This window comes from Ruegeria sp. C9 (assembly GCF_056537585.1).
Window position 1 is genome coordinate 396,382 of the sequence record NZ_JBQFRU010000004.1, and the last position, 55,702, is coordinate 452,083.

Consider the following 55,702-nt stretch of genomic DNA (forward strand, 5'->3'; position numbering starts at 1 on the left):
GCCGCCGCCAATCTGGCGCAGCCAGTACCGAGCGACCGCCACAACACTGAGGCGCTCGGCGTCATTCTATACGATCAATACTTCCTTCTGTTCCAACTGGCGGGCCTGATCCTGCTGGTGGCCATGATCGGTGCCATTGTGCTGACACTGCGCCACCGTCAGGACATCAAGCGTCAGGACATCATCGGCCAGATGATGCGCGACCCGGCCAAAGCGATGGAGTTGAAGGACGTGAAACCGGGGCAGGGACTTTGAGACGATGATCGGACTTGAACACTATCTTACGGTCGCGGCGACGCTGTTCGTCATCGGCATTTTCGGTCTCTTCCTGAACCGCAAGAACGTCATCATCCTACTGATGAGCATCGAGTTGATGCTGCTGGCGGTGAATATCAACCTCGTGGCGTTCTCTAGTTTCCTCGGCGATCTGGTCGGGCAGGTCTTTACGCTGTTCGTGTTGACAGTTGCGGCGGCTGAGGCGGCGATTGGTCTTGCCATTCTGGTCTGCTTCTTCCGCAACCGTGGCACCATCGCGGTTGAAGACGTCAATATGATGAAGGGGTAAGAGAATATGGAAACCACCATCCTCTTTGCCCCGCTCGTGGGTGCGTTGATCTGCGGATTTGGCTGGCGCTTCATTGGTGAGAAAGCCGCCATGTGGACTGCCACGGGCCTGCTGTTTCTGGCCTGCCTGCTCAGCTGGATCGTCTTCCTTTCATTTGATGGCCACACCCAGCAGATCGAGATCATGCGCTGGATCGAAAGTGGTTCGCTGTCGACAAGCTGGGCCATTCGTCTGGACCGTCTGACGGCGATCATGCTGATCGTGGTGACGACCGTTTCGGCGCTGGTTCACTTGTATTCATTCGGCTACATGGATCACGACCCGCAATGGCGTGAAGGCGAAAGCTATAAGCCGCGTTTCTTTGCCTATCTGTCGTTCTTCACCTTCGCCATGCTGATGCTGGTGACGGCGGACAATCTGGTTCAGATGTTCTTTGGCTGGGAAGGCGTGGGTGTCGCCTCGTACCTGCTGATCGGGTTCTATTATCGCAAGCCCAGCGCCAATGCAGCGGCGATGAAAGCGTTCATCGTGAACCGAGTGGGCGATTTCGGCTTTGCGCTTGGGATCTTCGCGCTGTTCTTCCTGACCGACAGCATCAATTTCTCAGACATATTCGCATCGGCCCCGGCATTGGCGGAGGAAAAACTGAGCTTCCTCTGGGGTGAGTGGACTGCGATCGAGGTGATCTGTGTTCTGCTGTTCATCGGCGCGATGGGTAAATCGGCGCAGTTGATACTACACACCTGGCTGCCGGATGCGATGGAAGGTCCGACCCCTGTGTCCGCGCTGATCCACGCTGCGACCATGGTTACCGCAGGTGTGTTCCTGGTCTGCCGTATGTCGCCGCTGATGGAGTTCGCACCGGGGGCCACCGGGTTCATAGCCTTCCTTGGCGCTTCGACTGCGTTTTTCGCAGCAACCGTGGGCTTGGTGCAGACCGATATCAAGCGGGTCATTGCGTATTCGACCTGTTCGCAATTGGGTTACATGTTTGTCGCCGCCGGCGTTGGCATGTACTCAGCCGCGATGTTCCATCTGCTGACGCACGCGTTCTTCAAGGCGCTGCTGTTCCTTGGTGCTGGTTCAGTGATCCATGCGATGCATCATGAGCAAGAGATGACCGAGTACGGCGGTCTGCGGAAGAAAATCCCCTATACGTTCTGGGCGATGATGATCGGCACGCTGGCCATTACCGGTGTGGGCATCCCGCTGACCACGTTTGGCTTTGCCGGGTTCCTGTCGAAGGATGCCATCATCGAAAGCGCCTTTGTAGGTGGCACAGGTTATGCCTTCTGGATGTTGGTAATCGCAGCGGTGTTCACCTCATTCTACAGCTGGCGTTTGATATTCCTAACCTTCTATGGCGAGCCGCGTGGCGACAAGCATACGCATGAGCACGCGCATGAAAGTCCGATGGTCATGCTGGTCCCGCTGGGGGTACTGTCTCTGGGCGCGGTGTTCTCGGGGATGCTGTGGTACAACCAGTTCTTCGGCTACACCGATAAAGTGGCCAAGTTCTACGGTATTCCGCTGGCGGAAGAGACTGGCGGTCATGGCGAAGTTGCCGCAGACGCATCTCATGGTGAGGCCAAGGCAGATGACGACCAAGGCGACGCGAAGGCTGATAAAGGCGAGGGTGGCTACAAGGCGGACAAAAAGCATGCCAGCTTTGGCGGTGAGCCAGGCGAAGGCGCGCTGTATATGGCACCTGACAACAATGTCCTGAACGATGCGCATGAGGCTCCGAAATGGGTCAAAGTATCGCCTTTTGTTGCTATGCTGCTGGGTTTTGTCGTCGCCTATTGGTTCTACATCGTGAACACGTCGCTGCCCGCTCGTCTGGCGGCGAACCAGCGGCCGCTGTACCTGTTTCTCAAGAATAAGTGGTACTTTGACGAGATCTACGACGCGATCTTTGTCAAACCTACCATTGCGCTGGGTCGGTTCCTGTGGAAACGCGGTGACGGCAACACGATTGATGGCTTCCTGAACGGGGTTTCGATGGGCGTCGTGCCCTTCTTTACCCGCCTCGCAGGCAAAGCTCAGACGGGTTACATCTTTACTTACGCCTTCTGGATGGTTTTGGGCATCGCCGCTCTTGTCACCTGGATGTCGATCGGCGGAGGCGCAAACTAATGGACAATATCCTATCTATTGTCACCTTCATCCCCGCCATCGCAGCAGGCATTCTGGCCCTGTTTCTGCATGGCGAGGACGTAGCCGCGCAGCGCAACGCCAAATGGGTTGCGCTGGTTGCCACAACCGTGACCTTTCTGGTCTCAATCGGCATCTATACCGGCTTTGATCCGTCCAACACCGGCTTCCAGATGGTGGAAGAGGGCGAGTGGCTGCTGGGCCTGAAGTACAAGATGGGTGTCGATGGGATCAGCGTTCTTTTCGTGCTGCTGACCACCTTCATCATGCCGCTGACCATTCTGGCCAGCTGGCAGGTCACGGACCGGGTCAAGGAATACATGATCGCATTCCTGCTGCTGGAAACGCTGATGCTGGGCGTGTTCATGGCGCTGGATCTCGTGCTGTTTTACCTGTTCTTCGAGGCGGGCCTGATCCCGATGTTCCTGATCATCGGTATCTGGGGTGGCAAGGACCGCATCTATGCCAGCTTCAAGTTCTTCCTATACACCTTCCTCGGCTCGGTGCTGATGCTGGTGGCGATGGTTGCGATGTATGCGGATGCGGGCACCACGGATTTCGAGGCGCTGATGAGCCATCAGTTCTCGTCCGAAGGGTTCAGCGTACTGGGCATCTATATCGTCGGCGGCATGCAGACGCTGATGTTCCTGGCCTTCTTCGCGTCGTTCGCGGTGAAGATGCCGATGTGGCCGGTGCATACCTGGCTGCCGGATGCGCACGTTCAGGCGCCGACGGCAGGTTCGGTCGTGCTGGCGGCGATCCTGTTGAAGATGGGCGGCTATGGCTTCCTGCGCTTCAGCCTGCCGATGTTCCCGGTGGGGTCTGCGGTGATGACCGATGTGGTGCTGTGGATGTCGGCGATTGCTGTTGTCTACACCTCTCTGGTCGCGCTGGTGCAGGAGGATATGAAGAAGCTGATCGCCTATTCCTCGGTCGCGCATATGGGCTTTGTGACCATGGGTATCTTTGCAGCGAACCAGCAGGGCATTGATGGCGCGATCTTCCAGATGCTCAGTCATGGGTTCATTTCCGCAGCGCTCTTCCTGTGTGTTGGCGTGATCTATGACCGGATGCACACCCGCGATATCGAGGCGTATGGCGGTTTGGTCATCCGGATGCCGGCTTACGCTCTGGTCTTCATGCTGTTCACCATGGCCAATGTCGGCTTGCCTGGTACATCGGGCTTCATCGGGGAATTCCTGACCCTGATGGGCGCATTCCAGGTCAACACCTGGGTGACGGCTGTGGCTGCAACCGGTGTGATCTTCTCGGCGGGCTATGCGCTATGGCTCTATCGCCGGGTAGTCTTTGGAGATCTGATCAAGGAAAGCCTCAAGGCCATCACAGACATGAGCTCGCGCGAGCGGCTGATCTTCGCGCCGCTGATCGTGATGACCATTCTGCTTGGGGTTTATCCCTCGCTGGTGACCGATGTGATCGGGCAATCCACCGCAGCGCTAATCTCGAACTATGACACGGCTCTGGCCGCGGCTGAAGCCGCAACCCAGACAGCCGCTTCGCATTAAGGGGGCTTTGGAGACATGATCCAGGCTGATCTGACAATCATCCTGCCGGAAATTGTTCTGGCAATTTATGCGATGGCGGCGCTGATCGGGGCTGTCTACACCACCAAGGATGCTCTGGCTCCCATGCTGGTCTGGGCCACTTCAGGTCTGATGGCGGCGTTGGCAATCTGGATTGCGATGAATGGCGAAGGTACTAACGTGGCCTTCAACGGCATGTTTGTGGATGACGGCTTTGCTCGATTTGCAAAGGTTGCGATTCTGCTGTCTGCCGCTGCGGTATTGCTGATGAGCCAGGAATATATGGCGCGCCGCGATCTGCTGCGCTTTGAATATCCTCTGCTGGTCGCACTTGCGGCTGTAGGCATGATGATGATGGTTAGCGCAGGCGATCTGATGTCGCTTTATATGGGGCTTGAGCTGCAGTCGCTGTCACTTTACGTCGTCGCCGCCTTGCGGCGCGACAGTGCCAAATCCACCGAAGCCGGTCTGAAATACTTCGTGCTGGGCGCGTTGAGTTCTGGCTTGCTGCTCTATGGTGCGTCGCTGGTTTACGGCTTCACTGGCACTACGCTGTTTTCGGGCATCATCCAAACGGTGCATCATGGAGATGTCTCGATTGGCCTCCTGTTTGGCCTGGTGTTCATGATCTCGGGTCTGGCCTTCAAGGTCTCGGCCGTGCCGTTCCACATGTGGACGCCGGATGTGTATGAAGGGTCTCCGACCCCGATTACCGCGTTCTTCGCCACCGCTCCGAAAGTGGCTGCGATGGCCCTGTTCGCGCGCCTGATGCATGATGCCTTCGGAGGCGTGATCAAGGATTGGCAGCAAGTGATCGTGCTGCTTTCGGTCCTGTCGATGCTGCTGGGCGCGGTTGCGGCCATTGGGCAGCGTGACATCAAGCGGCTGATGGCGTTTTCGTCGATTGCCCATATGGGATATGCTCTGATCGGACTGGCCGCCGGGACCGAGATGGGCATCAAGGCAATGCTGATGTATCTGGCCATCTATGTGACGATGAATATCGGAACCTTCGCATTCATCCTGATGATGGAGCGTGATGGCAAACCGGTCACTGATATTGATGCGCTACGTCAGTTCTCGAAGCGCGATCCGGGCAAAGCTCTGGCGGTCCTGATCTTGATGTTCAGTCTGGCGGGCGTGCCACCGATGCTGGGCTTCTTCGCCAAGTTCGGCGTCTGGCAAGCGGGTATCGATGCCGACCTGTTCGGGCTGGTGATCGTCTCGGCCATCGCCTCGGTCATTGGTGCGTTCTACTATCTGCGGATCGTGTTCTACATGTATTTCGGGGCGGAGAATGAAGACCCGATCGAGATCCGCTCGACCCCGGTTTTGTGGGCAGCGCTGATGGGCTCTGCGGCTCTGATGTTGATTGGCGTATTTTATCAGTTCGGTGTGGAAGGGGCAGCTGCAGCTGCTGCGGCGACGCTTGTCAACTGATACTGCCGCGTTTCGATCAACCGAGGCTCGGTCGCGCGACCGGGCCTTTTTGACATGAGCGAATGGCCGCAGGGATATGGCCTGCATATACTGAAAGAAGTCGACAGTACTCTGAATGAGGCGGTGCGGCTTGCGCCAACAGCGACCGGTCCGGTCTGGATCATGGCACATCATCAGACCGCCGCGCGTGGTCGGCGCGGGCGAGCCTGGGCCAACCCCAAAGGTAATCTGGCAGCGACTTTGCTGATGCGCCCGCCGGGTGATCCGGAACAGGCGGCCCTTCGAAGTTTTGTCGCAGCGCTCGCCCTGTATGATGCCTGTGTGGCGGTAACGGGGCGCGCAGTAGGTTTGGCACTGAAATGGCCCAATGACGTGCTGCTCAACGGCGGAAAACTAGCGGGTATCCTGCTAGAAAGCACGGGGCAGGGCCGGGGTGTGTCACATCTGGCGATAGGTATTGGGGTGAACCTGTCCGAGGCACCGGGCACTGATCGCGTCGAAGCCGGAGCGGTGCGACCTGTTTCTCTGCTCTCGGAAACCGGCGCGCTCACCACCCCCGAGGATTTTCTGACCGAACTGGCGGTAGCCTATGCGCATTATGAGACCCAGTTCATGACTTACGGGTTCGAACCGATCCGCACCGCCTGGCTATCCCGAGCAGCGCGGTTGGGCGAAGTCATAACCGCTCGTACAGCCACGTCTGAAACGGTTGGAACCTTCGAAACGGTAGACGTGGGTGGCAGCCTTGTCCTAAACACCGCCAAGGGCCGGGTCAGCATTCCGGCTGCGGATGTTTACTTCTGAAAGGGGCGCGGGATGCTTCTGGCGATTGATTGCGGCAATACCAACACCGTTTTCTCGATCTGGGATGGCGAAAAGTTTCTGTGCACCCTGCGCACCTCAACTCATCATGCCCGCACAGCGGATGCCTATTTCACCTGGTATTCAACCTTGGTGAAACACTACGGTATCGAAGCTGATATCTCGGATGTGATCATCGCCTCAACCGTGCCACGCGTGGTGTTCAACCTGCGGGTCTTTGCTGATCGCTTTTTTGGATGCCGGCCGATTGTTGTTGGCAAGCCAGATTGCCTGCTGCCGGTCAATCCGCGCGTGGACGAAGGCACCGTGCCCGGTCCGGACCGGTTGGCCAACGCGGCGGCGGCGTTCGACCGCCATGGCGGCAATGTGGTTGTGGTTGACTTTGGGACCGCCACGAATTTCGACGTGGTCGCAGCCGACGGCGCCTACGTCGGTGGTATCATCGCCCCTGGCGTGAACCTGAGCCTTGAGGCACTGCATCAAGGTGCCGCGGCATTGCCGCATATCGACATCACGAGACCCGAAAAAGTGATTGGAACAAACACGGTTGGCTGTATCCAGTCCGGCGTGTATTGGGGATATTCCGGCCTGATTGAAGGGCTGATCTCGCGCGTGAAAGCTGAATACGGAATGGCGATGAAAGTCGTCGGTACCGGGGGCCTGGCGCCTCTGTTTGATCAGGCTGACGTGGGTTTTGACGCTATCGAGGATGATCTGACGATGCACGGGTTGACCGTGATACATCGCTATAACAAGGAAAATGGCTCAACATGAGCAGTGAACGACTGATCTATCTGCCGCTGGGCGGTGCAGGCGAAATCGGCATGAATGCCTATGTCTATGGTTACGGCAAGCCGGGGCAAGAGCGGTTGATCCTTGTGGATCTTGGCGTTGCCTTCCCGGACATGGACACCTCGCCCGGCGTGGATCTGATCTTTGCAGACATCACCTGGCTTAAAGAGCGTGCCGATCAGCTGGAAGCAGTTTTTGTCACCCACGCGCACGAAGATCATGTCGGGGCGGTGGCCCACTGTTATGAGGCTTTGGGCGCGCCGGTCTACGCGCGCGCTTTTACCGCCAATATCGCGCGTCGCAAGATGGAAGAACGCGGCCACCCGACCGAGGCGGTGCAAACTGCGTCTCCATGGCCCGAACAGATCAAGGCTGGCCCGTTTACCGTTGGTTTCCTGCCGGTTTCGCATTCCATCCCTGAAAGTGCAGGGCTCGTTATCGACTCGCCTTCCGGGCGCGTGGTGCATACGGGGGATTTCAAGCTCGATTCCAACCCGGTCGTGGGCGAACCATTCGATCCCGATCTGTGGGCCGAGGTGGCAAAGCCCGGCGTCAAAGCGTTGGTCTGTGACAGTACCAATGTGTTCTCAAGCCATCCTGGGCGTTCGGAATCCGAAGTCGGACCCGAGATCACCCGTCTGGTTCAAGAGGCCAGCGGCATGGTCATCGCAACCACGTTTGCCTCGAACGTGGCACGCGTGAAAACGCTGGCAGAGGCGGGACAGAAAGCCGGCCGTTCGGTCGTACTGCTGGGTCGTGCGATGCGGCGTATGATCGAGGCGGCGACCGAGACCGGCATCCTGACCGATTTTCCAAAGGTTATCAGCGCCGAAGAGGCCGTCGATGTGCCACGCGCGAACCTGATGTTGATTGTGACTGGCAGCCAAGGCGAACGCCGCGCAGCCAGCGCCCAACTGGCGCGCGGTAAGTATCGCGGACTAGAAGCGAAAGAGGGCGATCTGTTTCTGTTCTCGTCCAAGACTATTCCCGGCAATGAACGTGGCGTGATCCGCATCATGAACCAGCTCAGTGAGAAGGGAGTGGATGTAGTCGATGACAGCTCTGGTCTGTATCACGTCTCGGGTCACGCCAACCGGCCTGATCTTGAGAAGGTTCACGCTCTGATCGATCCGCAGATGGTCATCCCGATGCATGGCGAACACCGCCACTTGCGTGAGCATGCCAAACTGGCCGAAACGGGCGGACGTACTGGGGTTCTCGCTGTTAACGGCACTATGCTGGATCTGACTGGGAATGCGCCCAAAGTGGCGGATTATATCGAGACTGGCCGGACCTATCTGGATGGTACAGTCAAAATCGGCGCCTTGGACGGCGTGGTACGCGACCGGATTCGCATGGCGCTGAACGGCCATATCACCATCACCGTGATATTGGACGAAGAAGACGAACCGCTGGGTGAGCCGTGGTGCGATACGATGGGCCTGCCCGAAATGGGATCATCCCGCGCGGGGCTGATTGAGGTGCTGGAAGAGGACCTGAACCAGTTCCTGATGCGTGCGGGCGCAAAGACGCTGCGTGATGACGACAAACTGGAAGAAGGGTTGCGCCGGATCGCACGACAGACCGCGCAGGCCGAGATCGGCAAGAAACCCGAGGTAACAGTGGTTGTTAGCCGAATGCGTTAATCTGCATAAGGCATCGGATAGCCCCGAAGCTGCAGGAAAAGGCTGGCCTCTTCGTTGTTGAGAAAGAAGGGAACGGTTTCAGGCGGGTTCTGGTCCTCTGCACGGGCGGCGACTTCGGCCAGAACAACTTCGGTGATGAAGGGCAGGTCGTACTCCCGCGCTTGGCTGATCTTGACCCATTGCAAATGCGATAGCTCGTCCGAGGCATGGGTGAAGTCGTCAAGATCCCCCTGAATCGCGTCCGCATCGACCAGAAAGAACCTGGCGTCGAACCGGCGGGGTCGTCCCGGTGGTGTGACTGCGCGAAAGACAAATTGCAGTGCTTCTGCAGACGGCAGGTAGCCCATCGCCGCAAAGCTTTGCCAATCGGCCGGGATCGCGCCTTGCCAATCCCCTTGTTGCCCCAGAATAAGCCCGGTTTCTTCCCACAACTCTCGGATCGCCGCGACAGCCAGAGAGGTCTGCAAGTTTGGCGCTGATTGTTGTGACAGGCGATCGGTGCATAGATCGGGCAATGGCGTGCTGAGCGAGATGCCCGCATCGGAAGCATCAACCGCGCCGCCCGGGAACACGAATTTGTTCGGCATGAACGCAGCCTTGGCACCGCGTTGGCCCATCAGGATCGACGGGTCTGTGAACCGATCACGCAATACGATTACGGTAGCAGCATCCCGGATTGCGGTTTTATCCGCCGTCATCCGGCCTTGCCAAACCCGTGCATCCGCCGCGCCCATTGATAGGCGACAACGGCCCCTTTGAGACGGGGCAGGAGGAACAGGGATAGCGCGACGCAGCCGATCGAGAATGCAATCGCCATGGTCCATGGATCGGGACGCCACTGCACGTAAGAGACATGAAGGGCGGGTGCCAGAAGGTGCCCCACCAGCAGGATCGTCAGGTAGGCCGGGCCGTCATCAGCGCGATGATGGAACAATTCCTGCCCGCATTCCGAACAGGTGTCATTCACCTTGAGATAGCTGTGCAACAGCGCACCCTCACCGCAATTCGGGCATTTGCACCGGAACCCTCGGATCAATGCGGGTTTTGTTGGGCGGTCTTCTTCGAGCGAACTGTCAATAGTTTGGTCAATCATATGTATCTCGCGCATCTTTCCTGAAGGCATATAGGCAGGATCAGACCCAACGGAAAAGGGGGGTGCGTCGCTTTGTGGCGCTGCTGCTTAGCGTATCATTTTCTATTGGCGTTTCAAATAAACCAAAAAAAAGTTGTGCCGGAAGCGACGGAAACCCGCCCAAGCCGCGTTTGAACAGGTATCAACAGCGGCAAATGGCCGCCAAATTCAGGGAACTATGTAATGAAAACCAAAAGCTTCATTTCGGCAATCGTCGTAGCTGCAGTTACTGTGACCGGCACTTCCGCTTTGGCCAAGGGGCCGCGTGCGACATTTCAGGAACTGGATGCCGACGGGGACGGGCAGGTGACTCAGGCCGAGATCGAGACACATCGCAACCAGAAATTCACCGCTGCCGATACGGATGGCGACGGCCAACTGAGCGTCGAAGAAATGCAGGCTGCGGCGCAGACCAAGGCCAACGAGCGTGTCACCAAGATGTTCGAAAAGCACGACGCAAATGCGGATGGTTTCCTTAGCGAAGATGAATTGCCGAAGCCGCGCCGCGCCTCCAAGATGTTCGAGCGCATCGATGCCGACGGCAACGGTTCGATCTCAGAACAGGAATACGCGGATGCAAAAGACAAAATGGGCCGGAAACACAAGCGGCATCAGAAGTCGGACACCGACAACAACTGATGCGGGATGGAGGATCTGACCTCTTATCCCGACATCGAGCATGGCGGAACACCTGCCATGCCCGAGCCCAGCGACGAAGAGTTGCTGGGCCGGTTTTCTGATGGCGATGCTACGGCGGCCCGCCTGCTGACCGGGCGGTTGGGGCCGCGAAGTTATTCCGTGGCTTTGCGAATGCTGGGAAACCCAGCAGAAGCAGAGGACGTGACGCAAGAAGCGATGATGCGCCTTTGGAAGATGGCACCTGACTGGGTGCCGGGGCAGGCGCAGTTATCGACCTGGCTCTATCGCGTAACACTGAATCTATGTGTGGACTTGCGCCGGAAAAAGCGGCCTCAAGCGTTGGACAATGTGGCCGAACCCGAAGATGAGACTGCCAGTGTGGTCGACCAGATGCAGGAGAGTGCCCGCAAGGACGCGTTGCAGGCTGCATTGGAGCATTTGCCGGACCGGCAGCGGCAGGCTGTGGTTCTGCGGCACATCGAAGAATTGTCCAATCCCGAAATCGCGGGGATCATGGATATTTCGGTCGAGGCGGTTGAAAGCCTGACCGCGCGTGGCAAACGATCTCTTACCGCGATACTGGCGGGGCGTCGGGATGAACTGGGGTACGAACATGGCTGATCAAGATAACGAACTCGACCATCTGTTTGCACAGGCGCGTGCGGCGCGGGATGTGCTTCCCGACGATCTGGCTGTTCGCATCGAAACGGATGCCGAAGCCATACGTCTGGCCCGGACTGCAAGACCGCAGCGGCGGACATGGCGGCAAAAGATAGGCGTTATCGGGGGGTGGCAAGGGTTGAGCGGTCTTGTGGCCGCAAGCGCAGCTGGCGTCTGGATCGGGTTCTCCGCGCCGACCTTCTTGCCGGACCCTGTTGATTATTTCATCTCACAAGAGACGGCCTATCTGATGGCCGATCTGAATTTAGACGAAAACTATCTGGAGGATGCAGAATGAGCGATCATCCCGCACCCAAACGCAAATGGATGCCGATATTGCTGGTTGTCTCTCTTGCTTTGAATCTGCTGATTGTCGGAGTCATTTTGGGTGCGGCATTGCGCTTTAAAGGAAGCGCTCATGCCGATGCGCCTCCGGGATTTGGCCCGGCGCTGTATTATGCGCTGCCAAAGTCGGATCGAAAGGCTCTGAGGGGTGAGTTGTCGGACCTGCGCGGAAAAGGATCACATCGGCGCAAGCAGGATTTTACTGCTCTCAGTCAAGTGCTTAGGGCCGTGCCTTTCGATCCCGCAGCGGTTGCGAGTCTTTTGGCACAGCAGTCGAAGGCAACTGCTGATCTGCAGACTGCGCTTCATCAGCAATGGCTGGCCCAGATCTCGGCCATGAATGATGACCAACGTGCCGCTTACGCGGACCGGCTGGAGGACGTGGTTAAACGCGGCCCGCGCAAACACAAAAAACGGGACTGACTAGTCACGCTGCGCTTTGCCGAATCTGTACCTGGTTGCGGCCCGCTTTTTTGGCGGCATAAAGTGCTTTGTCCGCCGAGCTGATCAATCGACCAACCGGGTCTGCTTCGCCTGGATGAGAGAGTTCGGGCGGGGTACATAATTTCACCCCCACGCTGATCGTTACGGGTACTGGGGCCGGACGATCCGGCAGCTGAAAAGGTGTTTCGCAAATTGTTTCACAGATCTGCTTCGCTTGCTTCAGCGCTTGGTCGGTTGAGGCATTCGGTAGCCCGATCATGAACTCTTCGCCGCCGATACGCGCGACAAAACCGGTTTTTCCTATCACGACTCGCAGCCTTTTCGCGGTTTCGGTCAGAACCAAATCCCCCGCGGCGTGACCGTAACGGTCATTGATTGCCTTGAAGTGGTCCAGATCGGCCAGCATCACGGCGAATCCGTGTTCCGTTTCTGGGGCCTGATGCGCGATCTGGTCCAGCGCGCGCATCGCATAGCGGCGATTGAACAGTCCGGTCAGCGGATCGATCAGGGATTCGGCCAAATCCCTGCGCAATGTCGCTCGCAATCTGTCGTCTCGGGTCTTGCGGGCGATCAGAGTTTCAAGCCGCAAGCATATCTCATCTGTCTGAAACCCGCCCATGCAGACCGCATCAGCACCTCGGTCCAGCGCCTCGGCCGCAAGTGCGGGATTATCATCCGGCAACACACCGATCAGCACCGTATTTCGTGTCGCACCGCGCGACCGAAGATCTGCCAGAAGGTTCCGCCCCGAGCTATTCGGTGCAAGCTCAACAACAATCGCGTCCGGGATCGTTCCGGACAGGATGCCTTTGAGATCAGGCAGAGTATGGCCGGTCACACGATGCCGGGTTTGATGGGTCAGAGCATTACTCCACAACGCGCTGGTTCGAACTGTTTGCGTCAGGATCGCGATCTCTGCCGTCGATGGCGGGGCGATCAGCACCTGTGGCGCCTCGCCAAAGCCAATGGTTTGGGCCGAACCTTCGATGTTTAATTCCTGCCGTTCGGCGCGCGTACGTAACAAGCTGCGCACGCGGGCCAATAGAAGTGTATCCTTGAACGGATAGCCAAGCACATCATCCAGCCCGTCCGACAGTGCCTTCAAACGCGCTGCTTTGTCGTTTTGCGGTGCAATCGCAACAATCGGCACATCGATCAGAGCAGGATCTGCCGCCATCACTTTCTTAACATCCGCAGCGCTTCCGTCGGGCAGAGTTTGCGCTGTAAGAACCAGATCAGGCCGTGTCCGCCGCAGCAATGCACCAAGCCCGGCCACTTTCTCACCCTGCACGACATGGTACCAGGCGGCCGTCAACTGAACCTTGAGCATTATGCGATTGGTCGAAACACCGTCGAGGACGAGTATGGTGCCTTGTACAGACATAGCCATTCACCGTTTGATTGCATGCGTTGCTAAAGTGTTTATGAGTCTGGTTAACAAACCCTTTCCAACACAGTGTCCGAGGCCAGTTTATGCCGATCTCCGCCAATTCCGCTGAAACTCTGGCCCTGAATGTGCTGGGCTGGCTGGTGGGAAATGATGAGTTGCTGCCCGTTTTCCTGGGGGCGACAGGTGCCTCGGAACAAGATTTGCGCGACCGTGCGGGTGAGGCTGAATTTCTTGGGTCTGTGTTGGACTTTCTGCTGCTTGACGATTCATGGGTGATCGCTTTTTGTGACGCCAATTCCGTGCCCTACGAAGAGCCGGGTCAAGCCCGTGCCGCGTTGTCCGGAATTTCGGATATGCACTGGACCTAACCCAAAGGAAATTTGTTTCATGGCAATCGACGCCCTCGTGTTCGACAAGGACGGTACTCTTTTTGATTTTGCAGCCACTTGGGGTGCGTTCGGGCGTATCGCGATGCTGCAGCTCTCTGATGGAGATGTGCAGCGCGCGACCGAGTTGGGGAAGGCCATCGGATTTGATTTTGAACAAGAGAGCTACGACCCGAATAGCGTAGTCATCGCCGGAACGGTCGATGAAGTTGCTGCAGCCCTTACACCGCATTTGCTTGAGGTATCTCTGGGGCACCTGATCGAAACACTCAACCGGGCGTCAGCGAACGCAGAGCAGATCCAAGCCGTTCCCTTGGCACCATTCCTTGCCGAGCTGCGTCGCGCCGGGCTGAAACTGGGCGTTGCGACGAACGATGCTGAAATGCCGGCCCTGCAGCACCTGCAGTCCGTTGGTGTGCGAGACCATTTTGATTTTGTAGCCGGATATGACAGCGGACATGGTTACAAGCCAGGTCCGGGGCAGCTATTGGCCTTTGCTCAGCATGTCGAGGTCGCGCCATCTCGTGTTGCGATGGTTGGTGACAGTCTTCACGATCTAGAGGCGGGACGCGCCGCAGGGATGGTCACCATCGGGGTTCTGACCGGCATGGCGACGGCCAAAACACTCGAACCGCTGGCGGATGTCGTCTTGCCCAACATCGGGCACATTCCCGGCTGGTTGTCGAAAACCGAATAACCTCGGTTCCAAATCGCCGGGTTGGATAATAAAACCGACAACTCTTGTCGCAGACAGAACGGCGATGCTGAGTCTTCGGGGCTTTCATAGGAGTGAAAGCGCGGAGGATGGTGATGGCTGAGAGCAAGACACGCAAACGTCGCGGTGGTGGACGCGCGGGCGCAGCCGCGAGGCGCGGCGCGGCGGTGATCGAGCAGATGCCCTGGAACCCGCCCACAAACATCGACAAGCCAATCGAGCCGTTGGGACCCGAGGGGATCGAAGCGGTTCACGAAGGTGCCATGCGGATTCTCGAAGAGATCGGCATCGAGTTCTACAATCAAGAAGCCATCGGGATCCTGCGCAAGGCGGGCTGTACAATTTCCGGCGACAACGTCCGTATGGACCGGGATTTCGTGATGGAAATGGTGGGCAAGGCGCCCAGCAAATTTACCATCACGCCGCGCAACCCGGAGCATCAGATCGAGATTGGTGGCAGGACCATTCTGTTCGGCAATGTTTCATCCCCACCAAATTATTGGGACATGGAAATCGGAAAAAAAGTGCCCGGCACCCGTCGGATGTGTCAGGACCTGCTGAAGCTGACGCAATACTTCAACTGTGTCCACTTTGCAGGTGGATATCCGGTTGAGCCGGTCGATATCCACGCCAGCATAAGGCACCTTGATGTGCTTTATGACAAGCTGACCCTGACCGACAAGGCAATGCATGCCTATTCGCTGGGGAAAGAGCGCGTCGAAGACGTGATGGAGATGGTGCGTATCGCGGGTGGCCTGAGCCACGAGGAATTCGAGGCCACGCCGCGGATGTACACTAACATCAACTCGACCTCACCGTTGAAACACGACCATCCAATGATCGATGGCTGCCTGCGGCTTGCGCGGCGTGGGCAGGCAATTGTCGTGACGCCTTTCACTCTGGCCGGGGCGATGGCCCCTGTGACGATGGCTGGCGCAGTGGCACAATCGCTTGCCGAAGCGCTGTGCGCGATTGCGTTGTTTCAGTATGTTCGCCCGGGTATTCCATGCGTGATCGGGACCTTTACTTCGAATGTCGATATGAAATCCGGTGCGCCTGCATTCGGGACACCGGAATACATGCGCTCGACCCAGATGACTGGGCAGATGGCACGGTATTATGGCTTGCCTATGCGGTCCTCGGGCGTTTGCGCGGCAAATGTGCCCGATGGGCAGTCGGTTTGGGAAACCTCGAATTCCCTTTGGGCGGCGGTGCAGTCAGGCACCAACATGGTATATCATGCGGCAGGCTGGCTTGAAGGAGGCCTTATCGCAAGCCCCGAGAAATTCATCATGGATTGCGAAATCCTGCAGCAGATTCAGAGGTATATGCAGCCGGAACTGACAGCGACGGGCCCGGATGACATCGCCCTTGAAGCGATCCGGTCTGTTGGAAACGACGGGCATTTCTTTGGCATCCAACATACGCAAGATCGTTATACCACCGCATTTTATCAGCCGTTCCTGAGTGATTGGAAAAACTTCGAAGCCTGGGAAGCAGCTGGTGGTATCTGGACTGCGGAACGTGCCCATCGGATGTTCAAGGAGATCGTGAACAATTTCGAAGCCCCGAAGATGGATGAGGCGATCCGCGAGGAGCTGGCCGAGTTTGTTGAGCGCCGCAAGGCCGAAGGCGGTGCGCCGACCGATTTCTGATCGCTGCCCAATCCGCACTTCAGTTTGGGATTAGATCGGATTCTCATAATCCCGTATCGGATTTTGGGTGTTTGTTAAGCTTTCTGCGATCACTTGAGAGTGTCTTTCAATCTGAGGCGACTCATGCACGGGCTGATCAACAGGGCGATCCAATCCTTTGTCTGCGCCACCTACGGGCGTCAATGCTGGTTGCGCGCGACTCATACGACCGGGCTGGGATTTGACGAGTTCGAGGCGATGTTGATCTATGACGCGGAGATATCGACCCGAGTGCTCGACGCTTTGTGCGCTGACTTGAACCGCCCAAAATCCGAATTTCTTGAGGATTTGGGCACTTATCTGGTCTCACACTCGAACATGGAAGATCTACGCAGGTTATTGCGTTTTGGCGGGGTCACCTATTTGGAGTTTCTGCATTCGCTTGATGATCTGTCGGATCGCGTCCGCCTTGCTGTGTCCGATCTGAGATTGCCGGATTTGGAATTGCAGGAACACTCGCCCGGGGAATATCACCTGCATTGCACTCCTGATTTGCCGGGGTATTCCAGCGTCATGACAGGTGTACTACGAGCCATGGCGGATGACTATGGGGCGTTGGTGATCCTGTCCAATGAAGGGTGCCAAAACGGGGCTGAGTTGATTTCAATCACATTGATCGAAAGCGCGTTTGCCGAAGGGCGTCACTTTGATCTTGGGGCACGTAAATCATGATCAAGACCGCAGATCTTGGACAGTTGCTGGACACCTTATGTCCGATGTTCGTCCTTGTAGATGACATGGGGCGGATCGGGCAGGTTGGACCAACTCTGCAGAAGCTACGTCCGGATCGGCCTATGGTCGGCCGAAGCTTTCTGGATGTCTTTGAACTGGTGCGCCCTCGCTCAATCACGACAGTAGCTGCGCTGATGATGGTGCCGGACCGAAAGCTACACCTCAGGTTTCAAGACCGGCCGCAGACTGCGTTCAAAGGTCTGATTGCGCCGTTTCCTGGCGGAAGCGGGGCGGTCATCAACCTGTCGTTTGGAATTTCGATACTGGATGCGGTACGCGACTATTCTCTGACCAGCACCGATTTCCCGGGCACTGATCTGGCCATAGAATTGTTGTATCTGGTCGAGGCAAATTCTGCCGCGATGGAAGCGTCACGCTCGCTGAACTTGCGTCTGCAAGGTGCGATGCTGGCGGCAGAAGAACAAGCCTATACGGACACGTTGACCGGGCTGAAAAATCGACGTGCGATGGATCATATTCTGGGGCATTTGATTTCGTCGAAATCGAGTTTTGCAATGATGCATTTGGATCTGGATTTCTTCAAATCGGTCAATGATCGATTGGGGCATGCTGCAGGGGACTATGTTCTGCAGCAAGCCGCAAAGATCATGCTGGACGTCACACGCAGCGACGACACGGTTGCCCGAGTCGGGGGTGATGAGTTTGTCTTGATTTTTAAGGGCATGAACGATCGTACAAAGCTTGTTGGTATTGCAGGGCGCCTGATTTCACGCCTGTGCAAGCCGATGCAGTTCGATGGGGCAACCTGCCGTATATCGGCAAGTATTGGTACAGCACTCTCGACACAATTCGAAGTGCCCAAGGCCGAAGATATTCTTCATGCCGCCGATCTGGCTTTATACGCAGCGAAACGAAGCGGGCGATCCTGCCACCGTTTCTATTGCGAGCTATCGGATGCGCAGCATTCCGGTTGACGCAGGTGGCCCCCCTTTGCTTCGCTACAGTGTATCCAACATCGCCGCGATGTGTCGCTTGACCTGAGGAAGCTCTGAAATCACGGGCATTACGTGTCCGTGAAAGCTGGCGCGGGCAAGTTCCTCGGGTACATCTTCCAAAACATGGCCTCCGGTGCAGGCAAAAAACGGCAGGCACAGCGCCTTGCCACCGCACCCGGTGGCGGCGTCCGCAATTGATGGGGTTTGCTCAACGAACCCGGTGCGAATGCTATTGAACGCGGTAAGCCGACCCAGATTCTTGGCGAAACCCTTTGCGACAATGGCCGGATTGGCGCTGCGGCCCGAGCCATGTGCAGCGATCACAAGATCTGTGTCCGCCGCGCTCCAAACCCTGTGCGTCAGTTCCTGATGTATGGCCGCTGTAATCAGGGCAGGCAGTTCGGGATCGATACCCATGGGGTCCAGAATCGTGACAGAACGCTGGCCAATCCGCTTTGGCAGAGCGCTGGTGACAAACCAGCCGCGCGCCATGAATAAGGGGTAGATAACTGTGTCGCTGGTCAATCCATCAAGGCAATTTTCCAACGCCTGCGGGGCTGCCAATGTGGCCGACGATACCGAAACCCGTTGACATAACTCATCTACCTCTCGCGCAAAGGCTGCTAGCGCAGCTTCTGCAGGTGCAGGGTCCGAGGGTTGGCCATGGGCGACGATAACGGCGTGTGTCATGCAGGACTCCGGATAGGTTCTGCGATAGATGTATTGCTGGTGGGCAGAGTCAATGCGGTGTTGGCAATTTCGTCATCCCAGTAGAGTCAGCCACAACCAGACCGTCAATATTGACGCGGTTGTTCCGATCAGAACCGACGACGCGGCCACACGTTTGGCATGTCCGTACATGTTCGCGAAGATGTAGCTATTGATCCCCGGCGCCATCGCTGCGGTAAGAACGCCCGAGCGGAACAGATCTTGCGGCAACGCCAGAGATGACCCGAAGAACCAAACCAGGCTCGGGTGCAGCATCAATGAGATACAGCAGACGAAAATAATGGTACGCAGATCGCCCTCGGGTCGGTACTTGACCAGCACGCCCCCCAGCGCGAACAGGGCACCGGGCAAGGCCGCGCGGGTGATCAGGTTCAAGGCTTCGTCCACAACTCCGGGTATGGCCAGTCCAGTGAGGTTTACGACAAACCCCAACGAGATCCCAAGAATGAGTGCATTCTTGAACATGGCCGACAGCACGGATTTCAACATCCGCACTCCGCCGTTGCCGCGGTTTCGAAGCACCTCCATCACCGTGATGCCGAGGCAATAGCAAAAGGGTGAGTGGAACGCGATGATTGTGAAGTTGCCAACTAGATTTTCGACCCCATAGGCGCGCTCGGTAATAGGCAACCCCAAGAGGACCGAGTTTGAAAACAGACAGCAAAATCCAATAGCAACCGAATCCTCCCACGCTCGTCCGAAGATCAGGCGCGCACCGATCATACCAGCGACAAAACACAGACCAGCTGCTGAATAGAAACTGACCAAAAGCCGAGGATCGAAGCTGGTGCCGAGATCGAGATTGGCAATGGCGAGAAACAGTAGGCAGGGAATGGCAAAGTTCTGCGTGAAACTCATTAACCCATCGATATGGGTTTCGCGAAAATAGCCGAACCTCGTCGCCGTGTATCCGGCACCGATGACCAGAAACACCGGCAGGATGACATCAATCAGGCTTTGTAACATGGCGGCGCCATACGGTGTATCGTAAGCGCGTGCAGCAGCATGCCTTACAGGGCGTGCCGGATCACCATGCCATCATAGGCAGGCGTGATATGATCCGGTGTTTCCGCATCGACCGTCGCATAATCCAGATCGATATGCATGTTGGTCAAAACGGCGCGTTTTGGTTTCAATTGGTCGATCCACTCCAGCGTCTTTTCCAGATGGGCATGGGTTGGATGCGGGGAACGACGCAGAGCGTCAATAATCAGGCAGTCCAGATTCGCCAGTTCAGTCATGCTCTCATCATAAAGCTCTGCTACATCAGGCAGATAGACGATGTTTCCCATTCTGAAGCCAAGCGCATCAATCGATCCGTGGTTCACGCGAAATGGCCGAAGCGGGATCGTGCCGCCTGGACCGGGAATTTCGAACGGCCCATTGATTGTCTTGAGGTCGAGTATGGGCGGATAGGGCGATCCCTCGGGCTGAACGAAGGCATAGCCAAACCGGCTGAGCAGATCGTTCTGCGTGTCACCATCGGCCCAGACTGGGACGCGGGTTTTCATATTGAAAACGATCATCCGCAGATCGTCGATCCCATTCATGTGGTCCGCGTGGGAATGCGTGTAGACGACACCGTCCAATCGCCCAGTCCCGGTGTCCAGCAATTGGCTACGCATATCAGGTGAGGTGTCGATCAGAACCGAAGTAGTCCCGTCCGGCCCGTCCCGTTCGACCAGTAACGAGCATCGCCGACGCTGGTTTTTCGGGTTTTCCGGATCACAATCGCCCCAATGTCCCCCGAGACGGGGGACGCCACCGGATGACCCGCAGCCCAGAATTGTCAGGCGCAGCTCGCTCATGCAGCCGCCTTGTATGTGGCGGCTTTAGTGAAGAGCCGATCAAAATTGGCCTGCGTTTTTGCGGCGAAATCTGCGTAATCCAATCCGAAGACCTCAGCCCCTTTACGGGCGGTGTGTGCCGTATAGGCGGGCTCATTCCGTTTACCGCGATATGGTGGGGGGGCAAGATAGGGCGCATCGGTTTCGACCAGAATTCGGTCAACAGGTGCCGAAGCGAAGATATCGCGCAGTTCCTGGCTTCTTGGGAAGGCCGCGATGCCGGACATGGACAGGTAAAAGCCCAGATCAAGCGCGGCCCGGGCCAGTTCTGCCGACGAAGAAAAGCAATGCATGACACAGGAATAGGGCGTATTACGATGCTCTTCGGTCAGAATGCGGGCCATGTCGTCATCAGCAGCGCGCGCGTGGATGATCAATGGCAGGCCAGTGCGCTGGGCGGCCTCGATATGGATGCGCAGCGATTGTTTCTGAACATCTGCCGACTCGGCCGTGTAGTGATAATCAAGCCCGCTTTCCCCAATGCCCACGAACTTGGGATGCTTAGCCAATGCGACCAGCTCATCGACCGTGGCCATCGGCTCATCAGCGGCGCTCATCGGGTGGGTGCCTGCAGCGTAGAAGACTGGGGCGTGAGCCTCGGCGATGGCGCGCACAGCGGGTTCGTTGCGCAGCCGGGTGCAGATGGTCACCATGCGGGTCACGCCAGCCTCGGCAGCGCGTGCTACGATTTCATCCAACTGACCGTCGAAATCAGGGAAATCCAGATGGCAGTGGCTGTCGGTAATTTCGGGGGTGAGGCTCATCAGCTGTGACCGGCGGTTTCCTGTATCTTGAACACCGTATCTAGGACAAGCGAGGCAGGGTCAAGGTTCACCGCCTGCCCGTGTCGTGCGCGCGCCGTGATGAGCGCGGCGACCTCCGCCCATTGGCGGGCCTTGTGCTGCGAGTTAGAGAGGCGCGACAGAGTTTCAGCCTCGTTCGGGGCGGCCTCGGGTATGGAGGCGGCACCTTTTGCACCTGTCAGCGCCAAACGCGAGAGCGCAACGTCGATCAGTGAAAGCAGCAGATCAAACCGTTCGGCAGCCCCCCGCTGAGCTGCCGCTTCTGCCAGTTTCAGGGCGCGCTGGCGGTCGAGCCGGGGAAGGGAGCCCAGAATTGCAATCAGCTCGGCATAAAGCTCTAGCCCGCCGAGATTGATCAAGCGGACGGCATCACCCACTGAACCGGCGGCGAGGGCTGCCAAATGCTCGGCCCGACTAGGGATTTCTGTGCCGGTCTGCGCTAGCGCGGCCTGCATGTCATCTGCGCCAAGGGGTGAAAGCCGCAGCGTGCGGCAACGCGAACGGATGGTCGGCAGCAGGCGCGAAGGTTGGTGTGAAACCAGCAGCAGCGTCGTGCGCGCTGGGGGTTCTTCGAGCATTTTCAGCAGCGCATTGGCGGCGCTGACATTCATTTCATCCGCTGAATCGACGATAACAACCCGGCGACCACCATCGGCAGAGGACAGGCCGAAGAACTTGCCCAGTTTGCGGATGTCATCGACAACGATTTCGTTGCGCAGCCGTCCCTGATCGTTGACGGACCGGGTGATTGCGGCAAGGCCGGGCTCGGCCCCCGCCTGGATTCGGTGAGCGACGGGGTGGTCCGGGTCGATGTCCAACGTCTCAGGCGCAGGAGGGGCACCAAACAACCCGCCTTCATCTGCCGGAGGTGTGGCCAACAAAAACTGTGCAATGCGCCAGGCAAGGGTAGCCTTGCCCACGCCGCGCGGCCCCGTTAGCAACCAGCCGTGGTGCAGCCGGTCCGAGTTATACGCGGTTAAAAACGCCTCTTGGGCCGCATCCTGTCCGAACAGCTTGAGAGTTTCGCGCGGATGCGGGGCACCAGGGGCCTGATCCGGTGTTTGGATATCGTCGCTCATGTCAGCTCAATTGCAGGGACGTCTTGACAATATCTGTCACATCCCGCGCAACGCTGTCCATGTCCCGATTGCCGTCGACCACGTGGAAACGGTCAGAGAATTCTTGGGCCAGACCCAGAAAACCTGCCCGCATCTGTTGTTGAAGATCCAAACCGAAATCTTCGAATCGTTCTTCAGTGCCCTGACGACCTTTGGCGCGCAACAGGCCTATTTCCGGGTCCATATCGATCAGCAAGGTCATATCTGGCTCTCGCCGGATCATCAAGCTGTGCAACTGATCCACCAAACCCCGCAGATCGCCGCGCGACAGACCTTGATACATCCGGGTACTGTCGGCAAAGCGATCGCAGATCACAACCTTGCCCTCTGCCAACGCGGGTTCAATCGTGCGCTCAAGATGATCGCGCCGGGCAGCGGTGAACAGCAGGATCTCGGTCTCGGCCGACCAGCGGTCCGGATCACCCTGCAGCACAAGGCTGCGAATTTCTTCGGCCCCGTCCGATCCGCCGGGCTCGCGCGTCAGAACGACGTCGCGGCCTTGATGCCGCAAGTGCTCGGCCAGCAGGCGCGCCTGCGTGGACTTGCCTGATCCGTCAATGCCTTCGAAGGTCAGAAACGTTCCGCGCGCTGTCACATTTGCTCCAGCGGGGTGTTGATCACTTCTTTCAGAACGATGCCACCCACGGTCAACATACGCACGACAAACCCGCCCAAGGGAACATCCTTTTCCGCAACCAGCGGGCGGCGGATTTCGGGCAATCCCTCGGGTTGGATCACAAGCTCGGCCAATTGCTGGCCCTTGCTGACCGGTGCGTTGATAGGGCCGTCATAGACAACCTCGGCCTTGATGTCCTTGTCGCCCAAAACGGGGAACAGCAGGGTCAGATCACCCTCGGGCACCAATCCCACAGTCTTTTCCGCCCCCATCCAAAGCTTGGCCTGGGCTACCGGTTCTTCTGATTTGGCAACTGTCCTCTCGACAAAATTTCGAAACGACCAGTTAACCACGGCCTCAGCCTCCTCTGCGCGCTTGGCAGTGCTGTCGAGCCCTGAAAGAACAAAGACAACCCGTCGGTCGCCTTGTTTGGCAGAACCGACCAAACCATATCCTGCCTCTTGAGTATGGCCCGTCTTGAGGCCATCGGCCCCGATATCCAGCTTCAGCAGCGGATTGCGGTTCCGCGCGTTCGAGGGCGCTCGGCCATCGAATTCGAACTCTTCTTCGGCAAACAGGGGATAGTACTCGGGGAAATCGGTGATCAGCCGGTCGGCCAGAACTGCCAGATCGTGCACTGACATCATGTGCCCAGCAGCAGGCCAGCCGTTGGAATTGGCAAAGTTCGAGTTGTTCATGCCCATCTGCTGCGCCCGCTGAGTCATGAAACGGGCGAATCCGGCTTCGCTTCCGTCGGGGCTGAGCGCTTCGGCGATCACGACACAGGCGTCATTGCCCGAAAGCACGATGATCCCGCGCAAAAGATCCTCGACCCGGACACGATCCTGCGTGTTCAGGAACATGGTCGAGCCGCCATAGCTCATTGCATGTTCCGAGACGGGCAAAGTTTCGTCCAGCGTCAAACGGCCATCGCGCAAGGCTTCAAACGCCACATAAAGCGTCATGAGCTTCGACATGGACGCTGGAGGCAGAGGCTGATCGGCGTCTTTAGACAACAGCACAGTGCCGGTTTTCTGGTCCATCACATAAGCCGCACGCGCGGTGGTGTCGAAGGCATGGGCGGGCAGTGCCAACAGCGCCAACCCGAGGGCCAGTGTGGTGGATCGCAAATCGGAAAGCATCATGGGCCTCCTGTTTGATCAGTTCTTTGCCGTGAAAGCATCGGTAAACCCAAGGTCTTTCACATCGTTCAACATCGCCCGGCGTTCCGCGCGGGTTGCAACGGGTCCAACCAAAACGCGCCAGACCGACTTGTCCTCGCTTTTCAGTTCCATGACTTCGGCAGCCATGCCATTGCGCCGGATCTTGTCTGCCGCGCTCTTGGCATTGGATTCGACGCTGAAGGTGCCCGCCTGAACAAAAGGTTTTGCCAACCCACTTGTCGTCGCAGCACTCGCCGTCGCTGGTGCCGCCGCCGTTGGTTCAGAGGCCTCGATGGCCGCTGCCGCTCCGGCAATCGGGTCCAGAGGCGTTTCGGTGATTGCGTTAGGGTCTTTCTTTTGCCACCACTTACGCTTGGCCGGTTTTTCAGCCGGTGCCGTCAGTTCGGGATCCGACAATGCTGCCGTCTGTGTTTCTGACGAAGGGGATTCGGTCTCGGCAGCCGCTGCGGTTGCTGCGCCAGCTGCTGCGACTGCAGTCTCGTCGCTTGGCTTTTTCTGCCACCATTTGCGTTTGGCCGGTTTCTCTGGGGCTGGGGCCTCATTCGCGGCCAATTCACTGGTCGGGGCTTCTGCATTGGTCGGGGCTTCTGCACTGGGCGCATCTTCATCCGACGATGCAACAACGGCAGCCCCGGCAACGACCGCAGCTCCGGTCGCTGCTTCGGTGCTTGGCTTTTTCTGCCACCATTTCCGCTTTTGAGGCTTTTCAGCAGCGCCCGCTTCCGACGCTTCTGCGGTGTCGGTTGTTTCCGAACTCTCTGCACTATCTGTCTCTTCGGCAGGTTCCGCGGCGACAGGTGCAGGGGGTTCTTCAATAGCCTCACGTCGCAATGCGACAACCTGCACCCTGGTTGGAGCACCAGCCAGCATTCCCAATTGCTCGGCAGCGGATGACGAGACCTGCAGCGCGGGTCCCGGCAAATTCCGCTCACGGCGGAACAGGGCACCCGTTACCGATTTGTTGTTGGCTGTATTCTTGATCAGCACCCGCTCGGGTTGAGTCACATCGGGATGCGCCACCCAGATACCACCCAGCGATGGCCGCCCGTCCCACAACCCTGCTTCGGTGACCTGAAAAACCTCGGGGGCTTCAACATCGCGCTGATTGGTCGCGGCAGCCTCGGGGAACAGTTCGAACCGGTTTGTGTTGTCCGCGTCTTCGGCGGCCGTATCCTCAGGCGGGTCCTCTGTAGTAAGTAGCCCTTCTTCGCATCCAGCCAATGCTGCCATGGTCACGACCAAAATTGCCAGCCGTTGTGGCCCAAAGCGTGTGCCCGTAGCTCGCTCCATTTTCTCAATCCCTTGCCTGACAAGGCCATTCCGGCCGCGCCCCACCGCGTCATTGCTGGTTCTTGTTGCCAGTCTTGTGCGGTCTTTCCCGCAGATCATAGCGCGGGCATCGGGCCATGGAAAGACTGCTACATTCGCTTCGGCAAGATTTCCCGCTTTATGGCTTGCCTCCGCGCTCAACTCGTCATAGACCCAGCCTCACGCGGGGAGGTGGCAGAGTGGTCGAATGCGGCGGTCTTGAAAACCGTTGAACGTGAGAGCGTTCCCAGGGTTCGAATCCCTGTCTCCCCGCCACTCATACCCGTCTTACTTCAGTTGTGTTTTCTGACCCGGAATTGTGTCGCAATTCCCGCGAGTAAGCGCATGCGCTTTCAATCAGAGACGAAGCAGACCGTACACTCAGAGTGCAATTCAGGCCCAAGTCTCAGTGACGCATTTTGGCGGGGTCGCTTTGGACTGGGTTTCCCTGATAACCTGCAATTTACAGGGAATTTTCGCAAAACAGGTCTGGAACCCGGCATTTCAGATGTCACAACTCTATTTTTTCCAATGGCTTAAGTTGCAAATTCCCTAAAACGTGAAACAGGGAATTTTTTTTGTGGGAACAGGGAAATGTTTATTCGGATCAGGGAGGCCGAACCCTGTATCAGGGACGCCGGATCTGGAGGTGTCAGAAGCCGAATAGGCGCTCCTGTTCAGCCCAATCAAGTGGATGGGTCACGCTGACCAGACGCTTGAGTGTGAGTTCGGGCGGCTGGGTGCCGTCGAGAATCGCGGCCTGAATCTTTGGTGAGAGAAAGGCGAGCTGGGCGCGTGTGCGGATGAAGGCGCCGGGGAGGTTTTCCTGCCGCGCAATTTCCATCAGTTGAATCCCGGCTTTCAGATCACGGGCCCAGCCATGGGCACGGATCAGCATGGACCGGAGGTGAGGATCGGGTTGGGGTGCCATGTCTCCGGCGATGACCTTGGCCTCGACGCCGCGGCGGCGCAGATCGAAAGGTGCGGTGATGTGTGTGAGATCCGGGTGCAGTTGGTCAGCAGTGATGCCAAGTGCGCTTGCCAGAGTCTCGGGATTCAGTTCGAGGTCGATCTGTCCTCGCGCAATTATACCGTTGGTCAGGATATCTGCGCCAAACAGATCGCCCTGGCCTTGACGCCGGATCACTAAGTCCGCAACTAAAGTCTGCACTGCCTCGGCTGATCCGGCCTCCGGCTGCGCCAGTACCCGGTGCGCGACGGCGGCGTCTTGCAGATGTCTGACGATGACATCAATGACCGCGTTTTCCAGCGCCGGTCCGGGCAGTCGCCAGCCGGAAGTATCCTTGCCGCCCGAGGTCAATCTATTGGAGACATAGTAGCGCAACCGTCTGCCTTTGCGCGTGGTGTGGGTTGGCGTCAACCGATCACCTGTCTCATCCCTCAGACGACCCGTGAGCCAGGCGCCGGGGTCATTGGTACGTTGGCGCTCATTGGGTGTAGGGTCTGCACGGGATCGCCGCGAGGCTTGGCGCATTTTCTCCTGCACCCGGTCCCAGATGTCCTGGTCGATGATCGCCGGATGTTGTCCGTTCCAGATCTTATCCTTGTGGCGGATTTTACCGAGATAGACCGGGTTGCGCAGCAGATAGTAGATCTGGCCGCGTGACAGCGTACAATCTCCCTTCACGCTTCCATCTTCCCGAACTACCCGTTTTGACCGCAGCCCTTCTGCTGTTGCCCGTTCTTCTACTTTGCGCAGGCACCCCAGTTCCCCATAAAGACCAAAGAGAAGCCGGACGGTTCCGGCCTCCTTCTCATTCACCACCAGCGTTCTTGCCTTCGGATCGGGGTGGCGGTCGTAACCAAGGGGCAGGTTACCACCCATCCAGAGCCCTTTTTTCTTGGAGGCGGCAATCTTGTCACGAATACGTTCCGCAGTGACTTCCCGTTCGAACTGGGCAAAGGACAACAGCACATTGAGGGTCAGCCGGCCCATGGACGATGAGGTGTTGAAGGCCTGTGTAACCGAGACAAAAGAACAGTTCGCCTTTTCCAACCGTTCGACCAGCTTGGAGAAATCGGCGAGCGATCGGGTCAGCCGGTCGATCTTGTAAACCACAACCATGTCGATACGCCCGGCATCGATCTCTTCAAGAAGACGCTGAAGGGCAGGGCGCTCTAGGGTGCCGCCCGAAAGGCCACCGTCATCGTAGCGGACTGGCAATAAGGTCCAGCCTTCATTTCGCTGGCTGGCGATATAGGCTGCGCAGGCCTCATATTGCACGTCCAGGGAATTAAAGTCCTGATCCAGACCATCTTCTGAGGACTTGCGCGTGTATATGGCGCATCGGATTTTGCGGCGCGGGCTCATTTGGCCCCCTTGCTGGTGAGCCCAAAGAAACGCGGCCCTGACCAATGCGCGCCGGTAATCTCTCGGGCGATGGCGGAGAGCGAGCGATAGGACCGACCGTTCCAAGTGAAGCCGTTCCCTGTCACATCGACCATATGGGTCACGCCATTCCACTCGCGCAGCAAGCGCCCGCCGGGTTTTAGGGTAGGACAGGCAGGCCGGGGCTTCTTCTCAGCGCCCTTGTCCAGCGAGGCTTTGACCTGCCGGGGTAGCCCGCCATGACGGCGGGACTGCATCTCAAAGGCGATAAAACAGCGCAGGAAGGGTTGGCTGAGCATGGCCGGGGCGGGTTGATCAAACAGTTGTTGCCAAATCGTGACCAGATCCGATCGACCCATGGCGACGAGATCGGCGACATCGCTAGTCGTGGTCATGACTCTTCTCCTGTTCCCACCGTCAGGTGATATGTGGAAGACCCATGTGGTTTGTCGGATGCGCGTCGTTCTATCGTGACGCCGCTTTTCTTTCGCAGGCCGCTCAACGCGGCTCGAACCGAATGGGGCTGCCACCCTGTTGCTTTGCAGAGCGCCTCCAGGCTGGCGCCACTTGGGCGACGCAACAAAGCTTGTAACTTTTCAATCTTGGTTTGTTTGGAATTGGACATGTACTGTCTCCTCTGATTTTGGGTCAGCGAGATGCTGAGCCCCGGTACCGAGGAGCGCCCGAATGGCTCGGGCGTAGGACCAGTGATGCGTGGTTTGCAGTAATAGTCCAGCGCTTTCTGGAGCAGTCTCAGGAGGGGGGTGTATTGTAGGGTGTTGCTGCCGTACCCTCGATTATTCGTCAACAATCTTAATTGGTTACTTTTGGTTTTGGGGTTGCGTCTCGTATTGATGGCGCCTACATGTAGCACAATCGCCCGGACTATCAGGGCGGGAAACTGCTCCCGCAGGCAACACTCATTGGAAACACAGGTTTCCGCAGAGAGCATTCGAAGGGGCAACGAACCGGATCGATTGGTCCGGAGAGTTGTTAATCGTGCTCTCTCCGAATTCCCAACACGATCCTTTCTTGTCGACGCTAAAGAGCGTCAAATGAAAGGAGGCGGCTATGCCGGCTAAGAAACCACAGAGCGACGCCAAGGCGTCCAACACGCCGATCTGGATGGCAGAAAAAGTCATCCAATCTCAGATCAGCAAGATCAAACCCTACGCCAACAACAACCGCGTGCACGCGGCCAAGAACATTGACAAGCTGAAGGCGTCGGTGGCCCAGTTTGGCTTTGTCACCCCGATCCTGTTGGATGGTTCGGGCACAATCATCGCGGGTCATGGCCGCTATGAAGCCGCCAAGGCTCTGAGATTGATGTCCGTTCCAACTGTTGTCGCGGATCACCTGTCAGACGCAGAAGTGCGCGCTCTGCGCATTGCGGATAACAAGCTGGCGGAATTGTCGGACTGGAACGAAGCGGCCCTCCAGATTGAGTTTGCCGAGCTGATGGATCTCAGCCTTGATGGCGAGCTGGATTTTGATCTGGGTATCACCGGGTTCGAAACGCCGGAGATTGACATCATCATCGACGGCGCAGACGAGGCCACGGAGACTGAAGCAGAAACTGTTGAGACGCCGGACCCTGCGGCACCCCTAATCACTCAGCCGGGCGACCTCTGGGTTCTTGGAGATCATCTCATCTTCTGCGGGGATGCCATGCAAGCCCAGAGCTACGACACCTTGCTGGATGGCGAGACCCCGCAGATGGTCTTCACCGATCCTCCTTATAACGTGCCGGTCAATGGGCATGTCCGCTGTGGCACCGGTGGCGATCATCGCGAGTTTGCCATGGCGTCGGGGGAAATGTCGGACAGCGAGTTCCGCGGCTTTCTTGCAGACGTTATCACCCGGGTGTTTGGCCGTCTGACTGACGGGGGTATTGCGATGATCTGCATGGACTGGCGTCATATTGAAGAGTTGATTGCGGGGGGCAAGGCAGGTGGATTGGAACTCATCAATCTCTGTGTCTGGAATAAGACCAACGGAGGCATGGGCAGTCTTTACCGGTCCAAGCACGAGCTGGTTTGCATCTTCAAGAAGCCCGGTGCGCCGCATGTCAACAATGTCGAACTGGGAAAACATGGTCGCAACCGGACCAATGTCTGGGACTATGCCGGTGTGAACAGCTTTGGGTCAGGGCGCGAGGCGGATCTTGCTGATCATCCCACGGTGAAGCCGACAGCTTTGGTGGCAGACGCCATCATGGATGTGAGTCATCGCGGCGATGTTGTGCTGGACGCCTTTGGCGGGTCCGGCGCGACATTGCTGGCAGCTGAGAAAACCGGGCGCCGGGCGCGGCTTATTGAGCTCGACCCGGCCTATGTCGATGTCGCCATTCGCCGCTGGCAGGAGATGACCGGTGAGAGCGCCGTGCATTCGGTGACAGGCCAGACGTTCGATGCGCTTTCTGCGGCCAGCGACACCACTTCTGCTCAGGAGGTGGGTCATGTCTGACGATACGAAAGACTACGAGGTGGGTTACGGTAAACCGCCCAAAGCGACCCAATTCAAAAAAGGCCGCTCTGGCAATCCGAATGGACGACCAAAAGGTGCCAAAGGGGTGAATGCCAGTCTGAAACGCGAGCTGGAAGCCAAAATCACCGTCCGTGAAGGCAGCCACGAAACTCGGATTTCCAAGGCGGAGGCAATTGCCAAGCGGCTCACGGCTGGCGCGTTGAAGGGCGACACGAAATTGCTGATGGCGCTTCTCAAGGTCGACGCCGATCTGTTCGGCGGGACAGATGATGGAAGCGAACAGGCTAGCGCTGCTTTGAATGGGCCGGAGACAGTTGATTATGATATCCTCCGGGATTTCTTTTCCAGCCAACTGAACAGTGACGGCGGTCCTGAAGATGGGGAGGTGGATGATGTCAGCTCCTGATCCCAAAATGGTCCGGCAAGCCGCGCGCGAGATTTGCCGGGACAATTTCTTTCCCTTCGTGTGGCGCGTGTTTGACACGCTGCACCCAGGGACCGACCGCAGCTTTGATCCGGCCTGGCATGTGCGTGCCATGTGCCATGAGTTGGACAACGTTCGCGTCGGCGAGAACAAGCGATTGATCATCAACATCCCGCCGCGGTGCCTGAAATCCGTAACAGTGGCTGTTGCGTATGTTGCCTATCTTCTTGGGCATAACCCCAGCGCCAAAATCATTGTTGCCAGCTACGGGCTGGATCTGGCGCGCAAGCATTCCGAAGATTGTCGACGGATCATGTCTGCGCGCTGGTACCGGGAAATGTTCCCTGAAACTGTCTTGGCTAAAAAGGGCAACACCTCAGAAGAAATCCGCACCACAAAGGGAGGCAGCCGAAAGGCTGTCTCCATCGGCAGTTCTGTGACTGGACATGGCGCTGATTACATCATCATCGATGACCTGCTGAAAGCCGGAGATGCGGGCTCCGAGGCCGAACTGATCAAGGCGCAGGAGTTCATTGAGGGGACCTTGCTATCGCGCTTTGACAACCCGGCTGAGGGGCGTGTGGTTATGGTTGCACAGCGGTTGCACGAGATGGACCCGCCGGGCTACCTGCTGGAACGCGGGACCTATCGGCACCTAAATCTGCCTGCCATCGCCGAAGACCATGAGACGGTGCCTCTTGGGCATGGAAGGGTCATGCACCGCAAACCGGGTGATCTCCTGTGCCCGTCGCGCCTGGACCAGAACACGCTGGATACCAAGCGTCGTGAAATGGGCGCAGCCGTGTTCAATTGCCAGTATCAGCAGAACCCCATTGCTCCAGACGGGTCACCCCTGCGCTGGGAGTGGTTTGGCACCTATGAGATCCTCGAAGATCGTCGCTGGTTCCAACTGGTCGTTCAAAGCTGGGATACAGGCATGTCTGCGGATCCCCGGTCCGACTTCTCGGTCTGTACAACATGGGGGTTCCGCGAAAATGCGTGGTACCTTGTCGACGTCTGGCGTGGGCAGGTGGACTACCCAGACCTGAAAGCTAAGGCGCTGCAGCTTGTCGGCCGTTGGGATCCCGATCGTGTTCTGATCGAGGATGCTGCCTCAGGCAAACCGCTATTGGACGAGCTGTTTCGTGATGACCGTCGGCGATACGAACGCATTAAACCCGACAAAGACAAGGAAACCCGGTTCCAGTCCGCTTGCGGCCCTGTCGAAGAGGGCAAGGTGTATCTGCCTGTAGACGCGCCCTGGCTGCGGACTTTCAAGCGGGAGCTGCAGTCCTTTCCACGCGGGCGCAAAGACGATCAGGTCGACAGCTTTGCCCATTTTCTGAACTGGTCCAAGGGACTAGGCTTCTACCGGGCGCTGGGTCGCGATCACCAGATCAACATCGAACGTCGGGAGCGTAACCGCGAGAGGGTTAGGCGACGGTAGAACAGAAATCAAAGTTCGAGGCCGATAGTCGGCCCTGAACCGCCCAGCGAAACCTTGGCCATTGGGCCCAAAAGGGCGAGGAGCGGTCATTCGCCGTGCTTGTCGCCAACGTCCGCAATGCAGAGTTGCTGTTCAAAGTAAATCAACGACTAAATGCTCTGAGACTGAACACATGGCCGATACCGGTTTCACCATCACCAAATATGTCTTCATCGCTGTGAATGCGGCGGACAAACGGATTGCGCATTCACACGCGGGTCTCCGGCATCAAGGGAAGGACGTCGACCAAGGTAATCTTCATCGTGCCACTTCTGTTTACCAGATTTAGTTGAACTCTGTCATATCCACCTTACGACGGGCCATGGCATGGAAATTCTCCATGGTGAACTCCACCTCCTCACCGGTGGTCCATTCAAAAAGAGAGCGTTGGACCTGCGTCAATGGGCCCTCGTAAACATGGATGGCCAGGCTTTGCTCATCGTCTGCCGTGATCGCGTGGATCGCATCAGGACCAAGGCGCACGACGTCACCCGCCCTGACAAATCTGTTGCCGCCATGGCGCATTTTGCCGGGTTCGCGCTTGTACAGCACCTCGATCTCGGCGCCACGATAAACGGCGATGTGCACCCCCATGCAATGTTCGTGAGGGGCGAAAACCACATCCGAATTGTAGCGACACGTCCAGATCGAACAGGTTTCATCCTCGAACACCATCACCTCGTCTTCGTCCAATTTGGCGATGGCATCAGCCAGATCTTCATTGCTCGACTGGCTGTCTTGCAGCACTGTACGAATGGCCGCGGTGCGGTCTGGAGACGCGGCAGCCTCGCGGATGGTCCCGGCAAGTTCTTCCAAAATCTGCTTCTCCATATGACTACTCCCCATCAACCATTTGTCCGTTGCTACCATCCAAAACGAACTTCATTCGCCGGGCTCGCCTAATTGCGACCGCTGCAGCAGCTCCATCAGGTTAGATGGTGAAGTGGCTTCGCCGGGATTGGACAGAATATTTGAAATGTTTTTGCGTGCTTCTACATCAAGGACAGGCTCGGCATAATTATCCAGTTTTTCGATAAGTTCCTGATCGGAGAGAGGTGCGTCATGGTTCCCCCGTGCGGCCTTGAAGTCGGAACCCAGTCGGCTGCCGTCTTTTAACGTCAGTGTCACACGTGCATAGCGCTCGGCCGGAAAGGCTGAATTGCATCTGTCGTCCTCTTCCAAGATCACCATGTCGACGAGACGCCAGATTTCCGGTTGATCATAGTGGTCCGGCAACAAGTGATCAGGTTGGATCGTGCCAAATCGTAGAGCAAGCGCCACCGCAAGCGGCAGGCTGTACTGAGCAGCATCGCTGTCTTCGGGGCGACGTGTCGCCAGTTTTGTTGCTTCATGGAAGGTTGGCACCGTGATCTTTGTGATCTCGTCTCGTGGAATGTCATGTTCGCGCAGGACGGATAGGATCGCCTCGACCGGCGGATGTGCCCATCGGCAAACCGGGTAAGCTTTGAAATTGCTTTCAAGGATCCGCCAGTTTACGCCGAGGTCGCTCCAGGTGGCGTCGACTTCGGCAGCCTCAACAGTCATGGCAGGTGCCCCTGTAAACCCGTCTTCGGCCAGATCTGCGGCGGAAAGGCCGGTCAGAGCCCCCCAGGAACTGCTATCCTTGACCATGGTAGGGTGCTCAATACAGCGCATCATTGGAGCACGGGGACCATAGTATTCGGCAATACCCAGTGCCTGCCGGGTCTGCTCTTGGGACAGCCTCCGCAGACGGCTGGCAATGGCGGCGCAGCCGAGCGCGTTCCAGGCCCCGGATGAGTGATAGTCAGGCGCAGTTGCGTGCAGGGAAAGACCGGCACGAATTGCGATTTCCTGACCCACGACGAGATGGCAAAGCAACTCGTCCATGGTGCACGTGGCATTGCTCAATTCGGCAAAAAGCGCGGGGACCAGTGCAACGCTTGCATGCCCTTTGCAAAGCTGGTGGCCGTCATGGGCATCCAGCGCATCCACCGTCGCCGCCCCGGAAAAGGCATAGCCCACAGGGTTCACCGGGCGACCGTCGAAGGGCATCGGCAATGTGCCGGGATAACGTTTGGCTGCGTGGTTCCGTGCGATCCGGCTGGCCTCGGTTATCGTCCCAGCGGCCCAGATCGCCAGCGTGTCGACCAGACAACGGCGGGCCATATGAAGCACCTCCGGGGGGATCTGCGCCGGAGTCAGGCCGTGGATGAAGCCGGTGATTTTGATGGGCGATGTCACTTAGCGATCCTGCCAACGAACCTGCTCGGCCCGCTTCGTGGCGGACATGAAGGTGTCGTGATACAAGTAGCTGTTGCAGATAGGTTCTGAAATCACCCATGAGGCACTTGCCCCGGCCTGAACCGTCAAGGTATCGCCTGCCTGAATATCAACCGCTTCACCATCCGCGAAGGTTAGGACAGCGGCACCTTTGTGCACATACATGGTTACTGTCCGATCATAGTCATAGCTGAAGGCCGGATCGGCGCATTCCCAGATCTCCCAGCCATCAATCTTGCGCTTGGTGTCTTCGGTCGCCTTTCGGCGTTTGAAATGGGTTGAATCCAGCAGACGCTCGGTCAGTCGTGTCATGTTCGGTCTCCAGTCAGACGGCGCGGTGATAGGGCACCGTTTCGGGGGGCAAAGGTTGTCGGCCAAGGATCATGTCAGCCGCTTTTTCAGCGATCATGAACGTGGCAGCGTTGATATTGGCGCTTGGCACGGCCGGGATGACAGAGGCATCAACGATGCGCAGCCCATCGATACCGCGGAACTTGAGCTCAAGGTCAACCACGGCGCGCGGGTCGCCATCGGGTCCCATCCGCGCAGTGCCACAAGGGTGATAGGCGGACGACGCATCCTCCCGGATGAACTCATCCCAGTCTGCATCGGTCTTGACGTGGTTACCCGGCAGATCCTCGCGCAGATGGAAGTCTTTGAACGCGTCCTGTGCCAACACTTCGCGGCCCAGTTTCAGACCTTTGCGCATGACGAACCAGTCGTGGCCCGTCGCCAGATAGTTGGGGTCAATCAGCGGAGCGTCATTGGGGTTTTTTGTCGCCAATCGAACAGTGCCCCGGCTTTCTGGCCGCATGGGGCCAGCACCAAGGCGATAACCGTTCTTGGCCGGATCTGGAATCCAGTTCGGCCCGAACAGGATCGGGAAGAAGTGGAACTGGATATCTGGGTGTGTCGTTTCAGGTGTGGAGCGCAAAAAGGCCCCAACATGGCATTGGTTCACCGCTGCCACGCCGCCTTTCCAGCCAAACCATTGGATACCGGCCCAAAGCATAAGATGCGGTTTGAGATATTTGTTCAGCGAAACGGGTTTGTCGGTTTCGACCTGTACATGGGCTTCAAGGTGGTCATGCAGGTTCTCGCCCACCATCGGCGCGTTGAAGACAACGGGCACATTGCGGTCGCGCAGATGCGCCTCGGGGCCTATGCCGGACAGCATCAGGATTTGCGGCGTGCCAAAGGCACCAGCAGAAAGGATGACCTCTCTATTGGCGCGCACGGTCTGGTTCTTTCGCCCCTTTGAGAACTCCACCCCTACCGCGCGGCCTTTTTCTACCACCACCCTCAGCACCTTGGCGCCGGTTGTGACCGTCAGGTTTTCGCGCTTGGCCTGCGAATGCAGATAGGCGCGGGCCGAGGTGCTGCGATATCCCCGTTCGACGGACATTTCAAACCGGCTGACACCTTCCTGGGAATAGCCATTCACATCTTTGGTAAGCGCATGACCTGCCTGCTGCCCAGCCTCAAGAAAGGCAGCGTTCAGCGGATTCAGATCCTCCATGGGCTGCGCTTTGACCCCGACCATGCCAGCATTGTTACGGTAATCGTTGGCCGACCCGTCTCGGCGCTCGGATTTCTTGAAATAGGGCAGACAGTCGGCAAAGGACCAACCGTCGCACCCCTCGATCTCGGCCCAATCGTCATAATCCCGCGGGTTACCACGCAGGAAAGTCATGCCATTTATCGCGGACGACCCGCCAAGCGCCTTGCCTCGGGGCTGGTCGATCTCGCGGTTGTTTAGATGCTTTTGCGGCGTAGTCTTGAACCAGTAATTGTATTTGCTGGTCGGCTTGAAGGCTGATCGTAGCCCGGCAGGCATTTGCAGAATCCAATTGCGATCATCGCCCCCATGTTCCAACAGCAGCACCGAATAAGTGCCGCCTTCGGTAAGCCGATGCGCCAGCACACAGCCCGCCGTGCCTGCGCCGACAATAACGTAATCATAGCTGCTCACAGGTAGTCGTCCTCGAACGGGCAATCTGTCAGGGGCACGGGGCCGTTCTTGGTGATCAGTACTGGTTGTTCCAGCTTCACGCCCTCGTCCCCGCCCACCGGGCCGATATAGCTTTCGACACAGACGCACATACCCTCCTGGAAGGTGCCCGAATATTGCCAGGTCTCGTGGTCTTCAGGGTAATAGATTACCGGGTACTCCACGCCGAAGCCAATGCCGTGGATCATTTCGGCATAGCGGTTGGGTACATAGATGTCGTGCATCTTCCAGCTCAGCTCGCCGAACTCTTCAAAGGTCATGCCGGGACGCAGCAACGCCATGTTGTGCTCCATCTGCTCATAGGCATGCGCATAAAGCACGCGCTGTTCGTCAGTCGGTTTGCGGCCTCCAATGACAAAGGCGCGGGTCTGGTCGGCAAAGACGCCATCCGGCCCGATCAGATCGCTGTCGAACACCAGCATCTCACCGTTTTCGATCTTCTTGTCGGTGGATTCTGTGAACCACGGATTGGTGTGGTGACCCGACGCCAGCAACCGGGTTTCCTGATACTCGCCCCCGTGGCACATATTGTATTCGTTCATTTTGGCCAGAAGAAAGTTCTCGGTCACGCCGGGTTCGGCAAAGCTGCGCATGTAGGCGATCGCTTCTGTGCAGACCTGCATCGAGTTCTTGATGATCGCAACCTCGTCCATCGACTTGATGGACCGTGCCATTTCCATCGGACCCTTGGCATCCTTCATCTTAATGCCGCGATGCTGCAACGCTAGCATTGGCAAAAGGTCAGCCCGGTCGATACCCAGCGTCGCCCCGCGCCCACAGGTGCGATGCAGCAGGTCGACAATCTCGTCTGCCCAATTGTTGGCGTGTTCTTCGGCGCGATGCCCTGATCCGAAATAGTCCCAGCTTTTCGCGGGGCGGGTTTCCTGGATTGTCTCCAGATCGTCGGACAGGTGCTTGGCACCACCATAATCGAACAGAACCACAGGTCCCTCGATCGGCACAAAAACGTATCGGGACATGTGATGCGAGGTCCAGACCTGCATGTTGCGGCAACCGGTGGCGTAGCGCAGGTTGAGAGGATCGAACAGTACCGCCGCATCCATCTTGAACTGGGCCAGCAACTCGCGTGTTCGGTTCAGGCGATAGGCGCGCACGCGCTTCTCGTCAATGATGTTGGGTAGATCCAGCATAGGGTCCTCGCAGTTTGGGACTATTCCATATAGCGTCAGAATTTGTGGTTAAATCAAACAAAACAATCTTAATAAGTGCATTAGTAAAATTGTTTCACAAGGCGCCACTTGAACGCTTGATCGCAATGTATTCGAACTTCGTGTATCGCGCGGACGGCACACGTCTCTGCACCAGATCAACCAGACCCCCCTCGTACAGTGCCCACGCAGCAGAAGCTAACGATCGATTGAAAAGGCGCCAATCACGAGCATAAATCACCTTCTGTCCTGGCCTCCCCAATTCGACGGCACGTTCAAGTGCTTGGCCAGGTTGATCATGAGACGAAACATCTACTACAGGTTCAATTTGTTCAGGCATGCCCTTCCTTCCAGATTTTTCTCGCCAAGCGTGGCTAATTTCAGTAAATCAGGCAAACGAAACAACTTTAACATCTTATGTCGGATTTACTTAATCATGCCCCCTGCGCTTGATCTTGATCTCATCAAAACATTTCTAACTGTGGTCGACGCAAAGGGTTTCAAACCTGCCGCCATACAATTGAACAAGACCCCAGCGGCCATCAGTCAGCAGATCAAACGCCTCGAAGAAATTCTTGGAAAACGTGTGCTGGAGCGCAGCAATCAAGGCATCTCACTAACTTCAGCCGGAGAGGTGCTCAGGGCAAAGGGGCTGAGACTGATGTCGCTCAACTATGAGCTGCTTGGGGAGTTGCGGCAGGATGAATTGGCTGGGCCTCTCAAGTTCGGTGCGCCGACCGATTATGCGCCAACCTTGCTACAAAAGCTGTTGCCGATCTTTCAGCGCGAATTCCCAAGAGTGTCCCCGAGCATCGTTCTTGAGCCAAGCAGATCACTTCGGCCGAAAGTCGCCTCTGGGGTTCTGGACATGGCCATTGTGGCTCGAGAACCTGATAGTGAAGAAGGCCATGAGCTCTGGTCCGAAGAAATCACATGGTTTGGGTCTTCGAAGAGTGAAAACGGAAAAGCTCGCTGCGGTCTGCTAACCACTGACTGCGTCCTGAGAGACGGTGCGCTGCGCGATCTGAGGGATGGGCGCTATGCTCATGAGCTGGTTCTTGAAGCTGCTACCGTTGCGTCCTTACGGGATGCGGTTGAAGTAGAGTTCTGCCGAGCGTTTCTTCCAGCTTCTGTTGCCGAAGGGTTCTCCCGGGCACAATCGACTGAACCCAGTTCCACATTGCAGTTGACTTTCTGCTTGATCGCCGGACCACGGTTTGACGAGGGCACCGCCGCGCAGGTGGCCAGGAAGTTTCGAAAGGTAATGTAAGCGGACATACGGCGTCGTATGAACGAATGTCTGGAATATGCCGTCATCACACTTCCCAACAAGCTGACTTATCGGCAGCTTTTTCCGCCAAGCGGTCATTGTGCGGATTTTGCAGAACGTCGGCTCTTGGAACTGATCAGACATCGATTCAACTCGAACCAATGTCTGCTCTTTGCCTTCAGAACTTGCTGATGGAGTTGCCCCCATCGACAAGCATCGCACTTCCGGTAACAAATGAGGCGCCGTCCGACAGAAGAAACTGAGCTGCTGCGGCGACTTCGGAGGGTTCAGCCATGCGCTTGAGCGCATGAAGCCCCCTGACAACCTCATGGAAAGAGGCGTCTTCACCTGCCATAGGGGTCATCGTTCCACCGGGAAGAAGTGCATTGACTCTGATGCCCTCGGAGCCATGTTCAGCTGCCAGGACTTGTGTCATGCCGATCAAGCCTGCCTTCGCAGCAGCGTAGGCTCCCATTCCCGGAAGACCAATAGTGTGCCCGACAAATGACGACGTAAACACAATAGAACCACCACCTCTCTTGCGCAGCGCTGGAACCTGAAACTTTGCAGCAAAAAAACCACTGTTCAGGTTAACAGCTATCACTTTGTGCCAGTTGTCACTTCCCATATCTGGAATAGACTCCATGTCGCCAGTGGTGCCGGCGTTGTTGAATGCTCCGTCTAAGCCACCAAAACTCTTTTCCGACAATTCAACGAGCGCACAAGCGTAAGCCTCGTTCGTGACATCGCCCGCAAGCGAAACAGCGTTGCCGTTGCCTTGCCTTATTTGCCCAACAATCTCATCCAGTTGAGCTTTACGACGCGCGCCCAGAACAACGTTTGCTCCGCTCTTGGCAAAGAGAAAAGCTGCAGCAGCGCCGATCCCGCTGCTGGCACCAGTGATGATGATGGTTTTGTTTTCGAGTTTCATTGCCATGCCTTTCCTTAATTGCATGACACTCCACTAAGGTGGCGACGAACTGTTCTTCGACCCGATTCATGCGCATGCCCAACCGGCAGAAATGAAAGCGCAAAATTCGGGTCGGCACGATGACAGAAAGATTTACGCTTTATTACTACAAGCGAGTTGTACGCAAAAAATCATTTTAGAACAAAGCCCTAAGAAAATTCACTGATGGGCGCGTCACAAAAGCCGACCGACAATCGTCACTAGTGCATAGGATAGTCAAACAAAGGAAAGTGACGATGAGTACTTCAACTACGACTCAATATGAACAGACGATCCCCGACGTACTCCAGACGATGGCCAGCGTGCATCAGGTGCTCGACAACCATGGCCTTGATCTGAAAGTCCGCCACCTCGTTCAACTTCGGGCATCTCAGATTAATCGCTGCGGTTTCTGCATCAAAATGCACACGAAAGAGGCTCGGCAAAACGGCGAGACCAGCGAACGTCTGGACAGGGTAATTGCCTGGGACCAGGTGAGTGATTTCACCGACGCAGAGAAAGCGGCGCTGGAATGGACAGAGGCTTTGACAAGCCTGCACTTGAAATCAGACCTTGCGGCCATGCGCGCACGTTTGAGCAGGCATTTTTCCGACGCTGAGATCGGAGCGCTGACTGCCGAAATCGCCATGATCAATCTGTGGAACCGGATAAATGTATCAAAGCACTGAACTCACAAAGTCGGAACTTGATGCTTTCGAAAGCATGCGTCCAAGACTGTCGGGCCTCGCTTACAGAATTCTGGGGTCTCTAAGCGATGCTCAGGATGCGGTGCAAGACACGTTTCTCAAATGGGCGGGCACGAACCGTGCGGCGATTGAGAATCCAAGTGGTTGGCTTGTCACCGCTTGCACTCGGCGCTGCCTCGACATGCGACGCTCGGGCGACCGGGCACGCATGAACTACGTGGGGGCCTGGCTGCCGGAACCGATTCAGATTTCCAGCGAGAATGATGCAGAGAAGGAAGCGGAGTTAACATCCAGTCTCTCGATGGCTTTTCTGATCATGCTTGAACGGTTAACCCCGAAGGAGCGTGCGGCTTTCCTGCTTCACGACATTTTCGAAATGTCTCATGCCGCCGTCGCGGAAACACTAGAAACCTCTGAAGTTAGCAGCAGAAAGCTGGTATCTCGGGCGCGTGGAAACGTCGGCCGAGCGGTTACTCGCCACAAGGCATCCCCAGAGCGACAGATGGCTTTCCTGACGGCGTTCAAGGCGGCCGTTACGGAAGGTCGGATCGACAAACTTTCCCAGATGCTGGCCGCAGATGCTCGTCTGAGCGCAGATGGCGGCGGCAAGGTGCCGGCAATCCTCGAAGCGATTGAAGGCGCTACGCCACTCTGCAATTTCGTCTCCTCTAACCTGCACCGATACTGGGTCGATCACGAATGGGTGCTTGTCAATCTAAACGGCATGCACGGTGCCTTGATAAAACTCGGGAAAACGACAACGGCGGCGCTCTCTTTTGCGTTCGACGACGAGGAGAAGGTTCAAGAAATCTACATCGTCCGAAACCCAGACAAACTCACCCATCTCGACGTGGTTCATATCCAATGATCCGCATAATCGGAGAATAGTTATGCGAAACGTTATCCAAGCCATTGGAGCCATTACGATGTTCACATTTTCAACCAACCCGGGTTTGGCCGGTGAAATTCAAACCATCAATCCGTCGTCGCTCTATGATCCTGTGCCAAACGGATACAGTCACGCGATGACTTCAAACGGTCTTGTTTTCATTGCGGGTCAAGGCGGTGAGAACCAAAAAGGCAACCTCGCACCTGATTTCGAGATGCAGGTCGCCCAAGCCTACCAGAACCTTGCCATAGCGCTTGCGGCTGCCGGGGCGGGTCCCGAGCAAGTGGTCAAACTCACTACCTACGTTGTTGATCACGATCAGACGAAATTGGCGGCGTTAACACGTCAACTCAAGTTGGTCTTCGGAGGCCATCTGCCGACGCAAACGTTAGTGCCGGTACCAAGGCTTGCCCTCGACGGAATGTTGTTCGAGGTCGATGCCATCGCCGTTCTGGATTCCGGCAACGTCCAGCGCTGATTTGTCCAGTCGCTATTGAAATTGTTGGGAGGCACCCACGCAGGTGCCTCCCTGATCAAGCGAATGGCTCGCGCCTCAGGTCTCAGTTGTCCTCAGGAGCATGCTGATGCCACATGTCGGTAATGATTTCCCAACCATCGTCTTCCGGACGTAAGACAAACAGGTAGGTGCCTGTTGCATCCATACCGACGGCTTCGATTTTTGCCTCAACGAACCCGATCATCACCGCCAAGGTCTCGTCGTCCGAGACGTAAACGTGGTCAATCGTGTGGGTGACGTCGCCTTTATTGGCGGTGACGAATTCGAACAACTCACGAGGACCTTCCAAACCCTGACGAACAGGTTTGCCCTGTTCGATCCAAAGCGTGTCTTCGGAATAGAGCGACACCAGGCCAGGCGCGTCGTGATTGGCGGCGAAGGCGTTGAACTGGTCGTTAACAGCGCTCAGGCTGGAGGCTGTGTCATCTGCAACGACGACACCGGTCGATAGCAGGACAGCCATAATGGGGGTCATCATACGCATAATGCGTTCCTTTTTTTTGATGGGGAGGTGTCAGGAAATCGGATCTGGGTCAGGGCGCGCGAAGATCACCTCTCGCGTGACCTGCCAGCGGTCGTCTTCGAAAATCAGATCGATGCTGAGCTCAAGCGCTTTGCGTGCATCGCCGATTGGCACGCGTCGGGTGATCAGGACATGTCCTTGGTCTCCATTGGCTTCAACAGCGTTGAACCGGGCCCATTTGTGATCATCCGGGTTTGTGTCTTTGACCGAGCTGGCCATCAGAGCCATGAAGCTGGGTTTGTCAAAACGTGCCAATTCGCCGCTGATGTCCAGCATCAGGATTTGCATGTCTTGGTGATAGATGCGGTCCAGACCGCTGGTATCGCCGTGGATCGCGACATTCATCAGGTCCTCAACCGCGGCGCGCACGCCTGTTTCTGTTCTGTCTGCCATTTCAGTTCTCCTTCAGGCGTGGCTGCCGTTGACTGGGAAGTCGCCCGACAACCCCCGCAGGAATCGGATACCCATCACAAGGCTGGTCAGGCTGGGTCGGGCAAAGGGGACGTTCGAGATGTCGACGATTTGCAATACGCCTTGACCGTTGATGACGAACAGACCGGGCTCGGCAAATGGCCCCTCGACATCCATACCGTTGCGCGGGCCAGAGATGTACAGACCCAGCGCCTGCATCTGCGCAACGCTCAGGCCATAGCCAACATCGAATACCGGTGAGACATCTTGCATTTGTGCCGTGGCACGCTCTGCGCTATCGGCTGAGACCACCAGCACATCGACACCTAAATCGTTCAGGTCAGGGAGCGCGCTGTTCAATTCTCTCAAGTAGATCGTGCAAAGCGGGCAGTGTTTGCCGCGATAGACGACGGTCAACATCCAGTCGTACCCGTCCCGGGGTGCGGACAGGCTTCGAGTGTTACCGCCAAGCACAGGTATATTGATCGTCGGAAATGCCTTTCCGACGGCAGGTTTAGGGCTGGTCATGAGGAGCCTTTCTTGTTATATATTGATTGATACATAATTATCGCAGCAACGCGAGAGTCAAGGAATTATATATTGACCGTTACAAAAAAAATGGGTCGACCGAGAAACTTCGACTATGACGAAGCCCTTATGCAGGCGATGTCGGTCTTCTGGACCAAGGGTTATGACGGGGCGTCTCTGCGTGATCTGACGCAGGCGATGGGGATCACTGGGCCAAGCCTTTATGCGGCCTTTGGTGATAAGCGAGAGCTGTATCTCAAAACCATCGACCTCTACGCCGACGTGGATGGCTGCGCCCCCGTGGTGGCCTTCGAGACCGAGGAAGATATTACTAAAGCCATCAAGGGGTTTCTGTCCGAAGTGGTGCACTATGCCACTGAGCATGAAAGCGGCGCGAAAGGGTGCTTTTTGGCCTCAAGCGTGGTCACGACGGTCGGGCAGGTCGAAGGCGTGGCCGAACGCATTGAGGCGGCTATTGAAGATACCGAGAAACGCCTTGCCGCTCGGTTCGACCGGGAGATCGAAAAGGGGACCTTGCCCGCAGATTTTCCGTCTCGTGAACGGGCCGCGCTTCTTTATGACCTGAGGCAAGGCTACATGTTCCGAGGGCGCGCTGGTTGGAGTGGCGAACGCATGCAACAAGACCTCGATTCCAGAGTTCAGATGCTGCTGTCTTAATGCCGATCAGTTCTAGAGCCTCCTCTGCTGAAACATTGACCTATTGGGACTTGGACTGAAAAGTTGAATGCTTCTCAGCGCGTTTTTTGCGAACCGAGAACGGCGCATAAAGGGGGGTGCACCTTCACAAAGCTGAGCTCGATAAAGGCCCCCACTTAAGTCGACCGCCAATTTATGTTGAGCAATAACTGTAATTTCGCTCCACCGTCGTCTGTCGAGCTAACGATGAATTTGGGTAAGATCAGCATCGGTCTTAGCTTGTATTGAACTCAACCGCCTTGGCGTTCATTTGGTGAACCTGAACGCATCGTGTTTGGGTATCCGTACTCCGGTTATGCGCCGAAACAACGGTGAAATTGGGTTTGGATTTGCAATTGCCTCAATTGTCTGTCCTTCAACTCGTTATTTTAGCGAAGTATTCTGGATTCTGAAGTACTTGCTGTTTTTCGAGCGTGATTGGCTTTTCTTGCAGTAACTCGAAGCAAGCTAAGAAATGAATACCAACCAAATGCACAGAATTTGAGCGAGAATTGTCTGCTCTCTGACCCCAATGGAGGGTTCCACAGTCGAGACTGTTGACTCGTTGCGACAAGTTGTACATTCTCTATATCAATACGTATGTGCTGAAATACAGAACAACAGTGGAGTGAAGAAAAATGCATGTCAAAGGTGTAGTGGCAAGTTTAGCTGTTGCCGCGGGGTTCGCTTTCCCAAGTTTGGCACTTGCGGAAAGCCCGACCATCAAAGCAATCCAGGAGCGTGGCAAAATGCTTTGCTCAGGTCACAACGGCTCATATTTTGGTTTTGTCGAAGTGAATGACAAAAATGAGTGGAAAGGCTTGGACATTGACCTTTGCCGAGCGATGACCACCGCGCTGCTGGGTGATCCTGGCAAGGCGCAGATTGTTCCTTTGAGTTGGGCTCAGCGTTTCCCTGCGCTGCAATCGGGTGATGTTGATATCATTATAAAGGCAACCGGCTGGACTATGGGGCGCGACACTGAACTTGGGCTGCAATTCTCGATCCCATACTTCTTTGGCGGTGCGCAATTCATGGCGCATGGAAATTTGGGCATCACCGAAGCCAAAGACTTGGAAGGCGGTACGATTTGTGTTGAGGCGGGTACGACTATTGAGCGCATCGCTGCTAACTACCTTGAGAGCCTTGGAGTAGAGCACACGATGGTGAGCTACGAAAAAGCATCGGAACTACGCGCGGCTTATCTGGCCAACAGATGCGATAGCTTCGTCGCCTGGGGCCCGTTCCTGGCCGTTCTGCGCGCCACCGAGATTGAAAATCCAGATGCGCACGTGATCTTAAACGATCAACTTTCGAATGAACCGATCTCAGCCGCGATGCGTCAGGGCGACGAGGACTTTGTCGACTTTACCAACTGGATGCTGGCCGCTCTGCTGATTGCCGAAGAAGAAGGCATTACATCGGAGAATGTCGAAGAAATGGCATTAAACCCGCCGAACCCCAAAATTGCGCGTCTGCTGGGTGCGGAGCCGGGCATGGGTGAGCGTCTAGGCATCCGTGACACATGGGCGAAAGAGATGATCGCAGCCGTCGGTAACTATGGTGAGATTTACCACCGAAACCTTGGTGACAACAGCCCGTATAGGCTGGAACGCGGTCTGAACAATCTCTGGAGCCACGGCGGTGTTCTGTATGCTCCACAGCTTGACTAAGAGGTAACTTAGACACGGGGCCGCGTGGTATTGCGGCCCCGCATTCCCCCCCCAAAATCAGAAGATTAAAAGCCATGGACGCATCCGAACTGAAGGCGCGCGCCAACAGGCGCAAATTGATCATCCAAAGCGCACTGATCGTGTTTTCTGCGCTGGTCGTCATCAGCGCCATCCAAAGTGCCAAGATCAATCTGAATGCTTTGGGGCTGGCAAGTGGTTTTGGGTTCCTCGAGCGGTCTACCGGTTGGTCCTATTCGTTTTCGCTGATAGACCGGGATATCAATGACAGCTATGCTCGGACCCTGACGATCGGGTTCCTGAACACTGTTTTCTTAGGCTTTCTGACGATTGTGCTTTCCACTGTCTTTGGGTTTCTCATCGGGACGTTTCGCGACGCGCGGAACCCGGCGCTGAAAACCGCTGCGACAGTCTATATCCAAACCTTCCGGAACATTCCGCTGATCCTGCAGGGCATCTTTTGGTACGCCGTTGTGATCCACCTGCCGGGACCAAGGCAGGCGATGAATCTGGGCGAAGCGATTTTCCTGTCAAACCGCGGATTGATGATCCCGCTGCTGAACGTGTCTCTGACCGTCGTTCTTGTCATGGTATTGGTCCTGATCGCGGCGGCATTTTTTCTGTCGAGGATGAAGATCAGCCTTGCCAAAATTGCGCTGGCGCTGATCGGTCTTGGCTTTTTCATGGTTCTTATCGCAACCGGCCTGACAGTTCCGGCGGGTGAGGGGGCAATCTCCTGGCCCGCGCTCAAGGGCCTGCGGTTTGAGGGCGGTTTGACGATTTCACCCGAACTACTGGTGATGATCATCGCCATTACGCTATATGGCTCTGCCTATATCGCTGAGGTTGTACGTGGTGGCCTTGCCGAAGTGCCCAAGGGGCTAATTGAGGCCGGTGAGGCGCTGGGGCTAACCCAGCGTGCGATCTGGGCGCGGATCAAGATGCCCATGGCGCTGCGGACGATTATACCGCCGCTTGGAAACCAGTGGATTTTCATCATGAAAGCCACAACCATCGGTGTCGCCATCGGGTTCTCTGACCTGTTCTACATCGTCTCTACCTCAATCACGCAGTCCGGGCAGACACTGGAACTGATTGCTATCCTCATGGGCGCGTTCCTGCTGGTCAATTTCTCGATTGCTCAGTTCATCAACTGGCTGAACGAAAGCCTCAAACTGAAGGCGCATTGATATGGCTGACGCGGTAGTTACCAATAATTTCGACTGGGAGAAAATCCGCCGCCGTTCGTTCGCCACGCCGACGGATTCGGTCATAACAGTTGTTGTATTTGCGGGCCTCGCTTGGTTGGTCTGGCAAGCGCTCAGCTGGGGGGTCTTCCACGCGGTGTGGAGCGCAGACAATGTCGAAGAATGCGGCCATGGCGGTGCGTGCTGGTCGGTTATCGACGCCCGGCATCGGCTGATCCTGTTTGGTCTTTATCCGTATGATGAACACTGGCGTTCAGCGTTAGCTTGTTTGTCGATTGTTGGCACGGTTATTATCTCGTGCTTTCCCTGGACCTGGACGGCCAAGCGCCTGTCGACCATTTGGATAGTGGGTTTCGCCATCTACTACCTGCTGATGGAGGGCAGTCTGCTGGGCTTGCCGCAGGTCACCACGGATCAATGGGGCGGTCTGGCGCTGACGCTGTTTCTGTTCTCAAGTGTTGTTCTGATCGGGATGCCAATGGGGCTGGGCCTTGCGCTGATGCGCAGGTCCGAGATGCCCGTTGTGCGCGGCTTTGCCTCGTTGGTGATCGACATTATCCGCTCTCTGCCGCTGCTGACGACACTTTTCACAGCCGCGGTAGTCATCCCGATCCTGCTGCCAAGTTGGCTGGAAGGGGATAAAATCTGGCGCGTGATTATTGCGTTTGGCCTGTTCTTCGCCTGCTATCAGGCGGAAGTGTTACGCGGTGGGTTTCAGGCCATCCCCAAGGGTCAGTTCGAAGCGGGCAAGGCGCTGGGTCTGACATATTGGCAGATTTTGGGGCGCATTGTTCTGCCGCAGGTGTTCCGTCACGCGCTGCCGGCAACGGTCAACAACGTTGTTGTGACCTTCAAGGAAACTGCGATCGTGATCATCATCGGGTTCTTTGATGTGCTCGCCTCGGCCAATGCGGCCTTCGGAACGGGCGAATGGGCGCCTTATTATATCGAGGTATTGGCCTTTGTCGCCGCGATCTACTGGGTGTTCCTGTTCGGCCTTGGCCAATACGGAGAATACCTCAAGCGGCGCATGAAAGTTGCAGAGCGGTAATCTCCCCGTCTTCCTTCACCGCGTCTGCAAAACCGCCCATCTTGAAACAGATGGGCGGTTTGTTCTTTGCATGTTCAGTTGCTTATAATTTATTGATAGGTGTCTTGAGCATCATGTTCCCATCTTTGTCCTCGGGCACCTCACCGGCCCGCATGTTCACCTGAAGCGAGGGCAGGATGAGTTTTGGAACGGCCAGCTGCGCGTCGCGTTCCGTGCGGAACTTGATGAATTCTTCCCGCGATTTGCCGCCGCCAACATGGATGTTCTTGGCCTTCTGCTCGCCAATGGTGGTTTCCCACGCAATCGCGCGCCCTCCGGGGCCGTAATCATGGCAGATGAAAAGCCGCATCTCGTCGGGCAGCGAAAGAACCCGCTGGATCGAGTCGTAAAGCTGCCCGGCATCGCCGCCGGGGAAATCGGCGCGCGCTGACCCTCCGTCCGGCATGAATAATGTGTCTCCGACAAAAACGGCGTTACCGATTACATGGACCATGCAGGCCGGTGTGTGACCCGGTGTGTGCAGCGCAAAGCAGGACATACCGCCCAGCTGATACGCCCCGCCATCCGCAAAAAGCGCATCAAATTGCGAGCCGTCGCGCTTAAACTCTGTCCCTTCGTTGAAGATCTTGCCAAACGTGTCCTGAACGGTCTGTACATGCTCGCCTATGCCGATCTCGCCGCCCAACCCCTGCTGCAGGTAAGGCGCGGCTGACAGGTGGTCGGCATGGACGTGTGTTTCGATGATCCATTCAAGGGTCAGATCGTTCTCGCGAATGTAAGCAATGACCTGATCGGCGCTTTCAAAGGTTAGGCGACCGGCCGCAAGGTCAAACTCCATCACCGGATCGACAATGGCACAGGCCGTCGAGTCAGGGTCGCGCACGACATAGGTGATCGTGTTGGACCCCGGATCAAAGAAACCGGTAACTTCCGGTTTTTGCGACAGATTGACCGATGGGATCGTCATAGAGCACCTCTTGTTTAGTCGAGCGTTACCGTTCCGTTTGGGCTTTGCAGAACAAAGGAAAGCGCGGTGGGGCCTTCGGAAATCTCGGCCAAATGCGAGATTTGAAGTGTTTCAAAAATGTCCTTCAAACGCGCGGCATCCGGCGTCTGTACCTGCACCTTTGCAAGCGTCACGCCCAGGTTCTGCTGACCCGTTGACGGGTGCGGACCGGGGGACCATTCGATGAATGCCGGAAGCAGGCCGTTCTCCGGCAGATGTCCGTCTTTTGGCACGGTCAGACGCCAGGTCCGGTCACCGCGCTGGAAATGGACAACTTCACCCAGATCAACCGGGCTGGCGGCGATAACAGCATCCAGATCATCGGTGTTCACCACCCAGCACAGCGCCCGTGGGCGCGCATTCAGCCGGTCTTGCGTGGCGGGATCATCCAGAGTGAACCAGCGCACCCGGCCCGGATCCGGGGCATCGGGGTCGATTGCGATCAGTTCAAAGAAGCTCTCGTTCCCCGCCTGCATGACGCAGTTATGCGTGCTCATCGCATCGTGTTTTGAGCCTTGAGGCACTTCGACACCCAGCGCGTCCTTCATGGCCGCAACGCCTTCGGCCAGAGTGTCTGCGCCGATGGCAAAATGGTCGATCTTGTTGAGCATTCTCAAATCCTTACTGATCAAGCAGGGGGAGGGCGTTGACGACGTCTGCTTTCAGATTGTCAAGGTCCTCCAATCCGATATTGAAACGGACAAGCTGGCCGGTTTCCGACCACTCGGTCGCTGTGCGCAAAGGCGTGACCGGCAGGGCGAGGCTTTCATATCCGCCCCAACTGACCCCTATTCCGAAATGGTGCAGCGCGTCGACAAAGCGATGCACGGCGCTTTCGCTCGTGGTGTGGAAGACGACGCCAAACAGCCCCGCGGCGCCAGTAAAATCTCGCGTCCAGTTTTCATGACCGGGGCAAGAGGGCAGCGCTGGGTGCAGAACGGTTTTCACCCGCGGCTGGCCCGCAAACCACTGTGCCATTTCGCGACCGGCTTTATCGAAATACTCCATCCGCAGCTTCAGCGTTCTGAGTCCGCGCAGGGCAAGCAGGATTTCCTGGCCGCCGGTTTTATCCCCGACCTGCATGACTGCCTTGCGAATAATCTTGGCATAAGCGGCGTTGCCGGCGGTGATCCCCAGCATACAGTCCGAGTGGCCCGAGATGTATTTGCTACCCGAGTAGACAACGATATCGACGCCCCATGACAATGGTTGGCTGAAGACGGGCGTCCCCCATGTGTTGTCGAGGATCGTGGGCACATTCGCGGATTTTGCCGCTGCTGCGATGGCCCGGATATCGGGCATCTCGAAAGTACCGGAGCCGGGGCTTTCAAACATAATAGCAGCGGTTCCCGAGCGGATCAGATCGCTGATCGTGCCGCCCATCATCGGGTCGAAATACTCGACCTCGACCCCTTGCTGGGTCAGCAGCCCGTCGCAAAACCCACGCGTGTTGCCATAGACGTTGTCAGCGACCAGAACGTGGCAGCCTGGGCGGGTCAGCGCCATTAGGGTCGTTGTGATGGCGGCCACGCCTGAGGATGTCAGCGTGATCGCCTCGGCGCCTTCAAGCTTTGCCAGCATCTGCTCAAGCTTATAGGTCGCGGCATTGCCATAGCGCCCATAATAGAGTGTACCGCTTTCATAGCGCGCGTCGCGCGCGGCGTCGAATTCAGCAAAGCTGTCAAAAACCATTGTCGAGCCGAGCTCGATCGGCATATTCACATGCCGACCCTCAACACGATCAGGACGCCCATCCTGCACAAGGCAGTCTGCTAGATTAAATGGGATGTCTTGCACTTTTGTGCCCTCTAATGCTGTTCAGCATGATGACAGGTCGCCAAATTTGTGTCAATATTTGGAAAGACAGTTTTTCATACCGGAACAAAGACGTGACCGCAGAGACGACCCGGACCCTGACCGGAAACCATTGGGGTGCTGGTATTTCAGAAACAAAAGGCGGCAAACTGGTCGCGGTTCACCCGCATCCTGACGACCCGAATCCCTCAGACATCAATCTCAATGTTGCTTCAAGCCTGAATGGCCGCGCCCGTGTGCTGCGCCCGGCTGTGCGGCGCGGCTGGCTGACCGGGGAAGGCGTTCGCGGGCGCGACAGTTTTGTCGAAGTCAGCTGGGATGATGCGCTGGACCTGATCGCCGCCGAGCTGACCCGTGTGCGCAAGACCCACGGCAACGAGGCGATCTTCGGCGGCTCCTATGGTTGGTCCAGCGCGGGCCGCTTTCATCATGCCCAGAGCCAGCTCAAGCGTTTCTTGAACGGGCAGGGCGGGTTTGTGCGCTCGGAGGGCAACTACAGCTACAATGCCGCTTTGGTGCTGATGCCGCATATTGTCGGGCCGTTCAGAACACATGTCGCGCAGGCGACCCGTTGGCAGGTGGTCGCGAAACACACAGATCTTGTGGTGATGTTCGGCGGCATGGCTACGCGAAACACGCAGGTCAGTGACGGCGGTGTGGCGCGGCACCGGATGATGGACAACCTGAAGGCCTGTGCCGAAGCGGGTGTGAAGTTCGTGAATTTCAGCCCGTTGAGAACGGACGCCGCAGACGAGATCAACGCAGAGTGGCTGCCGCCCAAACCCGGCACGGATACTACTGTGATGATGGGGCTGGCGCATACGTTGCTGACCGAAGGCTTACATGACCGTGAGTTCCTTGATCGCTACACTGTCGGGTTTGACAAATTTGCGGCTTACCTGTGCGGCGATGACGACGGGATCGTCAAATCAGTAGATTGGGCGGCGTCGATCTCGGGCGTTTCTGCCAAACGCATTGCAACCTTGGCGCGGGAAATGGCCGCCGGGCGAACAATGATAACTTGCGCTGCAGCGCTTCAGCGGGCGGACTACGGTGAACAGCCGTTGTGGATGACGGTCACTCTGGCAGCGATGCTCGGACAAATCGGACTACCCGGTGGCGGATATACCGTCGGCTATGGCGTGAACGCCAATATCGGTAATATCGAACGACCGTTTCGCTGGGGTGCCTTGCCACAGGGTAAGAATCCGATTTCTGATGTCATTCCGGTGGCGATGATTTCAGACATGCTTCTGAACCCGGGTGGCAAATATCAGTACAACGGTGAAAGCCGTGTGTTTCCTGACATTCGGATGGTCTGGTGGGCCGGAGGAAATCCTTTTCACCACCATCAGGATCTGCGGCGCCTTCACAATGCGTTTCAAACCCCTGAAGCAGTGATCGTAAACGAACTGAACTGGACCGCGACGGCGCGGCACGCCGATATCGTTCTACCGGTGGCCGCGCCGCAAGAGCGCACGGATTTCGGTGGGGGCAAATCAGACAACGCATTGGTGCCTATGCCTGCCAGCGCTGAGCCGCGCGAGGAGGCACGGATCGAGTTTGAGCTGTACGCTGAACTCTCCAGGCGAATGGGCAACGCGGATTTGTTCACTGACGGGCTGGATCAAGAGGGCTGGTTACGCCGCATATGGGGTCAGACACAAGAGGCTGCTTTGGCAAGTGGCGAGCGTCTGCCGAATTGGGAAGCTTTTATCACTGGTGATGTCGTAGAACTACGCGACCCGTCCCCAACGCAGGTATTCTTGGCGGAGTTTCGGCAGGATCCGGATGCCAACCCGCTGCCAACACCTAGTGGCCGAATTGAGATATTCTCTGACAGAATTGCAAGTTTTCAGTTGGACGATTGTCGCGGGCATCCGACCTGGTTCGAGCCACGCGATACTGCTGCGGGCACGCAACCGCTGTATCTTCTTTCGGGCCAGCCGGGCACCCGACTGCATTCGCAACTGGATAATGGGGATTATAGTCTCAGCCTGAAGGTGCATGGGCGGGAACCGGTTCTAGTCCATCCGGAAGACGCGGCGGACCGAGGGATCGATGATGGTGATGTCGTTGAGCTGTTCAATGATCGCGGGCGGTGTCTGGCCGGAGCGCGCGTCACGCCGGATATCCTGAAAGGCTGCGTCTTTCTGTGGACGGGTGCCTGGTACGACCCGGACTACAAAGCCCCGCAGCAGCGGGACCGGCACGGCAATCCAAACGCCTTGACCCATGACATGCGCACATCGAGCCTGACGCAGAGCCCTGCGTCGCATTCGGCAATGTTGGACCTACGCCTCTTTGACGGTGAGGTGCCCGAGCTGACGGTTCATGACCAGCCTGCATTTGAAGCTGTTTCGCGTTCTGCTATACAGAACAAGTTGCGAGGAAAGGACGAGCAGTGAACGAAACACCAAAAGCCCCAAAAGTGGATTCCACCCTGTCTAAGGGGCTGGCCATTCTGGAGAATCTCGCAGCTCATCAGGGCAGCAAAGGTGTCACCGAGTTGTCTCGGGAACTGGAATTGACGAAATCAAACACGTTCCGCCTTTTGCAGACGTTAATCACGCTTGGGTATGTCAAGCATCTGGACGACAAAACCTATGCTGCAACCCTTAAAACCTGGCAGGTTGGGCGCAGTTCGGTTGAAAACTTGAACTTGCGGGCGGTCGCCGCGCCCGAGATGGCATATCTTAGCCAGGAGACGGGCGAAGCGATTTACCTCGCGGTGCCAGAGGGTTTGAGCGTCATCTACATTGACAAGGTTGAAAGCCTGAAGCCAATCCGGTCTTGGAACCCGGTTGGCGGCAGCGCACCCATTCATTGTGTTGGTACAGGCAAGGCTATCCTGTCGAGCAATTTCGATCAGCTACGCGACAAGCTGGATGGTCAACTGGCCAGATACACCGATAAAACCCTGACGACGCTGGAGGAAGTCACCGCAGATGTAGAGGAAACGCTCAAGCGGGGGTTTGCCTATGATCGCGGAGAATTCCGAGATCGCATTCTGAGCTTTGGAGCGCCTATACTGCTGCCCGACGGTGAGGCAATCGCAGCGCTTGGAATCTCGCTGCCCGATATCAACATGAGCGACGGTGGCGAAGAACGGTTGGGAATGTTGGTACACCACGCTGCGGAAGGCGTAACCCAGAAACTGCGCCAACTCTGAGGCGCAGCTTCCGATTTAAACTCAATCCTTTTTCTCGACGGGTCCGCCGGATTTCTCCCAAGACCCGAAGCCGTCCTTCAGATGTGCGGCTTCAAAACCCATGTCTTGCAACGTGGCTACGGTAAGAGCCGAGCGCCAGCCTGAAGCGCAATGGAAGACGTATTTCTTGCCCTCCTGCGCAAAAATGTCCTTGTGATATGGGCTGTCGGGGTCGACCCAAAATTCGATCATCCCGCGCGGGGCGTGGAAACTTCCTGGAATGAAGCCGTTACGTTGACGCTCGCGTACATCACGGATGTCTACAACAATAACATTGGGATCGCTGAGCATTTCAATCAGGTCCGCTGTTTCGATTTCCTCAATACGGTCCCGAGAGTCCTGCACCATTTGGGCGGCAGTTATTTTGAGCTTTGCCATGATCATTTGTTCCGCTATATAAAACACATTTTTCGTATATTGACACATTGAGAAGATCGTTGCAACTTGAGTTAACAGGAATCGTCAGTTTGTCTGGCGTTTTCTTCAGTTCAATAAAGAGGGTGCCCGCGCATGAATACAGACAGCCCGATCTCTCTTTGGCATATGTCAGCTGAAGAGCCGGACATTCGGAACCCATTGACAGGCGACGCGGAAACGGACGTCGCCATTGTTGGTGGTGGGTTCACCGGTTTGTCGACCGCGCTTTATTGTGCAGAGCGGGGATTGGGTGCCCACGTGCTTGAAGCCAAGCATATCGGGTTTGGTGGCTCAGGGCGCAATGTGGGTCTGGTCAATGCAGGGGTTTGGCACCCGCCAGCTGCGGTCCGGAAAAAGCTGGGTGACACTTACGGGCCTCGCTTTGTAAAGCGGTTTGGAGAGGGACCCGCGCAAGTCTTTGATCTGGTCGAAAAGCACCAGATCCGCTGCGAGGTTACCAAAACTGGAACCATTCACGCAGCGCATGCACCGTCTGGCTTCGAAGATTTGAAGGCGCGCCATGCGGAATGGGCACGTCTGGGCGAACCAGTCGATTTGCTATCCGAAAAAGAAATGGTGGCGAAAACAGGGACTCGCGTGTTTTTTGGTGGCCTGTTGGACCACCGAGCAGGCACCATAAACCCGATGGGTTACTGCCGGGGTCTTGCGCGTGCCGCAAAGGGCGCCGGCGCCGAAATCAGCACGGGTGTGCGCGCAACCAACCTTCGGCGAGACGGTGGAAAATGGGTTGTCGAAACCGATAGAGGAGCGGTCAAGGCCAAGTACGTTGTGCTGGGTACCAATGCCTACAGCGATACGCTTTGGCCGGGCTTGAATCGCGTGTTCACTATGATCCGCTATTTTCAGCTGGCCACGAAGCCTCTGGCCGCGGATATGTCGCACATCTTACCTGGTCGTCAGGGTATCTGGGACACAGGTCAGATTATGTTCAGCATACGGCGC

Annotated in this window: 58 protein-coding genes and 1 tRNA gene (2 of these 59 running past the window's edge); 32 read left to right on the forward strand and 27 right to left on the reverse strand. The window is 56.8% G+C overall.

What is annotated here, in order from left to right; genetic code table 11:
• The 8 genes in view from ACR0NE_RS13110 to ACR0NE_RS13145 are tightly spaced (at most 54 nt apart) and all read left to right on the forward strand, a layout consistent with a single transcriptional unit that may run on beyond the window.
• On the forward strand, positions 1-255 hold the 3' end of the coding sequence (locus ACR0NE_RS13110) for an NADH-quinone oxidoreductase subunit J (protein ID WP_170397038.1). The gene continues 348 nt to the left of window position 1, outside the view; 255 of the gene's 603 nt are visible here — the last part of the coding sequence; the start codon falls outside the window, past its left edge; the stop codon is at positions 253-255.
• 4 nt (positions 256-259) lie between these two features.
• Entirely contained in the window at positions 260-565 is a 306-nt protein-coding gene (nuoK, locus tag ACR0NE_RS13115) for an NADH-quinone oxidoreductase subunit NuoK (protein ID WP_005984024.1), read from the forward strand.
• A 6-nt stretch (positions 566-571) separates the two neighbouring features.
• Positions 572-2,701 carry an NADH-quinone oxidoreductase subunit L gene (gene nuoL / locus ACR0NE_RS13120; protein WP_170597064.1) on the forward strand — a complete coding sequence of 710 codons (2,130 nt, stop codon included), beginning with the start codon at positions 572-574 and terminating at the stop codon, positions 2,699-2,701.
• Positions 2,701-4,245, forward strand: a complete 1,545-nt coding sequence (locus ACR0NE_RS13125) for an NADH-quinone oxidoreductase subunit M (RefSeq protein WP_170597065.1) — start codon at positions 2,701-2,703, stop codon at positions 4,243-4,245. The genes nuoL and ACR0NE_RS13125 overlap by 1 nt, the downstream gene beginning before the upstream one ends.
• Positions 4,246-4,260: 15 nt before the next feature.
• Entirely contained in the window at positions 4,261-5,703 is a 1,443-nt protein-coding gene (gene nuoN, locus ACR0NE_RS13130) for an NADH-quinone oxidoreductase subunit NuoN (RefSeq protein ID WP_170597066.1), read from the forward strand.
• Between the two features lie 54 nt (positions 5,704-5,757).
• Positions 5,758-6,507, forward strand: coding sequence for a biotin--[acetyl-CoA-carboxylase] ligase (locus ACR0NE_RS13135; protein ID WP_170397030.1), 750 nt, complete (start codon positions 5,758-5,760; stop codon positions 6,505-6,507).
• Positions 6,508-6,519: 12 nt separating this feature from the next.
• Entirely contained in the window at positions 6,520-7,299 is a 780-nt protein-coding gene (locus ACR0NE_RS13140; protein ID WP_170397028.1) for a type III pantothenate kinase, read from the forward strand.
• The gene (locus ACR0NE_RS13145) at positions 7,296-8,963 is read left to right on the forward strand and encodes a ribonuclease J (RefSeq protein WP_170597067.1); all 1,668 of its coding nucleotides are present in this window, start codon (positions 7,296-7,298) and stop codon (positions 8,961-8,963) included. The genes ACR0NE_RS13140 and ACR0NE_RS13145 overlap by 4 nt, the downstream gene beginning before the upstream one ends.
• Here ACR0NE_RS13145 and ACR0NE_RS13150 read toward each other — a convergent pair.
• Together ACR0NE_RS13150 and ACR0NE_RS13155 are read right to left on the reverse strand one after the other, a co-directional pair.
• On the reverse strand, positions 8,960-9,661 hold the full coding sequence (locus ACR0NE_RS13150; RefSeq protein WP_170597068.1) for an NUDIX hydrolase: 702 nt from the start codon (positions 9,659-9,661) through the stop codon (positions 8,960-8,962). The genes ACR0NE_RS13145 and ACR0NE_RS13150 overlap by 4 nt on opposite strands.
• On the reverse strand, positions 9,658-10,056 hold the full coding sequence (locus ACR0NE_RS13155) for a DUF983 domain-containing protein (protein WP_170397024.1): 399 nt from the start codon (positions 10,054-10,056) through the stop codon (positions 9,658-9,660). Before ACR0NE_RS13155 ends, ACR0NE_RS13150 begins: the two co-directional genes overlap by 4 nt.
• A gap of 222 nt (positions 10,057-10,278) precedes the next feature.
• Between ACR0NE_RS13155 and ACR0NE_RS13160 the strand changes: the two genes are divergently transcribed.
• Genes ACR0NE_RS13160 through ACR0NE_RS13175 form a run of 4 tightly spaced genes read left to right on the forward strand, consistent with a single transcriptional unit; the run spans position 10,279 to position 12,162 of the window.
• The gene (locus ACR0NE_RS13160) at positions 10,279-10,734 is read left to right on the forward strand and encodes an EF-hand domain-containing protein (protein WP_170403961.1); all 456 of its coding nucleotides are present in this window, start codon (positions 10,279-10,281) and stop codon (positions 10,732-10,734) included.
• Between the two features lie 6 nt (positions 10,735-10,740).
• Positions 10,741-11,355: an RNA polymerase sigma factor gene (locus ACR0NE_RS13165; protein ID WP_170403958.1), complete on the forward strand. Its 615-nt coding sequence runs from the start codon at positions 10,741-10,743 to the stop codon at positions 11,353-11,355.
• Positions 11,348-11,692: a hypothetical protein gene (locus ACR0NE_RS13170; protein WP_170597069.1), complete on the forward strand. Its 345-nt coding sequence runs from the start codon at positions 11,348-11,350 to the stop codon at positions 11,690-11,692. The genes ACR0NE_RS13165 and ACR0NE_RS13170 overlap by 8 nt, the downstream gene beginning before the upstream one ends.
• Positions 11,689-12,162, forward strand: coding sequence for a periplasmic heavy metal sensor (locus ACR0NE_RS13175; RefSeq protein WP_170397015.1), 474 nt, complete (start codon positions 11,689-11,691; stop codon positions 12,160-12,162). Before ACR0NE_RS13170 ends, ACR0NE_RS13175 begins: the two co-directional genes overlap by 4 nt.
• A gap of 4 nt (positions 12,163-12,166) precedes the next feature.
• Here the strand turns inward: ACR0NE_RS13175 and ACR0NE_RS13180 are convergent, their stop codons facing one another.
• Complete coding sequence (locus tag ACR0NE_RS13180; RefSeq protein ID WP_480459702.1) at positions 12,167-13,573, reverse strand: diguanylate cyclase; 1,407 nt, start codon at positions 13,571-13,573, stop codon at positions 12,167-12,169.
• Positions 13,574-13,656: 83 nt separating this feature from the next.
• Here ACR0NE_RS13180 and ACR0NE_RS13185 point away from each other — a divergent pair, with 83 nt between their 5' ends.
• From ACR0NE_RS13185 to ACR0NE_RS13205, 5 genes are all read left to right on the forward strand, one after another.
• Entirely contained in the window at positions 13,657-13,941 is a 285-nt protein-coding gene (locus tag ACR0NE_RS13185) for a DUF3572 domain-containing protein (RefSeq protein ID WP_170397013.1), read from the forward strand.
• Positions 13,942-13,960: 19 nt separating this feature from the next.
• Positions 13,961-14,656: an HAD family hydrolase gene (locus ACR0NE_RS13190; RefSeq protein ID WP_170597070.1), complete on the forward strand. Its 696-nt coding sequence runs from the start codon at positions 13,961-13,963 to the stop codon at positions 14,654-14,656.
• Between the two features lie 113 nt (positions 14,657-14,769).
• Positions 14,770-16,329, forward strand: coding sequence for a trimethylamine methyltransferase family protein (locus ACR0NE_RS13195; protein ID WP_170597071.1), 1,560 nt, complete (start codon positions 14,770-14,772; stop codon positions 16,327-16,329).
• Positions 16,330-16,452: 123 nt separating this feature from the next.
• On the forward strand, positions 16,453-17,040 hold the full coding sequence (locus ACR0NE_RS13200; protein ID WP_170597072.1) for a heme NO-binding domain-containing protein: 588 nt from the start codon (positions 16,453-16,455) through the stop codon (positions 17,038-17,040).
• The gene (locus tag ACR0NE_RS13205; RefSeq protein WP_170597073.1) at positions 17,037-18,035 is read left to right on the forward strand and encodes a GGDEF domain-containing protein; all 999 of its coding nucleotides are present in this window, start codon (positions 17,037-17,039) and stop codon (positions 18,033-18,035) included. The genes ACR0NE_RS13200 and ACR0NE_RS13205 overlap by 4 nt, the downstream gene beginning before the upstream one ends.
• 24 nt (positions 18,036-18,059) lie before the next feature.
• Here ACR0NE_RS13205 and ACR0NE_RS13210 read toward each other — a convergent pair whose 3' ends face one another.
• From ACR0NE_RS13210 to ACR0NE_RS13245, 8 genes are all read right to left on the reverse strand, one after another.
• Entirely contained in the window at positions 18,060-18,746 is a 687-nt protein-coding gene (locus tag ACR0NE_RS13210; protein ID WP_170597074.1) for a CbiX/SirB N-terminal domain-containing protein, read from the reverse strand.
• A gap of 72 nt (positions 18,747-18,818) precedes the next feature.
• A complete protein-coding gene (locus tag ACR0NE_RS13215; RefSeq protein ID WP_170403928.1) occupies positions 18,819-19,751 on the reverse strand; it encodes an AEC family transporter in 933 nt (310 codons plus the stop codon).
• Positions 19,752-19,795: 44 nt separating this feature from the next.
• On the reverse strand, positions 19,796-20,593 hold the full coding sequence (locus ACR0NE_RS13220; protein ID WP_170396999.1) for an MBL fold metallo-hydrolase: 798 nt from the start codon (positions 20,591-20,593) through the stop codon (positions 19,796-19,798).
• Complete coding sequence (locus ACR0NE_RS13225; RefSeq protein WP_170396997.1) at positions 20,590-21,396, reverse strand: TatD family hydrolase; 807 nt, start codon at positions 21,394-21,396, stop codon at positions 20,590-20,592. Before ACR0NE_RS13225 ends, ACR0NE_RS13220 begins: the two co-directional genes overlap by 4 nt.
• Positions 21,396-22,514: a DNA polymerase III subunit delta' gene (locus ACR0NE_RS13230; protein WP_170597075.1), complete on the reverse strand. Its 1,119-nt coding sequence runs from the start codon at positions 22,512-22,514 to the stop codon at positions 21,396-21,398. Before ACR0NE_RS13230 ends, ACR0NE_RS13225 begins: the two co-directional genes overlap by 1 nt.
• A gap of 1 nt (position 22,515) precedes the next feature.
• Complete coding sequence (gene tmk / locus ACR0NE_RS13235; RefSeq protein ID WP_170597076.1) at positions 22,516-23,148, reverse strand: dTMP kinase; 633 nt, start codon at positions 23,146-23,148, stop codon at positions 22,516-22,518.
• The gene (locus ACR0NE_RS13240) at positions 23,145-24,311 is read right to left on the reverse strand and encodes a D-alanyl-D-alanine carboxypeptidase family protein (RefSeq protein ID WP_170597077.1); all 1,167 of its coding nucleotides are present in this window, start codon (positions 24,309-24,311) and stop codon (positions 23,145-23,147) included. Before ACR0NE_RS13240 ends, tmk begins: the two co-directional genes overlap by 4 nt.
• A gap of 18 nt (positions 24,312-24,329) precedes the next feature.
• Positions 24,330-25,643, reverse strand: coding sequence for an SPOR domain-containing protein (locus ACR0NE_RS13245; RefSeq protein ID WP_170597078.1), 1,314 nt, complete (start codon positions 25,641-25,643; stop codon positions 24,330-24,332).
• A gap of 204 nt (positions 25,644-25,847) precedes the next feature.
• On the opposite strand from ACR0NE_RS13245, the gene ACR0NE_RS13250 reads away from it, so the two are divergent.
• A tRNA-Ser gene (locus tag ACR0NE_RS13250) sits at positions 25,848-25,937 on the forward strand.
• A gap of 376 nt (positions 25,938-26,313) precedes the next feature.
• Here the strand turns inward: ACR0NE_RS13250 and ACR0NE_RS13255 are convergent.
• Genes ACR0NE_RS13255 through ACR0NE_RS13265 form a run of 3 tightly spaced genes read right to left on the reverse strand, consistent with a single transcriptional unit; the run spans position 26,314 to position 28,636 of the window.
• The gene (locus ACR0NE_RS13255; protein WP_170597079.1) at positions 26,314-27,993 is read right to left on the reverse strand and encodes a recombinase family protein; all 1,680 of its coding nucleotides are present in this window, start codon (positions 27,991-27,993) and stop codon (positions 26,314-26,316) included.
• Positions 27,990-28,406, reverse strand: a complete 417-nt coding sequence (locus ACR0NE_RS13260; RefSeq protein ID WP_170597080.1) for a DUF2924 domain-containing protein — start codon at positions 28,404-28,406, stop codon at positions 27,990-27,992. The genes ACR0NE_RS13255 and ACR0NE_RS13260 overlap by 4 nt, the downstream gene beginning before the upstream one ends.
• Complete coding sequence (locus tag ACR0NE_RS13265) at positions 28,403-28,636, reverse strand: DUF3489 domain-containing protein (RefSeq protein ID WP_170597081.1); 234 nt, start codon at positions 28,634-28,636, stop codon at positions 28,403-28,405. The genes ACR0NE_RS13260 and ACR0NE_RS13265 overlap by 4 nt, the downstream gene beginning before the upstream one ends.
• Before the next feature lie 446 nt (positions 28,637-29,082).
• On the opposite strand from ACR0NE_RS13265, the gene ACR0NE_RS13270 reads away from it, so the two are divergent.
• From ACR0NE_RS13270 to terL, 3 genes are read left to right on the forward strand one after another with little or no spacing between them, the layout of a single operon-like run.
• A complete protein-coding gene (locus ACR0NE_RS13270; protein WP_480459705.1) occupies positions 29,083-30,477 on the forward strand; it encodes a site-specific DNA-methyltransferase in 1,395 nt (464 codons plus the stop codon).
• A complete protein-coding gene (locus tag ACR0NE_RS13275) occupies positions 30,470-30,904 on the forward strand; it encodes a DUF5681 domain-containing protein (RefSeq protein WP_170597082.1) in 435 nt (144 codons plus the stop codon). The genes ACR0NE_RS13270 and ACR0NE_RS13275 overlap by 8 nt, the downstream gene beginning before the upstream one ends.
• Entirely contained in the window at positions 30,891-32,369 is a 1,479-nt protein-coding gene (gene terL, locus ACR0NE_RS13280) for a phage terminase large subunit (protein ID WP_170597083.1), read from the forward strand. The genes ACR0NE_RS13275 and terL overlap by 14 nt, the downstream gene beginning before the upstream one ends.
• Before the next feature lie 324 nt (positions 32,370-32,693).
• Here the strand turns inward: terL and ACR0NE_RS13285 are convergent, their stop codons facing one another.
• From ACR0NE_RS13285 to ACR0NE_RS13305, 5 genes are read right to left on the reverse strand one after another with little or no spacing between them, the layout of a single operon-like run.
• Entirely contained in the window at positions 32,694-33,239 is a 546-nt protein-coding gene (locus ACR0NE_RS13285; protein WP_170597084.1) for a cupin domain-containing protein, read from the reverse strand.
• A 51-nt stretch (positions 33,240-33,290) separates the two neighbouring features.
• The gene (locus ACR0NE_RS13290; protein ID WP_170597085.1) at positions 33,291-34,631 is read right to left on the reverse strand and encodes an MmgE/PrpD family protein; all 1,341 of its coding nucleotides are present in this window, start codon (positions 34,629-34,631) and stop codon (positions 33,291-33,293) included.
• The gene (locus ACR0NE_RS13295; protein ID WP_170597086.1) at positions 34,632-34,982 is read right to left on the reverse strand and encodes a cupin domain-containing protein; all 351 of its coding nucleotides are present in this window, start codon (positions 34,980-34,982) and stop codon (positions 34,632-34,634) included.
• A 13-nt stretch (positions 34,983-34,995) separates the two neighbouring features.
• Positions 34,996-36,642 carry a choline dehydrogenase gene (locus ACR0NE_RS13300; RefSeq protein WP_170597087.1) on the reverse strand — a complete coding sequence of 549 codons (1,647 nt, stop codon included), beginning with the start codon at positions 36,640-36,642 and terminating at the stop codon, positions 34,996-34,998.
• Positions 36,639-37,832 (reverse strand): M24 family metallopeptidase, encoded by a 1,194-nt coding sequence (locus ACR0NE_RS13305; protein WP_170597088.1) that lies wholly within the window; start codon positions 37,830-37,832, stop codon positions 36,639-36,641. Before ACR0NE_RS13305 ends, ACR0NE_RS13300 begins: the two co-directional genes overlap by 4 nt.
• 301 nt (positions 37,833-38,133) lie before the next feature.
• On the opposite strand from ACR0NE_RS13305, the gene ACR0NE_RS13310 reads away from it, so the two are divergent.
• Complete coding sequence (locus ACR0NE_RS13310; protein ID WP_170597089.1) at positions 38,134-39,120, forward strand: LysR family transcriptional regulator; 987 nt, start codon at positions 38,134-38,136, stop codon at positions 39,118-39,120.
• 178 nt (positions 39,121-39,298) lie between these two features.
• On the opposite strand, the gene ACR0NE_RS13315 is transcribed toward ACR0NE_RS13310, so the two are convergent.
• Positions 39,299-40,051, reverse strand: a complete 753-nt coding sequence (locus ACR0NE_RS13315; protein ID WP_170597090.1) for an SDR family oxidoreductase — start codon at positions 40,049-40,051, stop codon at positions 39,299-39,301.
• 275 nt (positions 40,052-40,326) lie between these two features.
• On the opposite strand from ACR0NE_RS13315, the gene ACR0NE_RS13320 reads away from it, so the two are divergent.
• From ACR0NE_RS13320 to ACR0NE_RS13330, 3 genes are read left to right on the forward strand one after another with little or no spacing between them, the layout of a single operon-like run.
• Complete coding sequence (locus ACR0NE_RS13320) at positions 40,327-40,758, forward strand: carboxymuconolactone decarboxylase family protein (protein WP_170597121.1); 432 nt, start codon at positions 40,327-40,329, stop codon at positions 40,756-40,758.
• Positions 40,742-41,644, forward strand: a complete 903-nt coding sequence (gene sigJ, locus ACR0NE_RS13325; protein ID WP_170597091.1) for an RNA polymerase sigma factor SigJ — start codon at positions 40,742-40,744, stop codon at positions 41,642-41,644. The genes ACR0NE_RS13320 and sigJ overlap by 17 nt, the downstream gene beginning before the upstream one ends.
• A 22-nt stretch (positions 41,645-41,666) precedes the next feature.
• Positions 41,667-42,143, forward strand: a complete 477-nt coding sequence (locus ACR0NE_RS13330) for a RidA family protein (protein ID WP_480459707.1) — start codon at positions 41,667-41,669, stop codon at positions 42,141-42,143.
• Between the two features lie 82 nt (positions 42,144-42,225).
• Here the strand turns inward: ACR0NE_RS13330 and ACR0NE_RS13335 are convergent, their stop codons facing one another.
• The 3 genes from ACR0NE_RS13335 to ACR0NE_RS13345 are packed head-to-tail and all read right to left on the reverse strand — an operon-like array spanning position 42,226 to position 43,644.
• Positions 42,226-42,666 carry a nuclear transport factor 2 family protein gene (locus ACR0NE_RS13335; protein ID WP_170597092.1) on the reverse strand — a complete coding sequence of 147 codons (441 nt, stop codon included), beginning with the start codon at positions 42,664-42,666 and terminating at the stop codon, positions 42,226-42,228.
• 30 nt (positions 42,667-42,696) lie between these two features.
• Positions 42,697-43,098: a nuclear transport factor 2 family protein gene (locus ACR0NE_RS13340; RefSeq protein WP_170597093.1), complete on the reverse strand. Its 402-nt coding sequence runs from the start codon at positions 43,096-43,098 to the stop codon at positions 42,697-42,699.
• A 12-nt stretch (positions 43,099-43,110) separates the two neighbouring features.
• On the reverse strand, positions 43,111-43,644 hold the full coding sequence (locus ACR0NE_RS13345) for a peroxiredoxin-like family protein (RefSeq protein WP_170597094.1): 534 nt from the start codon (positions 43,642-43,644) through the stop codon (positions 43,111-43,113).
• 72 nt (positions 43,645-43,716) lie between these two features.
• On the opposite strand from ACR0NE_RS13345, the gene ACR0NE_RS13350 reads away from it, so the two are divergent.
• The 4 genes from ACR0NE_RS13350 to ACR0NE_RS13365 all read left to right on the forward strand — a co-directional run bounded on the left by ACR0NE_RS13350 (position 43,717) and on the right by ACR0NE_RS13365 (position 48,290).
• Entirely contained in the window at positions 43,717-44,322 is a 606-nt protein-coding gene (locus ACR0NE_RS13350) for a TetR/AcrR family transcriptional regulator (RefSeq protein ID WP_480459710.1), read from the forward strand.
• Between the two features lie 767 nt (positions 44,323-45,089).
• Positions 45,090-46,013, forward strand: coding sequence for a transporter substrate-binding domain-containing protein (locus tag ACR0NE_RS13355; protein WP_480459719.1), 924 nt, complete (start codon positions 45,090-45,092; stop codon positions 46,011-46,013).
• Positions 46,014-46,087: 74 nt separating this feature from the next.
• Positions 46,088-47,221, forward strand: a complete 1,134-nt coding sequence (locus ACR0NE_RS13360; protein WP_170597096.1) for an ABC transporter permease subunit — start codon at positions 46,088-46,090, stop codon at positions 47,219-47,221.
• Between the two features lies 1 nt (position 47,222).
• Complete coding sequence (locus ACR0NE_RS13365) at positions 47,223-48,290, forward strand: amino acid ABC transporter permease (RefSeq protein WP_170597097.1); 1,068 nt, start codon at positions 47,223-47,225, stop codon at positions 48,288-48,290.
• An 82-nt stretch (positions 48,291-48,372) separates the two neighbouring features.
• On the opposite strand, the gene ACR0NE_RS13370 is transcribed toward ACR0NE_RS13365, so the two are convergent.
• Genes ACR0NE_RS13370 through metC form a run of 3 tightly spaced genes read right to left on the reverse strand, consistent with a single transcriptional unit; the run spans position 48,373 to position 51,093 of the window.
• Positions 48,373-49,257: an MBL fold metallo-hydrolase gene (locus tag ACR0NE_RS13370; protein WP_170597098.1), complete on the reverse strand. Its 885-nt coding sequence runs from the start codon at positions 49,255-49,257 to the stop codon at positions 48,373-48,375.
• Positions 49,258-49,271: 14 nt separating this feature from the next.
• Positions 49,272-49,907, reverse strand: coding sequence for a VOC family protein (locus ACR0NE_RS13375; RefSeq protein ID WP_170597099.1), 636 nt, complete (start codon positions 49,905-49,907; stop codon positions 49,272-49,274).
• A gap of 10 nt (positions 49,908-49,917) precedes the next feature.
• Positions 49,918-51,093: a cystathionine beta-lyase gene (gene metC, locus ACR0NE_RS13380; RefSeq protein ID WP_170597100.1), complete on the reverse strand. Its 1,176-nt coding sequence runs from the start codon at positions 51,091-51,093 to the stop codon at positions 49,918-49,920.
• A gap of 92 nt (positions 51,094-51,185) precedes the next feature.
• Between metC and ACR0NE_RS13385 the strand changes: the two genes are divergently transcribed.
• Both ACR0NE_RS13385 and ACR0NE_RS13390 read left to right on the forward strand, forming a co-directional pair.
• Complete coding sequence (locus tag ACR0NE_RS13385; RefSeq protein ID WP_480459713.1) at positions 51,186-53,519, forward strand: molybdopterin-dependent oxidoreductase; 2,334 nt, start codon at positions 51,186-51,188, stop codon at positions 53,517-53,519.
• Complete coding sequence (locus tag ACR0NE_RS13390; RefSeq protein ID WP_170597102.1) at positions 53,516-54,283, forward strand: IclR family transcriptional regulator; 768 nt, start codon at positions 53,516-53,518, stop codon at positions 54,281-54,283. Before ACR0NE_RS13385 ends, ACR0NE_RS13390 begins: the two co-directional genes overlap by 4 nt.
• Positions 54,284-54,304: 21 nt before the next feature.
• On the opposite strand, the gene ACR0NE_RS13395 is transcribed toward ACR0NE_RS13390, so the two are convergent.
• Entirely contained in the window at positions 54,305-54,700 is a 396-nt protein-coding gene (locus ACR0NE_RS13395) for a rhodanese-like domain-containing protein (RefSeq protein WP_170597103.1), read from the reverse strand.
• Positions 54,701-54,832: 132 nt separating this feature from the next.
• On the opposite strand from ACR0NE_RS13395, the gene ACR0NE_RS13400 reads away from it, so the two are divergent.
• A protein-coding gene (locus ACR0NE_RS13400; RefSeq protein WP_170597104.1) for an NAD(P)/FAD-dependent oxidoreductase crosses the window boundary here: on the forward strand, positions 54,833-55,702 show its 5' portion. 405 nt of this gene lie beyond the right edge of the window; 870 of the gene's 1,275 nt are visible here — the first part of the coding sequence; the start codon lies at positions 54,833-54,835; its stop codon lies off the right edge, out of view.

Bases quoted from the DNA above. Each gene is read 5' to 3' on its own strand.
- nuoK (WP_005984024.1), top strand. From the start codon at position 260: ATGATCGGACTTGAACACTATCTTACGGTCGCGGCGACGCTGTTCGTC.
- nuoL (WP_170597064.1), top strand. From the start codon at position 572: ATGGAAACCACCATCCTCTTTGCCCCGCTCGTGGGTGCGTTGATCTGC.
- ACR0NE_RS13125 (WP_170597065.1), top strand. From the start codon at position 2,701: ATGGACAATATCCTATCTATTGTCACCTTCATCCCCGCCATCGCAGCA.
- nuoN (WP_170597066.1), top strand. From the start codon at position 4,261: ATGATCCAGGCTGATCTGACAATCATCCTGCCGGAAATTGTTCTGGCA.
- ACR0NE_RS13135 (WP_170397030.1), top strand. From the start codon at position 5,758: ATGAGCGAATGGCCGCAGGGATATGGCCTGCATATACTGAAAGAAGTC.
- ACR0NE_RS13140 (WP_170397028.1), top strand. From the start codon at position 6,520: ATGCTTCTGGCGATTGATTGCGGCAATACCAACACCGTTTTCTCGATC.
- ACR0NE_RS13145 (WP_170597067.1), top strand. From the start codon at position 7,296: ATGAGCAGTGAACGACTGATCTATCTGCCGCTGGGCGGTGCAGGCGAA.
- ACR0NE_RS13150 (WP_170597068.1), bottom strand. From the start codon at position 9,661: ATGACGGCGGATAAAACCGCAATCCGGGATGCTGCTACCGTAATCGTA.
- ACR0NE_RS13155 (WP_170397024.1), bottom strand. From the start codon at position 10,056: ATGATTGACCAAACTATTGACAGTTCGCTCGAAGAAGACCGCCCAACA.
- ACR0NE_RS13160 (WP_170403961.1), top strand. From the start codon at position 10,279: ATGAAAACCAAAAGCTTCATTTCGGCAATCGTCGTAGCTGCAGTTACT.
- ACR0NE_RS13165 (WP_170403958.1), top strand. From the start codon at position 10,741: ATGGAGGATCTGACCTCTTATCCCGACATCGAGCATGGCGGAACACCT.
- ACR0NE_RS13170 (WP_170597069.1), top strand. From the start codon at position 11,348: ATGGCTGATCAAGATAACGAACTCGACCATCTGTTTGCACAGGCGCGT.
- ACR0NE_RS13175 (WP_170397015.1), top strand. From the start codon at position 11,689: ATGAGCGATCATCCCGCACCCAAACGCAAATGGATGCCGATATTGCTG.
- ACR0NE_RS13180 (WP_480459702.1), bottom strand. From the start codon at position 13,573: ATGGCTATGTCTGTACAAGGCACCATACTCGTCCTCGACGGTGTTTCG.
- ACR0NE_RS13185 (WP_170397013.1), top strand. From the start codon at position 13,657: ATGCCGATCTCCGCCAATTCCGCTGAAACTCTGGCCCTGAATGTGCTG.
- ACR0NE_RS13190 (WP_170597070.1), top strand. From the start codon at position 13,961: ATGGCAATCGACGCCCTCGTGTTCGACAAGGACGGTACTCTTTTTGAT.
- ACR0NE_RS13195 (WP_170597071.1), top strand. From the start codon at position 14,770: ATGGCTGAGAGCAAGACACGCAAACGTCGCGGTGGTGGACGCGCGGGC.
- ACR0NE_RS13200 (WP_170597072.1), top strand. From the start codon at position 16,453: ATGCACGGGCTGATCAACAGGGCGATCCAATCCTTTGTCTGCGCCACC.
- ACR0NE_RS13205 (WP_170597073.1), top strand. From the start codon at position 17,037: ATGATCAAGACCGCAGATCTTGGACAGTTGCTGGACACCTTATGTCCG.
- ACR0NE_RS13210 (WP_170597074.1), bottom strand. From the start codon at position 18,746: ATGACACACGCCGTTATCGTCGCCCATGGCCAACCCTCGGACCCTGCA.
- ACR0NE_RS13215 (WP_170403928.1), bottom strand. From the start codon at position 19,751: ATGTTACAAAGCCTGATTGATGTCATCCTGCCGGTGTTTCTGGTCATC.
- ACR0NE_RS13220 (WP_170396999.1), bottom strand. From the start codon at position 20,593: ATGAGCGAGCTGCGCCTGACAATTCTGGGCTGCGGGTCATCCGGTGGC.
- ACR0NE_RS13225 (WP_170396997.1), bottom strand. From the start codon at position 21,396: ATGAGCCTCACCCCCGAAATTACCGACAGCCACTGCCATCTGGATTTC.
- ACR0NE_RS13230 (WP_170597075.1), bottom strand. From the start codon at position 22,514: ATGAGCGACGATATCCAAACACCGGATCAGGCCCCTGGTGCCCCGCAT.
- ACR0NE_RS13240 (WP_170597077.1), bottom strand. From the start codon at position 24,311: ATGCTTTCCGATTTGCGATCCACCACACTGGCCCTCGGGTTGGCGCTG.
- ACR0NE_RS13245 (WP_170597078.1), bottom strand. From the start codon at position 25,643: ATGGAGCGAGCTACGGGCACACGCTTTGGGCCACAACGGCTGGCAATT.
- ACR0NE_RS13255 (WP_170597079.1), bottom strand. From the start codon at position 27,993: ATGAGCCCGCGCCGCAAAATCCGATGCGCCATATACACGCGCAAGTCC.
- ACR0NE_RS13260 (WP_170597080.1), bottom strand. From the start codon at position 28,406: ATGACCACGACTAGCGATGTCGCCGATCTCGTCGCCATGGGTCGATCG.
- ACR0NE_RS13265 (WP_170597081.1), bottom strand. From the start codon at position 28,636: ATGTCCAATTCCAAACAAACCAAGATTGAAAAGTTACAAGCTTTGTTG.
- ACR0NE_RS13270 (WP_480459705.1), top strand. From the start codon at position 29,083: ATGCCGGCTAAGAAACCACAGAGCGACGCCAAGGCGTCCAACACGCCG.
- ACR0NE_RS13275 (WP_170597082.1), top strand. From the start codon at position 30,470: ATGTCTGACGATACGAAAGACTACGAGGTGGGTTACGGTAAACCGCCC.
- terL (WP_170597083.1), top strand. From the start codon at position 30,891: ATGTCAGCTCCTGATCCCAAAATGGTCCGGCAAGCCGCGCGCGAGATT.
- ACR0NE_RS13285 (WP_170597084.1), bottom strand. From the start codon at position 33,239: ATGGAGAAGCAGATTTTGGAAGAACTTGCCGGGACCATCCGCGAGGCT.
- ACR0NE_RS13295 (WP_170597086.1), bottom strand. From the start codon at position 34,982: ATGACACGACTGACCGAGCGTCTGCTGGATTCAACCCATTTCAAACGC.
- ACR0NE_RS13305 (WP_170597088.1), bottom strand. From the start codon at position 37,832: ATGCTGGATCTACCCAACATCATTGACGAGAAGCGCGTGCGCGCCTAT.
- ACR0NE_RS13315 (WP_170597090.1), bottom strand. From the start codon at position 40,051: ATGAAACTCGAAAACAAAACCATCATCATCACTGGTGCCAGCAGCGGG.
- ACR0NE_RS13320 (WP_170597121.1), top strand. From the start codon at position 40,327: ATGAGTACTTCAACTACGACTCAATATGAACAGACGATCCCCGACGTA.
- sigJ (WP_170597091.1), top strand. From the start codon at position 40,742: ATGTATCAAAGCACTGAACTCACAAAGTCGGAACTTGATGCTTTCGAA.
- ACR0NE_RS13330 (WP_480459707.1), top strand. From the start codon at position 41,667: ATGCGAAACGTTATCCAAGCCATTGGAGCCATTACGATGTTCACATTT.
- ACR0NE_RS13335 (WP_170597092.1), bottom strand. From the start codon at position 42,666: ATGCGTATGATGACCCCCATTATGGCTGTCCTGCTATCGACCGGTGTC.
- ACR0NE_RS13340 (WP_170597093.1), bottom strand. From the start codon at position 43,098: ATGGCAGACAGAACAGAAACAGGCGTGCGCGCCGCGGTTGAGGACCTG.
- ACR0NE_RS13345 (WP_170597094.1), bottom strand. From the start codon at position 43,644: ATGACCAGCCCTAAACCTGCCGTCGGAAAGGCATTTCCGACGATCAAT.
- ACR0NE_RS13355 (WP_480459719.1), top strand. From the start codon at position 45,090: ATGCTTTGCTCAGGTCACAACGGCTCATATTTTGGTTTTGTCGAAGTG.
- ACR0NE_RS13360 (WP_170597096.1), top strand. From the start codon at position 46,088: ATGGACGCATCCGAACTGAAGGCGCGCGCCAACAGGCGCAAATTGATC.
- ACR0NE_RS13365 (WP_170597097.1), top strand. From the start codon at position 47,223: ATGGCTGACGCGGTAGTTACCAATAATTTCGACTGGGAGAAAATCCGC.
- ACR0NE_RS13370 (WP_170597098.1), bottom strand. From the start codon at position 49,257: ATGACGATCCCATCGGTCAATCTGTCGCAAAAACCGGAAGTTACCGGT.
- ACR0NE_RS13375 (WP_170597099.1), bottom strand. From the start codon at position 49,907: ATGCTCAACAAGATCGACCATTTTGCCATCGGCGCAGACACTCTGGCC.
- ACR0NE_RS13395 (WP_170597103.1), bottom strand. From the start codon at position 54,700: ATGGCAAAGCTCAAAATAACTGCCGCCCAAATGGTGCAGGACTCTCGG.